At 63.6% G+C, this 55,688-nt stretch carries 54 protein-coding genes and 1 pseudogene (1 of these 55 running past the window's edge); 35 read left to right on the plus strand and 20 right to left on the minus strand.

All coding sequences use genetic code 11. The features are described 5' to 3' along the window. Positions 1–213 precede the first annotated feature (213 nt). The gene (gene purL, locus L6D64_RS23545; RefSeq protein WP_176509783.1) at positions 214–4,110 is read left to right on the plus strand and encodes a phosphoribosylformylglycinamidine synthase; all 3,897 of its coding nucleotides are present in this window, start codon (positions 214–216) and stop codon (positions 4,108–4,110) included. 3 nt (positions 4,111–4,113) lie between these two features. Beyond that, positions 4,114–4,425 carry a YqfO family protein gene (locus L6D64_RS23550; protein ID WP_176509782.1) on the plus strand — a complete coding sequence of 104 codons (312 nt, stop codon included), beginning with the start codon at positions 4,114–4,116 and terminating at the stop codon, positions 4,423–4,425. Positions 4,426–4,466: 41 nt separating this feature from the next. Here the strand turns inward: L6D64_RS23550 and L6D64_RS23555 are convergent, their stop codons facing one another. The 4 genes from L6D64_RS23555 to tatA all read right to left on the minus strand — a co-directional run bounded on the left by L6D64_RS23555 (position 4,467) and on the right by tatA (position 7,906). Then, positions 4,467–6,500 carry an HET-C-related protein gene (locus L6D64_RS23555; RefSeq protein WP_176509781.1) on the minus strand — a complete coding sequence of 678 codons (2,034 nt, stop codon included), beginning with the start codon at positions 6,498–6,500 and terminating at the stop codon, positions 4,467–4,469. A gap of 142 nt (positions 6,501–6,642) precedes the next feature. Further along, positions 6,643–7,386 (minus strand): twin-arginine translocase subunit TatC, encoded by a 744-nt coding sequence (tatC, locus tag L6D64_RS23560; protein ID WP_176509780.1) that lies wholly within the window; start codon positions 7,384–7,386, stop codon positions 6,643–6,645. Continuing rightward, positions 7,383–7,673, minus strand: a complete 291-nt coding sequence (gene tatB, locus L6D64_RS23565; protein ID WP_176509779.1) for a Sec-independent protein translocase protein TatB — start codon at positions 7,671–7,673, stop codon at positions 7,383–7,385. Before tatB ends, tatC begins: the two co-directional genes overlap by 4 nt. After that, positions 7,673–7,906 (minus strand): twin-arginine translocase TatA/TatE family subunit, encoded by a 234-nt coding sequence (gene tatA / locus L6D64_RS23570; RefSeq protein WP_176509778.1) that lies wholly within the window; start codon positions 7,904–7,906, stop codon positions 7,673–7,675. Before tatA ends, tatB begins: the two co-directional genes overlap by 1 nt. A 142-nt stretch (positions 7,907–8,048) precedes the next feature. Between tatA and gspK the strand changes: the two genes are divergently transcribed. Next, positions 8,049–9,011 (plus strand): type II secretion system minor pseudopilin GspK, encoded by a 963-nt coding sequence (gspK, locus tag L6D64_RS23575; protein WP_176509785.1) that lies wholly within the window; start codon positions 8,049–8,051, stop codon positions 9,009–9,011. A 5-nt stretch (positions 9,012–9,016) separates the two neighbouring features. Here gspK and L6D64_RS23580 read toward each other — a convergent pair whose 3' ends face one another. Next, complete coding sequence (locus tag L6D64_RS23580) at positions 9,017–9,964, minus strand: RHS repeat-associated core domain-containing protein (RefSeq protein WP_176509777.1); 948 nt, start codon at positions 9,962–9,964, stop codon at positions 9,017–9,019. A 202-nt stretch (positions 9,965–10,166) separates the two neighbouring features. Then, a complete protein-coding gene (locus L6D64_RS23585) occupies positions 10,167–12,236 on the minus strand; it encodes a PhoX family protein (protein ID WP_176509776.1) in 2,070 nt (689 codons plus the stop codon). Between the two features lie 224 nt (positions 12,237–12,460). Between L6D64_RS23585 and L6D64_RS23590 the strand changes: the two genes are divergently transcribed. The 12 genes from L6D64_RS23590 to gspN are packed head-to-tail and all read left to right on the plus strand — an operon-like array spanning position 12,461 to position 23,090. Further along, the gene (locus tag L6D64_RS23590) at positions 12,461–14,101 is read left to right on the plus strand and encodes a bifunctional UDP-sugar hydrolase/5'-nucleotidase (protein ID WP_176509775.1); all 1,641 of its coding nucleotides are present in this window, start codon (positions 12,461–12,463) and stop codon (positions 14,099–14,101) included. 17 nt (positions 14,102–14,118) lie between these two features. Further along, positions 14,119–14,523: a pilus assembly protein PilZ gene (locus L6D64_RS23595; protein WP_371870331.1), complete on the plus strand. Its 405-nt coding sequence runs from the start codon at positions 14,119–14,121 to the stop codon at positions 14,521–14,523. Positions 14,524–14,526: 3 nt separating this feature from the next. Then, on the plus strand, positions 14,527–16,479 hold the full coding sequence (gene gspD, locus L6D64_RS23600; RefSeq protein ID WP_176509773.1) for a type II secretion system secretin GspD: 1,953 nt from the start codon (positions 14,527–14,529) through the stop codon (positions 16,477–16,479). After that, positions 16,479–17,927 (plus strand): GspE/PulE family protein, encoded by a 1,449-nt coding sequence (locus L6D64_RS23605; protein ID WP_176509784.1) that lies wholly within the window; start codon positions 16,479–16,481, stop codon positions 17,925–17,927. Before gspD ends, L6D64_RS23605 begins: the two co-directional genes overlap by 1 nt. Before the next feature lie 3 nt (positions 17,928–17,930). Continuing rightward, positions 17,931–19,133: a type II secretion system inner membrane protein GspF gene (gspF, locus tag L6D64_RS23610; protein WP_176509772.1), complete on the plus strand. Its 1,203-nt coding sequence runs from the start codon at positions 17,931–17,933 to the stop codon at positions 19,131–19,133. Positions 19,134–19,150: 17 nt separating this feature from the next. Further along, positions 19,151–19,585 (plus strand): type II secretion system major pseudopilin GspG, encoded by a 435-nt coding sequence (gspG, locus tag L6D64_RS23615; RefSeq protein WP_176509771.1) that lies wholly within the window; start codon positions 19,151–19,153, stop codon positions 19,583–19,585. Positions 19,586–19,588: 3 nt separating this feature from the next. Beyond that, positions 19,589–20,026 carry a type II secretion system minor pseudopilin GspH gene (gene gspH, locus L6D64_RS23620; protein ID WP_176509770.1) on the plus strand — a complete coding sequence of 146 codons (438 nt, stop codon included), beginning with the start codon at positions 19,589–19,591 and terminating at the stop codon, positions 20,024–20,026. Beyond that, on the plus strand, positions 20,023–20,391 hold the full coding sequence (locus L6D64_RS23625) for a type II secretion system protein GspI (protein ID WP_176509769.1): 369 nt from the start codon (positions 20,023–20,025) through the stop codon (positions 20,389–20,391). Before gspH ends, L6D64_RS23625 begins: the two co-directional genes overlap by 4 nt. After that, complete coding sequence (locus L6D64_RS23630) at positions 20,388–20,978, plus strand: PulJ/GspJ family protein (protein ID WP_176509768.1); 591 nt, start codon at positions 20,388–20,390, stop codon at positions 20,976–20,978. The genes L6D64_RS23625 and L6D64_RS23630 overlap by 4 nt, the downstream gene beginning before the upstream one ends. Then, entirely contained in the window at positions 20,975–22,051 is a 1,077-nt protein-coding gene (locus tag L6D64_RS23635) for a GspL/Epsl periplasmic domain-containing protein (RefSeq protein WP_176509767.1), read from the plus strand. The genes L6D64_RS23630 and L6D64_RS23635 overlap by 4 nt, the downstream gene beginning before the upstream one ends. Further along, on the plus strand, positions 22,048–22,434 hold the full coding sequence (gspM, locus tag L6D64_RS23640; protein ID WP_176509766.1) for a type II secretion system protein GspM: 387 nt from the start codon (positions 22,048–22,050) through the stop codon (positions 22,432–22,434). The genes L6D64_RS23635 and gspM overlap by 4 nt, the downstream gene beginning before the upstream one ends. Then, a complete protein-coding gene (gene gspN / locus L6D64_RS23645; RefSeq protein ID WP_176509765.1) occupies positions 22,431–23,090 on the plus strand; it encodes a type II secretion system protein N in 660 nt (219 codons plus the stop codon). The genes gspM and gspN overlap by 4 nt, the downstream gene beginning before the upstream one ends. A gap of 248 nt (positions 23,091–23,338) precedes the next feature. On the opposite strand, the gene L6D64_RS23650 is transcribed toward gspN, so the two are convergent. The 4 genes and pseudogenes from L6D64_RS23650 to L6D64_RS23665 all read right to left on the minus strand — a co-directional run bounded on the left by L6D64_RS23650 (position 23,339) and on the right by L6D64_RS23665 (position 30,861). Further along, positions 23,339–27,868 carry a hemagglutinin repeat-containing protein gene (locus L6D64_RS23650; RefSeq protein ID WP_176509764.1) on the minus strand — a complete coding sequence of 1,510 codons (4,530 nt, stop codon included), beginning with the start codon at positions 27,866–27,868 and terminating at the stop codon, positions 23,339–23,341. 27 nt (positions 27,869–27,895) lie between these two features. After that, positions 27,896–29,575 carry a ShlB/FhaC/HecB family hemolysin secretion/activation protein gene (locus L6D64_RS23655; RefSeq protein WP_176509763.1) on the minus strand — a complete coding sequence of 560 codons (1,680 nt, stop codon included), beginning with the start codon at positions 29,573–29,575 and terminating at the stop codon, positions 27,896–27,898. A 161-nt stretch (positions 29,576–29,736) separates the two neighbouring features. Then, positions 29,737–30,156, minus strand: a pseudogene (locus L6D64_RS23660) (L,D-transpeptidase family protein); the annotation flags it as partial. Positions 30,157–30,309: 153 nt separating this feature from the next. Beyond that, a complete protein-coding gene (locus L6D64_RS23665; RefSeq protein WP_176509762.1) occupies positions 30,310–30,861 on the minus strand; it encodes an NUDIX hydrolase in 552 nt (183 codons plus the stop codon). A 126-nt stretch (positions 30,862–30,987) separates the two neighbouring features. On the opposite strand from L6D64_RS23665, the gene L6D64_RS23670 reads away from it, so the two are divergent. From L6D64_RS23670 to purT, 5 genes are all read left to right on the plus strand, one after another. Further along, entirely contained in the window at positions 30,988–31,587 is a 600-nt protein-coding gene (locus L6D64_RS23670) for a CoA pyrophosphatase (RefSeq protein ID WP_027920115.1), read from the plus strand. A gap of 44 nt (positions 31,588–31,631) precedes the next feature. After that, complete coding sequence (locus tag L6D64_RS23675) at positions 31,632–32,156, plus strand: gamma carbonic anhydrase family protein (protein WP_110637284.1); 525 nt, start codon at positions 31,632–31,634, stop codon at positions 32,154–32,156. Beyond that, on the plus strand, positions 32,149–32,352 hold the full coding sequence (locus tag L6D64_RS23680; RefSeq protein ID WP_060512568.1) for a DUF1289 domain-containing protein: 204 nt from the start codon (positions 32,149–32,151) through the stop codon (positions 32,350–32,352). The genes L6D64_RS23675 and L6D64_RS23680 overlap by 8 nt, the downstream gene beginning before the upstream one ends. A 46-nt stretch (positions 32,353–32,398) precedes the next feature. Continuing rightward, a complete protein-coding gene (locus tag L6D64_RS23685) occupies positions 32,399–32,866 on the plus strand; it encodes a 7-cyano-7-deazaguanine/7-aminomethyl-7-deazaguanine transporter (protein ID WP_027920112.1) in 468 nt (155 codons plus the stop codon). A gap of 77 nt (positions 32,867–32,943) precedes the next feature. Then, positions 32,944–34,125 (plus strand): formate-dependent phosphoribosylglycinamide formyltransferase, encoded by a 1,182-nt coding sequence (purT, locus tag L6D64_RS23690; protein ID WP_176509761.1) that lies wholly within the window; start codon positions 32,944–32,946, stop codon positions 34,123–34,125. Positions 34,126–34,157: 32 nt separating this feature from the next. Here purT and L6D64_RS23695 read toward each other — a convergent pair whose 3' ends face one another. The 3 genes from L6D64_RS23695 to L6D64_RS23705 all read right to left on the minus strand — a co-directional run bounded on the left by L6D64_RS23695 (position 34,158) and on the right by L6D64_RS23705 (position 37,741). Beyond that, entirely contained in the window at positions 34,158–35,444 is a 1,287-nt protein-coding gene (locus tag L6D64_RS23695) for an MFS transporter (RefSeq protein ID WP_176509760.1), read from the minus strand. 272 nt (positions 35,445–35,716) lie between these two features. Then, positions 35,717–36,922, minus strand: coding sequence for a transporter associated domain-containing protein (locus L6D64_RS23700; RefSeq protein ID WP_176509759.1), 1,206 nt, complete (start codon positions 36,920–36,922; stop codon positions 35,717–35,719). Between the two features lie 9 nt (positions 36,923–36,931). After that, on the minus strand, positions 36,932–37,741 hold the full coding sequence (locus L6D64_RS23705; RefSeq protein WP_176509758.1) for a cytochrome C assembly family protein: 810 nt from the start codon (positions 37,739–37,741) through the stop codon (positions 36,932–36,934). 195 nt (positions 37,742–37,936) lie between these two features. Here L6D64_RS23705 and ffh point away from each other — a divergent pair, with 195 nt between their 5' ends. The 12 genes from ffh to L6D64_RS23765 all read left to right on the plus strand — a co-directional run bounded on the left by ffh (position 37,937) and on the right by L6D64_RS23765 (position 47,706). Next, entirely contained in the window at positions 37,937–39,313 is a 1,377-nt protein-coding gene (gene ffh, locus L6D64_RS23710) for a signal recognition particle protein (protein ID WP_003252139.1), read from the plus strand. A gap of 260 nt (positions 39,314–39,573) precedes the next feature. Continuing rightward, complete coding sequence (rpsP, locus tag L6D64_RS23715; RefSeq protein ID WP_003259424.1) at positions 39,574–39,825, plus strand: 30S ribosomal protein S16; 252 nt, start codon at positions 39,574–39,576, stop codon at positions 39,823–39,825. A gap of 5 nt (positions 39,826–39,830) precedes the next feature. Further along, positions 39,831–40,367, plus strand: a complete 537-nt coding sequence (gene rimM / locus L6D64_RS23720; protein ID WP_054887025.1) for a ribosome maturation factor RimM — start codon at positions 39,831–39,833, stop codon at positions 40,365–40,367. A gap of 3 nt (positions 40,368–40,370) precedes the next feature. Beyond that, entirely contained in the window at positions 40,371–41,123 is a 753-nt protein-coding gene (trmD, locus tag L6D64_RS23725) for a tRNA (guanosine(37)-N1)-methyltransferase TrmD (protein ID WP_003252146.1), read from the plus strand. Positions 41,124–41,165: 42 nt separating this feature from the next. Further along, positions 41,166–41,516 (plus strand): 50S ribosomal protein L19, encoded by a 351-nt coding sequence (gene rplS, locus L6D64_RS23730; RefSeq protein WP_054887024.1) that lies wholly within the window; start codon positions 41,166–41,168, stop codon positions 41,514–41,516. A gap of 94 nt (positions 41,517–41,610) precedes the next feature. Next, positions 41,611–42,018, plus strand: coding sequence for an acyl-CoA thioesterase (locus L6D64_RS23735; RefSeq protein WP_054887023.1), 408 nt, complete (start codon positions 41,611–41,613; stop codon positions 42,016–42,018). A gap of 153 nt (positions 42,019–42,171) precedes the next feature. Continuing rightward, the gene (gene xerD / locus L6D64_RS23740) at positions 42,172–43,068 is read left to right on the plus strand and encodes a site-specific tyrosine recombinase XerD (RefSeq protein ID WP_176509757.1); all 897 of its coding nucleotides are present in this window, start codon (positions 42,172–42,174) and stop codon (positions 43,066–43,068) included. A gap of 154 nt (positions 43,069–43,222) precedes the next feature. Beyond that, positions 43,223–43,981: a disulfide isomerase DsbC N-terminal domain-containing protein gene (locus L6D64_RS23745; protein WP_176509756.1), complete on the plus strand. Its 759-nt coding sequence runs from the start codon at positions 43,223–43,225 to the stop codon at positions 43,979–43,981. Positions 43,982–44,063: 82 nt separating this feature from the next. Further along, entirely contained in the window at positions 44,064–45,368 is a 1,305-nt protein-coding gene (locus tag L6D64_RS23750) for a homoserine dehydrogenase (protein WP_099815331.1), read from the plus strand. 49 nt (positions 45,369–45,417) lie between these two features. Next, the gene (gene thrC / locus L6D64_RS23755; RefSeq protein ID WP_027920098.1) at positions 45,418–46,827 is read left to right on the plus strand and encodes a threonine synthase; all 1,410 of its coding nucleotides are present in this window, start codon (positions 45,418–45,420) and stop codon (positions 46,825–46,827) included. Between the two features lie 129 nt (positions 46,828–46,956). Then, positions 46,957–47,346, plus strand: a complete 390-nt coding sequence (locus L6D64_RS23760) for a histidine kinase (RefSeq protein WP_176509755.1) — start codon at positions 46,957–46,959, stop codon at positions 47,344–47,346. Between the two features lie 78 nt (positions 47,347–47,424). Then, positions 47,425–47,706, plus strand: a complete 282-nt coding sequence (locus tag L6D64_RS23765) for a DUF3509 domain-containing protein (protein WP_176509754.1) — start codon at positions 47,425–47,427, stop codon at positions 47,704–47,706. Positions 47,707–47,844: 138 nt separating this feature from the next. Here L6D64_RS23765 and L6D64_RS23770 read toward each other — a convergent pair whose 3' ends face one another. Together L6D64_RS23770 and L6D64_RS23775 are read right to left on the minus strand one after the other, a co-directional pair. After that, positions 47,845–48,702, minus strand: coding sequence for a TIGR02285 family protein (locus L6D64_RS23770; RefSeq protein ID WP_176509753.1), 858 nt, complete (start codon positions 48,700–48,702; stop codon positions 47,845–47,847). An 11-nt stretch (positions 48,703–48,713) separates the two neighbouring features. Next, positions 48,714–49,913, minus strand: coding sequence for a CaiB/BaiF CoA transferase family protein (locus tag L6D64_RS23775; RefSeq protein WP_176509752.1), 1,200 nt, complete (start codon positions 49,911–49,913; stop codon positions 48,714–48,716). Between the two features lie 133 nt (positions 49,914–50,046). Here L6D64_RS23775 and L6D64_RS23780 point away from each other — a divergent pair, with 133 nt between their 5' ends. Then, on the plus strand, positions 50,047–50,589 hold the full coding sequence (locus tag L6D64_RS23780; protein WP_054887014.1) for a YaeQ family protein: 543 nt from the start codon (positions 50,047–50,049) through the stop codon (positions 50,587–50,589). Positions 50,590–50,619: 30 nt separating this feature from the next. Continuing rightward, positions 50,620–52,329 (plus strand): single-stranded-DNA-specific exonuclease RecJ, encoded by a 1,710-nt coding sequence (gene recJ / locus L6D64_RS23785; RefSeq protein WP_176509751.1) that lies wholly within the window; start codon positions 50,620–50,622, stop codon positions 52,327–52,329. A 120-nt stretch (positions 52,330–52,449) separates the two neighbouring features. Here the strand turns inward: recJ and L6D64_RS23790 are convergent, their stop codons facing one another. Both L6D64_RS23790 and L6D64_RS23795 read right to left on the minus strand, forming a co-directional pair. After that, positions 52,450–52,713, minus strand: a complete 264-nt coding sequence (locus L6D64_RS23790) for a DUF3077 domain-containing protein (RefSeq protein WP_176509750.1) — start codon at positions 52,711–52,713, stop codon at positions 52,450–52,452. Between the two features lie 143 nt (positions 52,714–52,856). After that, positions 52,857–53,138, minus strand: coding sequence for a hypothetical protein (locus L6D64_RS23795; protein WP_152958133.1), 282 nt, complete (start codon positions 53,136–53,138; stop codon positions 52,857–52,859). Positions 53,139–53,592: 454 nt separating this feature from the next. Between L6D64_RS23795 and L6D64_RS23800 the strand changes: the two genes are divergently transcribed. After that, positions 53,593–54,699 carry an NADH:flavin oxidoreductase/NADH oxidase gene (locus L6D64_RS23800; protein ID WP_176509749.1) on the plus strand — a complete coding sequence of 369 codons (1,107 nt, stop codon included), beginning with the start codon at positions 53,593–53,595 and terminating at the stop codon, positions 54,697–54,699. Between the two features lie 9 nt (positions 54,700–54,708). On the opposite strand, the gene L6D64_RS23805 is transcribed toward L6D64_RS23800, so the two are convergent. The 3 genes from L6D64_RS23805 to L6D64_RS23815 all read right to left on the minus strand — a co-directional run. Beyond that, a complete protein-coding gene (locus tag L6D64_RS23805; RefSeq protein WP_176509748.1) occupies positions 54,709–55,041 on the minus strand; it encodes a type II toxin-antitoxin system HicB family antitoxin in 333 nt (110 codons plus the stop codon). After that, on the minus strand, positions 55,038–55,292 hold the full coding sequence (locus L6D64_RS23810; protein ID WP_082432364.1) for a type II toxin-antitoxin system HicA family toxin: 255 nt from the start codon (positions 55,290–55,292) through the stop codon (positions 55,038–55,040). Before L6D64_RS23810 ends, L6D64_RS23805 begins: the two co-directional genes overlap by 4 nt. Positions 55,293–55,480: 188 nt before the next feature. Further along, positions 55,481–55,688, minus strand: partial view of a gamma-aminobutyraldehyde dehydrogenase gene (locus tag L6D64_RS23815; protein ID WP_176509747.1) — the final stretch only. Its footprint extends 1,217 nt past the window's final position; 208 of the gene's 1,425 nt are visible here — the last part of the coding sequence; its start codon lies beyond the right edge, outside the window; its stop codon occupies positions 55,481–55,483.

The following is a 55,688-nucleotide window of genomic DNA, read 5'->3' on the forward strand; positions in this document are numbered from 1 at the left end:
GGATTGCATCACGGCCACCAGGTGCCTGCCTCTGGATGTTTGGCGCTCGATCTCACAGGCGCAGAATTACTCTAGGCTAACCCCTAGGAAATTTGACCCCGAAGTCCGGTTCCGCCGCCCGGCAGCCATGGCGTAGAGCGGGTGCCGAAAGCCATCGAATTAGGCTAGAATGCACGGCCTCTAAGCACACCCCTTCCTGAGGCTGTCCCGACGATGTTGATCCTGCGCGGCGCTCCTGCCCTTTCTGCCTTTCGCCACGGTAAGTTACTCGAGCAACTGAGCCAGAAAGTCCCCGCTGTTACTGGTTTGTATGCCGAATTCGCCCACTTCGCCGACGTTGACGGCGAGCTGACCGCCGACCAGCAGCAGGTGCTGGGCCGTCTGCTCAAATACGGCCCGAGCGTGCCGGTACAGGAGCCGACCGGCCGCCTGTTCCTGGTCGTGCCGCGCCTGGGCACCATCTCGCCGTGGGCCAGCAAGGCCAGCGACATCGCCCATAATTGCGGCCTGCAGTCGATCCAGCGCCTGGAGCGCGGCATCGCCTACTACGTGGCTGGCGACCTGAGCGACGCCGATGCCGGGCTGATCGCCGCCGAACTGCACGACCGCATGACCCAGCGCGTGCTGGCCAAGCTGGAGCAGGCAGCCGACCTGTTCAGCCACGCCCAGCCCAAGCCGATGACCTCGGTCGACATCCTCGGCGGTGGCCGCGCCGCCCTGGCCCAGGCCAACATCGACCTGGGCCTGGCCCTGGCCGAAGACGAGATCGACTACCTGGTCAACGCCTTCCAGGGCCTCAAGCGCAACCCGAACGACATCGAACTGATGATGTTCGCCCAGGCCAACTCCGAGCACTGCCGCCACAAGATCTTCAACGCCAGTTGGGACATCGACGGCCAGGCTCAGGAAAAGAGCCTGTTCGGCATGATCAAGAACACCTATCAGATGCACAACGAAGGTGTATTGTCGGCTTACAAGGACAACGCCTCGGTGATCGTCGGCAGCGTTGCCGGCCGCTTCTTCCCGAACCCTGAAACCCGCCAGTATGGTGCGGTGCAGGAGCCGGTGCACATCCTGATGAAGGTCGAGACGCACAACCACCCGACGGCCATCGCCCCGTTCTCCGGCGCTTCCACCGGTTCCGGCGGCGAGATCCGCGACGAAGGCGCGACCGGCCGTGGTGCCAAGCCAAAGGCCGGCCTGACCGGCTTCACCGTGTCCAACCTGCGCATCCCGGGCTTCGAACAGCCATGGGAGCAGGCCTACGGCAAGCCTGAGCGCATCGTCGACGCCCTCGACATCATGATCGAAGGCCCGCTGGGCGGCGCCGCGTTCAACAACGAGTTCGGTCGCCCGGCCCTGACCGGCTACTTCCGTACCTTCGAGCAGGCCATCGACACCCCGCACGGCGAGGAAGTGCGCGGCTACCACAAGCCGATCATGCTTGCCGGCGGCATGGGCAACATCCGTGAAAGCCACGTACAGAAAGGCGAGATCACCGTCGGCGCCAAGCTGATCGTGCTCGGTGGCCCGGCCATGCTGATCGGCCTGGGTGGCGGCGCCGCCTCGTCGGTGGCCACCGGTGCCAGCTCGGCAGACCTGGACTTCGCCTCGGTGCAGCGCGAAAACCCTGAAATGGAGCGCCGTTGCCAGGAAGTCATCGACCGCTGCTGGCAACTGGGCGACAAGAACCCGATCGCCTTCATCCACGACGTGGGGGCCGGTGGCATTTCCAACGCCTTCCCTGAGCTGGTCAACGACGGTGGCCGTGGCGGCCGCTTCGAACTGCGCAACGTGCCCAACGACGAGCCGGGCATGGCCCCGCACGAAATCTGGAGCAACGAATCGCAAGAGCGTTATGTGCTGGCCGTCAGCGCCGTCGATTTCGAGCGCTTCCAGGCCATCTGTGAACGCGAGCGTTGCCCGTTTGCCGTGGTCGGTGAAGCGACCGAAGAGCAGCACCTGACCGTCACCGACAGCCACTTCGGCAACACGCCGGTGGACATGCCGCTCGACGTGCTGCTGGGCAAGCCGCCGCGCATGCACCGCTCGGTCACCCGCGAAGCCGAACTGGGCGATGATTTCGACCCGAGCCAGCTGGACCTGGACGCTGCCGTGCAGCGCGTGCTCAGCCACCCGGCCGTGGCCAGCAAGAGCTTCCTGATTACCATCGGCGACCGCACCATCACCGGCCTGGTTGCCCGCGACCAGATGGTCGGCCCCTGGCAGGTCCCGGTGGCCGACTGTGCTGTCACCGCCACCAGCTTCGACGTCTACACCGGCGAAGCCATGGCCATGGGCGAGCGCACGCCGCTGGCCCTGCTGGATGCCCCGGCTTCCGGCCGCATGGCAATCGGCGAGACCATCACCAACCTGGCTGCTGCGCGCATTGAAAAGCTGTCCGACATCAAACTGTCGGCCAACTGGATGTCCGCCGCTGGCCACCCAGGTGAAGACGCGCGCCTGTACGACACCGTCAAGGCTGTCGGCATGGAGCTGTGCCCGGAGCTGGGCATCACCATTCCGGTCGGCAAAGACTCGATGTCGATGAAGACCAAGTGGAGCGAAGAGGGCGTCGAGAAGAGCGTTACCTCGCCGATGTCGCTGATCATCACCGGCTTCGCCCCGGTCACCGACATTCGCCAGACCCTGACCCCGCAACTGCGCATGGACAAGGGCGAGACCGACCTGATCCTGATCGACCTGGGTCGCGGCAAGAACCGCATGGGTGCCTCGATCCTGGCCCAGACCTACGGCAAGATCGCTGCCCAGGCACCAGACGTCGACGACGCCGAAGACCTCAAGGCGTTCTTCGCCGTGATCCAGGGCCTGAACGCCGACGGCCACCTGCTGGCCTACCACGACCGCTCCGACGGCGGCCTGCTGACCACCGTGCTGGAAATGGCCTTCGCCGGCCATTGCGGCCTTGACCTGCAACTCGACCCGCTGACCGACAGCAAGGCCGATGTGGCTGCGATCCTCTTCAACGAAGAGCTGGGTGCGGTCATCCAGGTTCGCCAGGACGCGACCCCGGACGTGCTGGCGCAGTTCAGCGTCGCAGGCCTGGACGACTGCGTCGCCGTGATCGGCAAGCCGATCAACAACGGCGAAGTGTCCATCAGCCTCAACGGCGAAGTGCTGTTCGACGACGACCGTCGCATGCTGCAGCGCCAGTGGGCCGAAACCAGCTACCAGATCCAGCGCCTGCGCGACAACGCCGACTGCGCCGACCAGGAATTCGACCTGCTGCTGGAAGAAGACAACCCTGGCCTGTCGGTCAAGCTGGGCTACGACGTCAACGACGACGTTGCCGCGCCCTACATCAAGAAGGGCGTGCGCCCGCAAGTGGCGATCCTGCGCGAGCAGGGCGTCAACGGCCAGGTCGAGATGGCTGCCGCCTTCGACCGCGCAGGCTTTGCTGCCATCGACGTGCACATGAGCGACATCCTTGCTGGCCGGGTCGACTTCGAAGCCTTCAAGGGCCTGGTCGCCTGCGGTGGTTTCTCCTACGGTGACGTGCTCGGTGCTGGTGAGGGCTGGGCCAAGTCGGCGCTGTTCAACAGCCGCGCCCGCGATGCCTTCCAGGCCTTCTTCGAGCGTAGCGACAGCTTCGCCCTGGGCGTGTGCAACGGTTGCCAGATGATGTCCAACCTGCATGAGCTGATACCGGGCACCGAGCACTGGCCGCACTTCGTGCGCAACCGCTCGGAGCAGTTCGAGGCGCGCGTGGCCATGGTCGAGGTGCAGAAGTCCAACTCGGTCTTCCTGCAGGGCATGGCCGGTTCGCGCATGCCGATCGCCATCGCCCACGGTGAAGGCCATGCCGAGTTCGCCAGCGAAGAGGCACTGCTGGCAGCCGACGTTTCCGGTTGCGTGGCCCTGCGCTACGTCGACAACCACGGCAAGGTCACCGAGGCCTACCCGGCCAACCCGAACGGCTCGCCGCGTGGTATCACCGGCCTGACCAACCGCGACGGCCGCGTGACCATCATGATGCCGCACCCGGAGCGTATGTTCCGCGCCGTGCAGAACTCCTGGCGCCCGGATGAGTGGCAGGAAGACGCCGCACTGATGCGTATGTTCCGCAATGCGCGCGCGTGGGTGAACTAAGGCGTGTACAAGCTCGCCTTCTTCGTCCCGGCCAGCCATGTCGAAGTGGTCAAGGCCGCCGTGTTCACCGCCGGTGGCGGGCGTATCGGCGACTATGACCACTGCGCCTGGCAGACCCTGGGCCAGGGCCAGTTTCGCCCGTTGGACGGCAGCCAGCCGTTTCTCGGGCAAACCGGCCAGGTCGAGGTGGTCGAGGAGTGGAAGGTGGAGCTGGTGGTGGCTGACGACCTGATCACCCAGGTCGTCGCTGCCCTCAAGCAGAGCCACCCGTACCAGACGCCGGCCTATGAGGTCTGGCGCTTGCTGAGTTACTGAGCGCAGTGCGCAGCTGCTGTCGATAAGGCTGAGCCTGTGCTTCAGCCGAACGGTAACAGGTTTGTAAGCGTTTCCTGATCGTTGATCACAGATAAAGGGTTGGATTTTTCAAGCCTTCCGAGCCTTTCCATGGCGGCTTGCTGGTAGCTTCTGCGCTGTTCATCAAGGCTTGCGCTCGAACATCCTTCCCTGATTTTGTCCCCGTTCGTGTGTGCCCAGGCCTGGACAATATCGTCTTGCCAGTCAGCGATAGCGGGATGCGTGAAGTAGCTCTTCGCCAACGTCGCTGGGTCCTTCGCGGTGTCTCCTTGCCAATACTGAAACATCGAACGTCCAACATCCTCGACTGCATACTGTGCCAACAGTACCGACAAACCATGAAACGGGTGGGTGTCGTGGTCCTTTGCCAGTTGTGAATGGGTTGGATGGATGTCGTCAATGTTCGGATCTTTGCCTAACAGCAATTGCAGATCATCGACGCTGTCGCCAGCCCATTTCAGCAGTTTCTGGAAGACAAGGTCGATCATATGGCTGACCGCCTTGACCGGAAGCTTGGCGTAATGACTAGCCTTGTCCAAGGCGTTGAACCATGATTGTTCAGCGGCCTGATCGCGAAGCTCCAGGTAACCTTGCAACGCCGCTAGCCATTCAGGGTCCTCGTGCTCTTTGAGCAAGATCAACAGCATGCGCTCCTTGTCACTGCGTTTACCCGGTTGGGTGGGCTCGTGTGCAAGGCTATCGGCTGGGAACAGAAACTTGCCGATCGGTTCGAGTACGCTGCCGAGGACGTCGGTGCCAGAGAACAAACCGGTAACCAAAGGCCATTTGTGTTTGCATGCTTTCTCCAGCGTCCAGACCAGCACATCGGCGTGTCCTATCTTACGCAGGCTGAGTTCGGCAAAATTGGAATGGGCGAAAAGATCTTCCAGTACGTGTAGTCCTTCTCCGAAGTATCGCATTCCTTCTGGCGTCGGGCCCGCGACCGATGCGTCCACGAGCTTCTGATACATGTAGGCTTGGGCGCTTTCGAAATAACGATATGTGGAACTTTCGTTGTCCAGTTCCATCAGTGCGTGATCGCCCCCGACCGCAGGTTCGAAGTCTGGGTCGATCGATTGTGGGTCATTGCCTTCATCGAGTGTCAGCGGGTTGTCGATATGTTCGGAAGGCCGGTAGACCCCCAGCATGCTTGCGTCGACCGTGTAGGCTCTGCGGCCTTCATCGGTTTCCTGGAGTTCATGGAATTCCTTTAAAGCGAACAGATCCACAACTTCCGTCAGCGAGGCTCTGGATAACTTTCGCGGGAAATCCTTGGCTTCATGGGGCGCGCGAACAAGCTTGGGATCTAACAGTTGCGAGTAATCACGCAGCCAGTTTCCAAAGTAGATCGCCTTGCGCTGTTGCGGTGTGAAGCCTGCAGTTGCCAAGGCTCTTTCAATGGATTCATGGCCGAAAGACCCTTCAGCGCCGCTCCCTTCCCCCGCCCCAAAGCGCAGCGTCGGCACTGACTTTTCTTTTATCGGCTGCTCATCGATTTCGTCGGCCTGATCGGGATTTTGCAACTGCAGCAGAAGTGTTTCCGAAACACCTTCGCCGTTGATGATTGCGATGACTGTGCCGTTTTTTGTCATGCGGTCGAAGAGCGCCAGTGTGCTGGTATAGTTCTGGCTGACGCTTTCCAGCTCGTCCTCGGACAACTCGGCACCTACCAACTGGCCAACGTGATGAGCAAACGCTCCGAATATAGCCAGCAGGAGTGAAACGGTGGCCTGTGGTTGGCTCAAGGCTTGCTCGACTGCTGAGACGCCAATCTCCATTACCCGACTACTGCGGTCATATCTGGCCGCAACGGCAGGATCGCTAACGATTTTGTACACGGGGTGTTCCACCGCACCGTCACACAAATCAGTGTGCAGTTTGGCATAAGCTTCAGCGGGGCCTTTTTGGCCGAAAATCGACTTCAGGACCCTCGCGAATTTTTGCTGGTCAGCGCTCTTTGCCAGGCCCGTCAGTTGGTCGAGAGGATGAACACATTCAACTGACGCTTGAGTCAGAGCATCGATAGGGACAGACATGCTGTTGCACCGTAAGTAGTGTCGGGGTGCACAGCATGATCAGTACTCGGACCTACAGGCATCAGGGATACCTTCCAGTGATAGTCGGCCATAGTCGGAGTACGCGACTGGAATGTTCGCACTGGCAGAAATAGGGTGAACCCTACTCCAGACTGTTCTGCTTTCCGAGGAGGCTGCACGCCAGCAAACCAGCCTCGAACAGTATCCACATCGGCACTGCCAGCATGGTCTGCGAAAACACATCCGGCGGCGTCAGAATCATCCCCACCACAAAGCAGCCGACAATCACGTAGGGCCGGCTGCGCCGCAACGTGGCGACATCGGCCAACCCCACCCAGACCACGATGAAAGTCGCCACCGGGATTTCGAAGGCCAGGCCGAATGCCAGGAACAGCGCCAGGATGAAGTCCAGGTATTGGCTGATGTCAGTCATCATCGCCACACCGTCCGGTGTCACGCTGGCAAAGAAGCCGAACATCATCGGGAACACCAGGTAGAAGGCAAAGGCCATTCCGGCATAGAACAGCACGATGCTCGACACCAGCAACGGCAGGGCGATGCGCCGCTCGCGGCGGTACAGGCCAGGGGCGAGAAACCCCCAGGCCTGGTGCAGCAACAGCGGCATGGCAAAGAACAGCGCGCACATCGCCGTCAGCTTGAACGGCGTGAGAAACGGCGCGGTGACACTGGTGGCGATCATGCTGGCGCCTTCCGGAAGAAAGCGGCGCAGGGGTTGCGAAATCAGGGTGTATAGCGGCTGGGCGAAGGGGAACAGCCCGGCAAACACCACGGCCAGCAGCGACAGACAGCGTACCAGGCGCTTGCGCAGGTCGCGCAGGTGGTCGGTCAACGGCATGCGTGCGGCCGGGTCCAGGGCGATGCTCATGGGGTACTCTCCCGAGGGACGGTGGCGGGTGCAGTGTCATTGGCCGGCTCCGCCGTGAGCCTGATGCCCTGGCGGATTTCCTGCTCCAGGCGCTGCAAGGGGGCGTGGTCCAGGTTGGGCATGTCGAGCTCGCGTTCCATCTGCGCACGCAAGCCGTTCATTGCCCGGCGCGCCTGCCCCAGGCCACGGCCCAGGGTGCGCGCTGCAACCGGCAGGCGTTCCGGGCCCAGTACCAGCAGCGCGACGACGCCTACCAGCAACAGTTCGCTGAAACCTACCTCGAACATCAGGCTTGGCGATCCGCTTGTGGCTGCTGCGCGGCCTGAGCGGTTACCGGTGGCTGTTGTTGCACTTGAGCGGTACCTGGGGGGTTGGCGTCGTGATCGCCGCCCATGGATTTGCGAAAGCCCTGGATGGCTTCACCGACATCGCTGCCCAGGCCCTTGAGGCGCTTGGTGCCAAACAGCAGAAACACGATCAGCAGTACGATCATCAGTTGCCAGATTCCGATGCCACCCATTTCGACCACTCCTGTAAGGTCATGAAAATGAAGGCCAATGCTGCCGCGCGCAGATGACACCCGGATGACTGCAGGGCATTGCAACCTGACTGCAACAACCCCCGTGTTGACTGACTCCCTCATCGACGAAAAGGACACGCGGATGTACGGCAAGCGACAGCAGGGTGCGGCACTGCTGATGGTGATGGTGGTGCTTGCCATGCTCGCCGCGGGCATGGCCTGGCTGGTGGAGGATGGCCGCCGTCAGGTGGATGAGGTACAGCTGTTGCGCCAGCGGGTGCAGGTGCGGGCGATGGAGCAGGCCGGCCTGGCCTATGCCGGGCAGGCCCTGCGTGACCCGGCCTGGCGGCTCAGCCCGTTGTTCTGGCAGGCCCTGCGCGGGCAACCACTGACGTACGATTTCGGCGCCGGGCAGGCGCAATTGCGAGTGCAGGACCTGCACACCTGCTTCAACGTGAATACGCTGCTGGGGGCCGAGGGCGAGCGCGCAGAGCGCCAACTCAAGCGCCTGTTGGGTGATGACATGGCCGCCGAGCGTCTGGTCGATGCCTTGGCCGACTGGCTGGACAGTGACAGCGATGCCCGCCTGCAGGGGGCCGAAAGTGCCCAATACTTGCGTCAGCAGCCCCCGCGTCTGGCGGCCAACCAGCCGATGCTCGATACCAGCGAGCTGAACCTGCTGCTGGAGCCGGACGCTTCCCGTCAGCGCCGCTATCCGATGCTGTGCGCCTTGCCGCAGACCACAGGCTGGCGCTTGAATGCCAACGCACTGGGACTGGAGCACTTGCCATTGCTCGATGCGTTGTATGAGGGGCGTTACCCGCGTTCCTTGCTCAGCCGGATCATCAGTGGCCGGCCGGCGTCGGGGTATGAGGATGCCTCGGCGTTGCGCCAGGCGTTGGGGGCGGTGGACGACGAGACGTTTGAGCGGTTGAGTGAGGGGTTGTTGCTTAACAGCGGGCATTACTTGCTGCAACTGTCTTTCGAGGAGCAGGGCAGGGTGATGCGCAGCGAGTTTCAGGTGGAGGCTTTAGGCGTGGTGCAGTGGCATGCACGGGTGCCGGCGCAACAAGTACGGGTGCGCAGCCGGGAGCCTCTGTTTTAGACGGGTCATCTGGGCCTGGTGCGAACATATTTACCTAAAGCCTTCACTGCAAAAAAATTTAACACTGTGCCGCCAGTCAATAGGATTGCGCCGGCAATGGGGCCTAAGTAATTCTCATGCAGCGTTCTGTGATGTCGAATATTAGGATGTGTAGGGATCATGATGGAATGAGCTAGCTTATACGACGCTGCTGCAAGCATGAATTCAGCCCCTGCGGCCCCCGTTGCAACAATCGTTTTTTGACGGGGCGTGAGTGGCGGACTGTTGCTTTGAAGGCTGGGCGGCAAAGGCATGGCGTTCAAGCCAGAATCTTCGGCATGTGTCTCACCTTCTATGCTCGGGGAGTAATCGGTTGACGGCTCATACACTCGGCTTGTTCTGGGTGAGGTACTCGCGGGGCTGCGCTGTAGATCGGTTTCTGATGTTACGTTAGTCAACGGAATAGAATCTTCCAGAGCGGATGGAGTACTGAAGAGTTTTTCAGATAGCCAGTCCATCGGTTTCTTCAGCCAAGTGGGTAGCGATGGCCAGCGGCCATTCCAGTCTACTCTGTTGATGGGGTCTCCTGAACAATAGGTATATCCGTTGAGCCCGCCTCTACCCAATGGAGAAGCTGCATCAAATTGGGTGAATCTCATTAATATTGGATTGTAATTTCTAAGACCGTTGCCCAGAGGGTAACAACCCGAAAGCGCATCATATCTCTGCCCTGTAAATGCCAAAGCGCTTGTTGACGTGGGATTGACACAATAGCCGTATGCAGAATAATTTTGTTGGGACGCATTCGTGAGTTCGCCCAGTACGGTATTTATTCTGTCTGTTCTCAGTTGGCGGATTGACTTGCTATTCAGGTCGTGCTGAGCAATTGCAATACCACCCGCCCGCACGATACGCCGTTGATGGGCTCCGATGTCGCTTGATAAATGACCAGCCTGATAGAAAAATAGAGTCATCCAGGGAGTCCTGATTAGTTCGCTTACTTTCCCGATGATCGCTATTCCTGCAGACAACATCTACTGGCAAAATTGTCAGGTGGGTTGAATTCGGCCGACTCCCCATGTTCGATGTCAGGGCGCATGGTCAACACGCCCCACCGGCAAAGCCCCCGCGAAAGGGCCGGAGCAGCCAGCATAAGACTGACTGCCCGGCACAGAATCAGACAGTACCAATCTCCCCACCATCATCCCGCTGGATCACCACCGTCGTAGCCCGTGGCCTGACAGTGGTGCCTGCTGGGGTGGCATCGGTCGCCTTGTCGGTATACGGCCAGTTGTCCGGGTGCTGGATGTTGATGAACAGTGTCTTGTTGTCCGGGGTGAAGGTAATGCCCGTCACCTCGCAACCGTTCGGCCCGACGAAGAAGCGGCGCAGGGCCGTCTGGTTCTGGGCATTGACCGGCACCTGCTTGCCGCTGGCATCGACCAGGTCGGTGGGGATCACCGCCAGCAGCTGGTCGTTGGTGTAGTCGGTGAGGGTGGTCTCACCATTGTCCGTCTCGAACCACAGCACGCCACGGCTATCGAAGCTCATGCCGTCGGGGCTGGCGAACTGGTTCAGCTCGGTCAGGCCCGAGCGGTTGATGTCGGCCGTGCCGGCTGCGTTGGCACCGAACACGAAGATGTCCCAGGTGAAGCTCAGCTGGTCGTCGCTGTCGTGCCAGCGGATGATATGGCCATGGCGGTTCGGGCCGCGCGGGTTGGCGGCATCGACCTTGTCGGCGGTACGCGCGCTGTTGTTGGTCAGGGTCAGGTAGACATCGCCGTTGAGCGGGTTGACCGTGGTCCACTCCGGGCGGTCCATCGGCGTGGCGCCCACGGCATCGGCAGCACCACGGGTGTTGAGGATGATGCCAGCGAGGTCTCCGTACAGCGCGCCGAGGGTGCTGCCAGCGGAGGTGCCGGTGTTCACGTCCAGCAACAGCCATACGCCGGTGCCGTCGGCATTGAAGCGGGCCACGTACAGCTTGCCCTGGTCCAGGTACTTGGCCCCAGTGGCCAGGCGGTCGGCCGGGTTGGCGTCGGCGGCATCCCACACGGCGGTGGACACCCACTTGTACAGGTACTCGTTGTTCGAGTCGTCACCCATGTACCACACCAGCGGCTTGCCAGCGACCGGCAGGCCAGGGGCGCAGCCTTCGTGGCGGAAGCGGCCCAGTGCGGTGCGCTTGGTGGCCAGTGTGCTGCTGTTGTACGGGTCGATTTCGACGATGTAACCGTAGGTGCTGGCTTCGTTGCGGTAGTCGTCGGTGGCGCTGGCGCCCTTGACGGTGACGTCGAAACGGGCGAATTCATCGGCCACTTCGCTGCTGTCACCGGCAGCGCTTTCCCACTTGTACTGGCCGCTGGAGGTGCCCACGCCGATGCGGCGCTGGTCTTCGGGGCGGGTGCCCTTGTTGACGAAGATGCCCGGCCAGTTCTCTTCGCAGGTCAGGTAGGTGCCCCACGGGGTGTAGCCATTGCCGCAGTTGTTGTTGGTGCCGCGGCAATGGGTGCCATCGACCGAGTACTTGGTCTTGACGTGGTCGGTGCCACGCAGCGGGCCGGTCAGCTCCATGCGCGAAGCGGTGGTGAAGCGGCGGTTGAGCGGGTCGTTGTCGACCACCTGCCAACGGCCGTTGACCTTCTGCAGGCGCACCACACCAGCACCGTGGGCGTTGATTTCCTTGCGCACTTCTTCGGCCGGGCGCTTGCCACTGGCATCGGTAGTCGGGCCGTTGGGGTGCAGCGCCGCGGTGTCGATGTACTCGAAGTTGATCGCCAGCAGGCCGTCTTCGGAGCTGCCATTGATCGGGAAGAAGTGCATGCCGTCATGGTGCATGCCCATGGCATTGGCCTGGTCGGTCGACGTGTTGCTGCCGTCCGCTTTCCACGGATTGGCGTTGCTGTTCAGCGGCGTGCCCCAAGGCGCCAGCACGTAGGCGCTGTAACCGGCGGCGACGACGCAGGCGTCGCTGCGCGAGCCGGCGATGGACTGGAAGCCCAGCGCCAGTTTCGGGACTTCCGGTTCGGTCGGGTCGGTCACTGGCGGTTGCGGCGCCGGGGCGTCATCAGAGCCGCCGCCACTGTCGAAGCAGCCGGTCAGGCCGGTACCGGCAATCATGGCGATGGCGGCGCCCAGGCTGCCGCGCATCACGCTGCGACGGCTCAGGTAAGCGTCCATCACGCTGGCCATTGGCAGGTTGCCGCTCTGGTTGCGGTCCAGGTTATCGCCGGTATCTCGACTCATCAGGGTGTCCTTGTAGTGGCTGAGTTGGAGAAAACCGCGACTTTAGGGCGCTATTGTGATGATTCATTGGCAAAAATATTAACGGGTTTTTAAAACTGTAAGTTCTTATTACAAATCAAGTCAGATCAATCTGGAATGATCGTCGGATTTCTGACATTAAACTGTCATGCCAACGCCGCAACATCCGGAGCCCTACAGGAACTCGGATAAGGACGGCGGGCTCGATGGCAAGCAGTGTGAACAGGCGCGAAGTGATCAGCTGGATGGGTATCGGTGCGCTGGCACCGCTGCTCGGCGCCTGTTCTGCATTGCCAGGCCAACGTGGCGGCAGCGCCAGTGTGGATCTGTTGTACGTCGCTGACACCCTCGATGCGCGCCAGCCCGGTTTGCCGGTCGTGCCAGCCACGCGCCTGGGCCCGGTCAGCCAGCTGGGCCGGGCACCGTGGATGACCGGTGCCAGTGCCAGCCTGGCACATCCGCAACTGGCACCCTTGCTCGATGCGAACCAGGCGGCGGGCGCAACGCTTGGCGGCTATGCAGTGCTGGGTGCGCTACTGGAGCAATTGCGCAACGAAGCCGGGCCGGGCAACAGCCTGACCCTGGAGAACGGCCAGGGCTGGAACGGTAGCGGCCTGGCCTACCTCACACAGGGCGAAAGCGGCGTGCAGGGCAGTCAGTTGCTGGGCAGCGAGGCGCGGGTCAGCAGCGATGAACGCGTGCTCTGGCCCCAGCGCAGCGCGGCGCTCTACCGCCAGTCTGGCGCTGTCACCCTTGCTGCCGGGTTGGCACACGAGCAGCGCAAATCGTTGGGCCTGGAGCCTCTGCAGGTGTTCGAGCGCGGCGGTGCCCGGATCGCCGTGGTCGGTGTCACCGACCCTTATGCACAAGACCAGAAGGGCTCGCTCAAACAGTGGTACCAGTCACTGCTGCCCACCTTCGAGCAGGCGCGGCGCGAGGCCGACCTGGTGGTGGCGATGGCCGATGTCGGCACCGGGCCAGGCCTTTGGCTTGCCGAGCGACTGGTCGAAGCCGATGTACTGCTCTGTGCCCGTGGCCAGGACCTGTGGCCGGTACCGGTTCAAGCCACCCAGGCCAGTGGCCGTCGGGTGCCGGTGCTGTTTGCCGGCTGCCGTGGCAGTGGCGCATTCCGTCTGCGTTGCCAGCAGGTCGCTGGGCAATGGCAGTTCGACGGGCAGTTCTTCCCGGCCTTTGAGCGCTACCTGTCGCCTGCTGCGCAGATGCGCGCCAGCCAGTTGCAGGGTGAGCTGCGCCAGCAACGGGCCGGCCACGCGGCGTGGCTCGACCAGCCATTGGCGCGTGCGCCCCAGGCCTTGTGGCGGCGGGATACCCGTGGCGGTAGCTGGGACCGCCTGCTGCACCAAGCCTTGGCCGATGACAGCAGCCTGCCGGTGCTGCTGCCGGGCCTGCGCTACGACTACCCCCTGGCGGCAGGCGAGGCGATCACCCGCGAGCACCTGATCAGCCTGACCGGTGGCTACCCGGCTCCCGTCGTCGAGGCCCCGGCCCGGCAAGTTGAACAAGTGCTGGAGAACGCGGCCGAGCAACTGTTCGGCGACCCATTGCTGCTCGACAACAGCCAGGACCTGCCGCGTTGGCAGGGCCAGGCCTGGCGTGTCAGCTACAGCCCGCAAGGCAAGCGCGTGAGCGGTATCGACGCGGTGCAGGGCTTGTGCCGCACCTTTGGCCTGCAATTCGAAGCCCGGGCGGGCGAGCCGCTGTGGCAGCGGGTCGAGGCCTGGCTGGCGCGGCAAAAAAACGATTGGCAATTGGCGTCGTTGCCATTGCCCGAGGTGCGCTACGTGCAGGGTCATCCAGGCTGGCACCCGCGGCAGGCCGTTTCGTGAGCGGGGCTTCACGCCTGATGACTGGCGGCCTGCTGACCCTGGCCGGCTGGCTGGCCGCCCAGTGCGTGTTGCAACTGAGCCGCCAGCCGCAACCGGCCAGCCCGGCGCAGGCCGCCACCACACCGCTACCTGGCCTGCTGATCGGTCACTGGCAGCCAGCGGTCGATGACGGCGCGATTGCCATCACCCGCCTGCCGTTGCAATACCTCGGCGGCCTCAAGGCCCTGCCGTGGTCTGCCAGCGTGGTGGTGCTGCGCTATGGCCAGCAGGTTCGCACCCTCGGCCGCGGTCAACGCCTGGCGCCGGGCATCGTATTGCAGGACATCGATGCCGATGGCCTGATTTTCGACAACCAGGGGCGGCGCGAACGCCTGCCCTGGCCGCCACGCCCTGCCGTGACCGGCTTCAAGCGGCAAGGATGAATGATGTTTGCCAGATACTGCGTGGCCGCAGCCTTGAGCCTGGGCCTGTCTCTCGCCTGGGCGCAAGAGCCGGACACCTTCGATGAAAACGGCACACCGCTGTACGAGGTGAACTTCGTCGACACCGAACTGGGCGAGTTCATCGACAGCGTGTCGCGCATCACCGGCACCACCTTCATCGTCGATCCACGGGTCAAGGGCAAGGTCACCGTGCGCACCGTCGACCGCCACGACGCCGATGCCATCTACGACATCTTCCTCGCCCAGTTGCGTGCCCAGGGCTATGCGGCTGTCGACCTGCCCAACGGCAGCGTCAAGATCGTCCCCGACCAGGCCGCGCGCCTGGAGCCGGTGCCGGTCGAGCCCGCTGGCAAACCGAGTGCAGGCAGCGACGGCGTGGCCACCCGGGTGTTCAACGTGCGCAATGCCGCCATCGAGCAGATGCTCGGCATCCTCAAGCCGCTGATCGACGCCAGGGTCGGGGTGATCACGCCGTATCCGGCAGCCAACCTGTTGGTGGTCACCGACTGGCGCAGCAACCTCGAACGCATCGACAGCCTGCTGCGCCAGCTCGACCAGGTGAGCGACGAGCCGCTACAGGTGATGCCATTGCGCCACGCCAGTGCTGCCGACACCGCGCAGCTGCTCACCCGACTGCTGGCCCGCGAACAGGGCGCCGACAGCACCCAGGTGGTCGCCGACCCGCGCAGCAATGCCTTGCTGGTCCGTGGCAGCACCGACCGGGTGCGGGCATTGCTCGGCCAGCTCGACCGCCCCAGCGACAACCAGCACAGCAGCAACACCCAGGTCATCTACCTGCGCCACGCCAACGCCGCGGAAGTGGTCAAGGTGCTGCGTGGCCTCAGCCAGGAAGGCGCTGTACCCGGCGAAGCGGCGGGCGAAGGGGAGGGCAAGGCGCGGCCGGTGATGGCGGCTGCCAGCGACTCGGGCATCCGCCTGGAATACGAAGAGGGCACCAACGCTGTGGTCATGGTCGGCCCCGACAGTGAACTGGCGGCCTACCGCTCGATCGTCGAACAGCTGGACATCCGCCGTGCCCAGGTGGTGGTCGAGGCGATCATCGCCGAGGTGTCCGATATACAGGCCCAGGAACTGGGCGTGCAGTGGCTGTTCGCCGATGAGAAGTTCGGCGCCGGCATCGTCAACTTTGGCAGCAACGGCGTGAACATCGCCAACATCGCAGGTGCGGCGGCCAGTGGTGACAACGAGGCACTCGGCGAGCTGCTGTCCTCCACTACGGGCGCCACTGCCGGCTTCGGTCACATCGGCGGCGGTTTCAACTTCGCCATGCTGATCAACGCACTCAAGGGCAAGAGCGGCTTCAACCTGCTGTCGACGCCAACCCTGCTCACACTGGACAACGCCGAGGCATCGATCCTGGTGGGCCAGGAGGTGCCGTTCGTGACCGGCTCGGTGACCCAGAACAACACCAACCCCTACCAGACCATCGAGCGCAAGGAAGTGGGGGTGAAGCTGCGCATCAAGCCACAGATCAACGTCGACAACAGCGTGCGCCTGGACATCGTTCAGGAAGTTTCTTCAATCGCCGAATCCCGCGCTGCCAGCGACGTGATCACCAACAAGCGCGAGATCAAGACCAAGGTCATGGTCGAGGACAATGGCCTGGTCATCCTCGGCGGCCTGATCAGCGACGAGCTCAGCACCAGTGACCAGCGCGTGCCGTTGCTCGGTGACATTCCTTACCTGGGCCGGTTGTTCCGTTCCGACGCCAGCAAGAACACCAAGCAGAACCTGATGGTGTTCATCCGCCCACGCATCCTGCGCGACGGGCCGAGCCTGGCCGGCCTCAGTGAAGACAAGTACCGCACCCTGCAGCAGACCACGCCGTTGCAATTGCCCGACCTGGCCGAAGGGACCCCGTTGCTGCAGGTGTTCCCCGCCAGCCGCGCGCGCCTCGAAGGTGGCAACTGGTGATGCTGCCCTATCGCCTGGCCCGCCAGGCAGGGCTGGCCATGGCGCCGGCCGAGCAAGGCTGGCGCCTGTGGCTGCGTCGCGACGCCGACAGCGACCAGTTGCAGGAACTGCTGCGCGTGCATGGTCGGCCCCTGGCGCTGGAGTACCTGGAGCCTGCGGCGTTCGATGAGCGTCTTGGCCAGCTTTATGAGGCTGGCGCTGGCGCGACCGAAGCGCTGATCGAAGGCATTGGCGAACAGGTCGACCTGGACAGCCTGATGAGCGAAATGCCGCGCATCGAAGACCTGCTCGAAAGCGATGACGAAGCCCCGGTGATCCGCCTGATCAACGGCCTGTTCGGCCAGGCGTTGCGCTTGCGGGCGTCGGACATCCATATCGAAACCTTCGAGCAGAGTCTGGTTGTGCGCCTGCGCGTTGATGGCCACCTGCGCGAGGTACTGCGCCCGCCACGGGCGCTGTCCGCGATGCTGGTGTCGCGGATCAAGGTCATGGCCCGGCTGGACATTGCCGAAAAGCGCCAGCCCCAGGATGGCCGCATCACCTTGCGCGCGGCCGGCCGGGAGGTGGATGTGCGAGTGTCGACGTTGCCCGGCATTCATGGCGAGCGCGTGGTGATGCGGGTGCTAGACAAACAGGCCAGCCTGCTGGCGCTTGCCAACCTCGGTATGCCCGCCGCCGTGTTGCAAGGCCTGCGCAGTTGCCTGGCGCGGCCAAACGGTATCGTCCTGTCCACCGGCCCGACCGGTTCGGGCAAGACCACCACGCTGTACGCCAGCCTCAACAGCCTCAATGACGGCAGCCGTAACATCCTCACCGTCGAAGACCCGGTCGAGTACGCCATCGCCGGCATCGGCCAGACCGCCATCAACCCGCGTGCCGGGCTGACCTTCGCCAGCGGCCTGCGTGCCATCCTGCGCCAGGACCCGGACGTGATCATGCTCGGTGAAATTCGCGACCAGGAAACCGCGCAGATTGCCGTGCAAGCCAGCCTCACTGGCCACCTGGTGCTGTCGACGCTGCACACCAATAGCGCGGTCGGCGCCGTCACGCGTCTGCGCGACATGGGCATCGAACCGTTCCTGATTGCCTCGTGCTTGCGCGGCGTGCTGGCCCAGCGCCTGGTCCGGCGCCTGTGCCAGTGCGCCGTCGCGCAGCCATTGCAGGCGGCCGAACGCGCCCTGTGGCCAGAGCTGGCGGCGTTGCACAGCAGCTATCACGCGGTCGGCTGCGAGCAGTGCCAGGGCAGCGGCTATGTCGGGCGATTGGGTCTTTACGAATTCATCGAACTGGATGCCGGGCTGGTCGGCCTGCTGTACGACGGCGCCAGCGAGTTGGCGATGCAGGGCTACCTGGCCGAGCGCCGGCAAAGCCTGGTGGCAATGGCCAGCGACTGCCTGGCCCGCGGCGAAACCAGCCTCGCCGAAGTGCTGCGCGTGGTACAGGGCTGACCCATGCCGACCTTCCGCTACCAGGCCGTCGACCTCGCCGGCAAGACCCACAAGGCCAGCCTGCAGGCCGACAGCGAACGCCATGCGCGCCAGTTGCTGCGCGAGCAAGGCTTGTTCCCGCGCCAGCTCCAACGCCATGAGGCCGGCAGCCGGCAACTGCGCCGTCAGCGCCTGAGCCGTGCGCAACTGTGCGAGCTGACTCGCCAGCTGGCGACCCTGACCGGGGCGGGCATCCCCCTGGTCGACGCTTTGGCCACGCTGGAACGGCAGCTGCGCGAACCGGCCCTGCATGCCGTGCTGGTGGCCCTGCGCGGCTCGCTCGCCGAAGGCCTCGGTCTGGCCCGCAGCCTCGCCCGGCAAGGCGCGCCGTTCACCGGTTTGTATTGCGCGCTGGTCGAGGCCGGCGAGCGCTCTGGCCGCCTGGCCCAGGTGCTGACCCGCCTGGCCGATCACCTCGAACAGGTGCAACGCCAACAACACAAGGCGCGCACCGCGCTGATCTACCCCTGCGTTTTGATGGGCGTGTCGCTGGCGGTGGTGGTTGGCCTGATGACCTTCGTCGTGCCCAAACTCACCGAGCAGTTCGCCCACGCGGGTCAAAGCCTGCCGTTGATCACTTCGTTGCTGATTGGCCTGAGCCAGGGTCTGGTGCATGCCGGCCCGTGGTTACTGGGGTTGGTGCTGCTTTCCGGCGTGCTGGGTAGCTGGCTGCTGCGCAAGCCGCACTGGTGCCTGCGCCGTGATGAACTGTTGCTGCGCCTGCCGCGTATCGGCGTGCTGCTGCAGGTGCTGGAAAGCGCCCGCCTGGCACGCAGCCTGGCGATCCTCTGCAGCAGTGGCGTGGCCCTGCTCGAAGCCCTGCAGGTGGCCACCGAGACCGTCGGCAACCGGCGCATTCGCCTGGCCATGGAGCAGGTGCGCCAGCAAGTGCAGGGCGGCACCAGCCTGCACCGCGCCCTGGATGCCAGCCAGCAGTTTCCGCCGCTGCTGGTGAACATGGTCGGCAGCGGCGAGGCCAGCGGCACCCTGGCCGACATGCTCGAGCGCGTGGCCGACGACCAGGAGCGCGGCTTCGCCCGCCAGGTGGACACCGCGATGGCGCTTTTCGAACCCCTGATGATCCTGGTGATGGGGGCCGTGGTGCTGTTCATCGTGCTGGCGGTGCTGTTACCGATCATGCAACTCAACCAGGGCCTGCAACTGTGAACCCAAGGAGCATTTCCATGCAGCATCGACGCAAACGCCAGCGCGGCTTCACCCTGATGGAGATCATGGTGGTGATCTTCATCATCGGCCTGTTGATCGCCGTGGTCGCGCCCAGCGTGCTGGGCAACCAGGACAAGGCCATGAAACAGAAGGTCATGGCCGACCTGGCGACCCTGGAGCAGGCGCTGGACATGTATCGCCTGGACAACCTGCGCTTCCCCAGCAACGAACAGGGCCTGGCCGCCCTGGTAAAGAAGCCGACCCAGGAACCGCTGCCACGCAGCTGGCGTAGCGACGGCTACGTGCGTCGCCTGCCGGAAGACCCTTGGGGCACCCCGTACCAGTACCGCATGCCCGGTGAACATGGGCGGGTCGATGTGTATTCGCTGGGTGCCGATGGCGTGCCCGGTGGCGAAGGCCAGGATGCCGACCTGGGCAACTGGGCGCTCTGACGCATGCCAGGCCAGCGCGGCTTCAGCTTGCTCGAATTGCTCGTGGTACTGGCCATCGCAGGGCTCATGACCAGCATGGCGGTGGCCTGGCTCGACAGCGGCAAGTCCAGCGTCGATCAGGCGTTGCAGCGCCTGGCCACGGAAACCCGCACCCAGGCCGCGCTGGCCCGGCACGCCGGGCAGCTACGCGGATTGCGCTGGACTGGCCAGCGGCCTGAGTTCGTGCGCCGTGACGGCGATGGCTGGGTGGTCGAGGCAGGCGCCCCGGCTGACTGGCCAAAGGGCCTGCGCCCGGACTGGCCGGCCAGCGCCCAGCCGCGTGTGCTGTTCACCCCGCAGGGCTGGGCGCAACCGGGCTCGGTGAGCTGGCGCTGGGCCGACGGCAGCCAGCGCTGGGACTGGGGCCGCGACGGCCAGTTGCACGTGGCGATGGCGCCATGACGCGCAGGCAGCGCGGGTTCACCTTGCTGGAAGTGACCGTGGCCCTGGCGATAGCCGCCGTGCTGGCGGTCATCACCAGCCAGGTGCTGCGCCAGCGCCTCGCGGTGCAGGACAACGTGCAGCAGCATCGTTTGGGCGTGCTGTGTGCGCGCGAGCTGCAGGCGCGCTTCACCGTCGAGCAATACTGGCCGGCCAGCAACCAGGTCGAGGGTGTGCTCAGCCAGGGTGGCCAGGCCTGCCATTGGCAGATGCAGCTGCGCCGTACCGGTGTGCGTGACCTGCGCCGTGGCGACTTGCAGTTGTATGCCGACCGCGACCAGCGCCTGCCACTCGGGCAATACACCGTTTTTCTGGAGCAGCCATGAAGCGGCGCCAGTCAGGTTTGACCCTGATCGAACTGATGGTGGCCATGGCCCTGACCGCGCTGCTCGGGGTCATGCTCTCGGCGCTGGTCAATGGCTGGCTCAAGGTGCGCGAGCGGTTGCAGGTGAACACCCAGGAAACCAGCGTGCTGGAGTTCTGCCTGGCCCTGGAGCGACGCTTCGACAGCCCGGTGCTGCGCCGCGTGTACGAACAGCGCCTGCCCCTGGCCAGCCGCTGGTTGGACTGGCAGGCCGACCGCCAGCAGTTGCTGTGGGTGGCTGCCGCCGCCTTGCCCGAAGCCGAGGGCGGTTCGCGTCTGCAACGCCAGCGCCTGCGTTTCGATGCGCGTGACCAACGCCTGCTGCTGGAAAGCTCGGCCGAGCTCTACGCCGCCAGCGAGCCGCACTGGGAATTGCGCGAGCAACTGCCGCAGGTCAGCGCGATCAATGTGCTTTACCACCAGGGTGGCCGCTGGCTGCCCTGGCCCTCCGACCAACCCGCACACCCCGGCCGCGGCGTGCGCCTGGAACTGCAGCGTGATGGAGCACCGTATGTCTGCACCTTTGTTTTGCCCTGGGGGCGTTCATGAAGTTTGAATGGCGCAGGCAAGCGCCGGCCCGACCGTGGTTGTTGCTGCGCCCGGGCGAGGTCTGGGACTGGCTGCTCGTCGAAGCGGCTGGCGCCCATCGCCAAGGGCAGGGCAAGCCCCCGCTGGACCTGCAGGCACGGGTGGCGCTGATCGTCCCCGGCGAATGCTGCAGCCTGTTTCAGCTGGCGGCGCCACCGGGTCTGAAGCGCGACGAGTGGCCGCTGTTGCTGGAAGACCGCTTGCTGCAGAGCCCGGATGAGATCCTGTGTGCCTGCCTGTCGCGTCAGGCGGGGCAATTGCGCTTGGTGGCGGTGGAGCGGCAATTGCTGGAGCCGTGGCGCGAGCAATGTGCCGAATGGGGGCTGCAAGTGGAAAGCTGCTGGGCCGAGTTCCAGTTGCTGCCGACACCCGAGCCGGGCAGCGCATGGCAGTGGCAGTGCACGCCGGAATTAGTGCTGTGCAAAGGGCTGGTGGAGGACGGGCCGGAGCAGTGGTTGGCCTGGCCCATTGCCTTGGGCGAGCTGCCTCAGCAACCTTGGTCGGGTCTGTCCCAGAGGGTTATGTCCGGTATCTGGCCAACTGCCTTGGCACCGCTCGACAACCTGCCCAGCCTGCTCGATCAACCCCGTCAGCCGCGCTCGCTGCCGGGCGTGGCGCGGCCGCAGCTGCGCCTGCTTGCGGCGTGCCTGGTGTTGGCCAGCATTTGGGCCGGCCTGTGGCTGACTCAGCAATGGCGCCAGTTGCAGACCTGGCGTGCGCAGGTAATGGCGGTCACCGGTGAACAGGCCAGCCCCCGGCACGCGGCGCAGGCTCTCAAGCGCCTGCGGGAAAGCCAGCTGCAACAGCACGTGCGCGAGCGGCAACTCGAAGACCTGCAGGCACGTTTGCAAGCCTGGCTGCGCCAGCACCCCGCCTGGCGGCTGCAGGCCGTGCGTTTCGATGGGCAACGCTGGCACCTGCGCCTGGACGGCGATGGCGCCGCGCCGCCATGGGCCGAGATGGCCAGTGCTGTAGGCGCTGCCGTGCAGGTACAGAACGGGCAGGTGGTATTCGACCTGGGAGCGGCCTCATGAATCGGGACTGGATGCAGCGGCATCGGCTGTGGTTTGCATGGGGGATGATCGGCTTGCTGCTGGCCTTTCTGGCCGTGCGCGAAGGCCTGGCGCAATGGCGTGAGCTCAGTCAGTGGCGTGAGCTGGCAGTGCAGGCCGCAGGCTTGCAGGGTGGCCCGGGCGTGAGCCTGGAACGCCTGCGCCAGTCAGCCCAGTCGCGGCAAATCGAACTGGCCGATGTCGATGTGCAAGGCAAAAGCTGGCAGCTGCGGGGGCAGGTAGCGGATGAGCGCGTGCTGCAGGGCTGGTTGCAAAGCCTGCGTGCTGAAGGGGCGCAGCCGTTGCAGTGGGGGCTGGAGCAGGACGCCAAGGGGCTGCGCTTTGAGTTGGTGATGCAACCATGAGCCGTCGCGGGCTGCTGTGGTGCGGGTTGGTATTCACGCTGACCCTGTTGGTCGAGTTCCCGGCTGCCTGGGTGATGCGCAGCGCTGGCCTGCCGGCAGGTGATGTCAGCGGCAGCGTGTGGCAGGGCCAGGCCCAGCAAGTGGGGCCGGTTGGGCCACTGTACTGGACGATACAGCCATGGCGCATGCAGGCCAACGCACAGATCGGCTTCCAGGGCCAAGCCTGGCAGGTGCGCGCCGAAGGCTGGCCCTGGCGTTGGCAATTGGAAGCCGCGGCTTTGACGCCTCAAGCGACGGCACTGTCGGATTACCGCCTGGCCGGGCAGTGGCAAGGGGCGCTGCGCATGCAGGGTTCGGGGCGCCAGTGTCGAAGCAGCGAGGGGCGGGTGAGCGTGACGGATCTGGCTTTGAGTGAGCCGTGGTCGCTGGGGTTGGGGCAGGGCTGGGTAGAGATGGATTGCCGTGCTGGGTGGCGCTTGCGCGGGAAATTGGTGCAGCAGGGGCAGCATGAACTGAAGCTGGAGGCGGACCTGGAGAAGCGCAGGGCGCACGTGACGTTCAATGTCCACAATGAGTCGGCGCTGACGCCTTTGCTGCGTGGCGCACAGTGGCTTGGGCCGCAGGTGCTGGCGGGGCAGCGGGAGGTGCGATGGTAGGGCGGGGGATCGGTCAAGGCTACCCCGTGTTCGCCATGACAAATCAGCGCCTGTGAGATCGAGCGCCCCCCCCCCCGCGCGGCGCATCGCGGATAAATCCGCTCCTACGGTTAGTTGCAACGTATCGAACCTGGTACGCCATGGCCATGTTGCAACAACTGTAGGAGCGGATTTATCCGCGATGCGCCGCGCGGGCGGCGCTCGATCTCACAGGCGCTGAACATTTCAAGGCAGGTACATCCGCGTTCTTATTCCGCCTTACCACCCTGCACACTGGAAACCCACTGCTCACTGCGGTTATGCCCACTGGTCCGCAACAGCCCCAGGTCCAGCGCATTTTCGCCATCCGCCGCGCCTTTGCCTTTGGCGATCTCGGCAATCGCCGTACCCAGGTCCACCGGCGAATTGGACGCATCGACCGACACATCCCGACGGTAATCATTGCCACTCAGGGTTTCCCGGCTCACCGAGCTAGCATCGAGCGCGACCGCACCCTTGGCCGACTGCAACCGCGCGCCAACCAGCTGGGCATCACCGCCCACCTTCAGCTCGACACCTTCACTGCCCTTGAGCACCGCTTGCTGCCCCACGCTGTCGCGCTGCGCGTGCGACACCTCAAGGCTGAAGGTCGGCGATAAGCCTGGCTCTGCCTTGCTCAAGGCCGAGCCGGCCTTTTCCTTGACCTTGCCACCCAGTGGCCCGGCCAGCGAGGTGGCGGCGTTGACGTAGCCCTGCGGGTTCTTCTCTTGGCTCAGGCGCGCATCGCCCTTCACGGTCAGGGTGTCGACGCTGTCCTTGCGGCTGGCGATGCGCAGGTCGCCATCGATCGCCCCGGTGATGCGCCCGGCTTCCAGGCTGGCGCCTTCGATGCGGGTATCACCACGGCTTTGCAGGTCGATGGTTTCGGCGCGCAGGTTGCTGGCGTTCCAGGTCTGGTTGTCGCGTTTGTCCAGTTCGACCTTGGCCCGGCCATGCAGGCCACGGGTGTCGGTGGTGCCTGCGGTCATGTTGAAACCGGCACCGGCGGTGATCTCGAGATTGTTGCGCTGCTCCTGATTGGAGGAGGCTTCGATCAGCATGCCGCCGCTGGACGCGTTGAGCGCGATCTGTTCGGCGGCTGCCCGCAGGCCCTCCAGGTGCAGGGCGATGTCCTCGCGAGCAGCACTGCTGAGGGTCAGCTTGCCGGCACTGGCGAACTGGGCATCTACGGCCTGACGGGCGTTTTCGTCCTGCGTGCCATGGGTGAAATGGCCACCGATGCCGCCGCCTTTGGTCTCGCCCATCTTGGCTGCCAGCTCCAGGCCACCGCCGAGTTTGCCGCCGTTGGCCTGCTGGGTGTCGCTGCCTGCCTTGACCTGCAGCAGGCCATCGCTGTGCAAGCGAATATCGCCCACCTTGGCCTCGCGACTGCCGATGCGGGTGCCTTCCAGCGACAGATCACCTGCGCTGCTCAGGCGGACTTCACCCTTGGCGTCGATCTGTGCGACGTGTGCCTTGGTCTGCACGGTTTGCAGCTGCGCGTGGTCAAGGTAGCCACGGCCATCGAAGCCGGTGCTGCCCGGCCGGTTGCCGACCTTGGCCCACGCATTGCCGTCGAGCTGGCGGGTCAGCTCCTCGGTGCGGTCGTTGGCCTGGGGCAGCGACAGGTTGCCTTCACTGTGGATGGCCACTTCACCTTCGCCACCATTGATGCGTGTACCCTCATATTGACCATCGCTACCCAGCTGGACCTGAATGCCCTGTTGCCCATAAAGGCTGCCGGGTACTGCAGTGCTGGCCGTTGCCTGCTTGTCCAGCGAGCCACCCTTGCCCGCGCCGCGGGCGTTCAGGTCGCTGCCGGAGCTGGTGTCGATGCGCAGGTCACCACCATAGGCCAGGCGCTGCACGCCGTCCTCCTGGGTGTTTTCGGCGGCACGCATCGTGTGCGTCTGGGCCTCGATCTGCAGTTGGCCGGCATTGGCACGCCAGGCGGTACCCTGGTCGTCGAGGGTGTCAGCCTTGACCTCGACCTTCGCACCCGACAGCTCACTCACCTGGGCAATGCCACGGCGCTGGTTTTCCAGGCGTTTGAGGTGCTCGACGGTCATGTCGGCACCGACGCTGGGGGCCACCATGGCGTCCTCGGGGGATGCCTGCTGGAAGCGCGCGGCTTCTTCGCCCAGCACCAGCCGTTCGATCGGCCGGGTCAGGTCGCGGTACTCGACGCTGGCGCCGAGGCTGCCGGACCATTCGTTGCGGAGTTCTTCCCGATCATGGGTATCCAGAACTGCGCGGTTGTCGATGCGCTTGGCGCTGACCGTGAGGGTATCCCCGGCAGTGACGCGTGCGGCTTCGGTCACCAGTTCGTCAGCATTGACCTTCACGTTGCCGCTGGCCTGCAGTTCGCTGCGTTGGGCCTGGCTGTCGCGCTCGGTCAGCACGGTCTTGTTGTGATGGCCTTCGAACAGGCTGCCCAGGCGGTCGATGCCACCCGTGACAGTCAAACCGCCGCCGCTCTGGGTGTCGGTGATGGTCGCGTCGCGGGTGTTGCGCGTGGCGCTGAGCGTGACCTGGCTGGCGTCCACGTCGAGATCACCGTCGCTGGCCTGCACCTTGGAGCCATTGACCTGCAGATGTGTCCCGCTGTTCAGGGCGACCGATGCCCCCTTGAGTTCGCTTGCAACCTGGGTCGTTTCGCTTTGCTTGCGGGTGCTGTCATCCACGTCATAGGCCAGGCCGGCACTGTACTGACGTGACTCGGGCTTGCCATCTTCGGCGCCTTGGGTCTGCTTGGCGCTGGCAGTCAAGCCACGCTGCCGGGTGTGGGTTTCGCTCTCGGCAAGCGCCTGGCTGCTTTCTATCATGACGTCCCCTTTGGCCTCGACTTGCAAATGCTGGCCTGCTTCCACCTTGGCGCCCTGGATACGCATTTCATCGGCACTGGCCAGGCGCAGGTTGCTGCTGGAGGAGACATCGCTGATCAATACCTGATCGTTGCGGGATGTGCGCGTGTTGTCTTTGCCGAACAGGCCGAACACTTGGCTGCTGCTGTCATGATCGGTCGAGGTGCTGCTGGCGTGGTCAGCCGCGATCGTCAGCTGGCCTTTAGTGCTGTAGAGCACCGCGTCCTCGGTACCGTTGACCGTGCTGCCCTTGATGGTCACCTGGTCGGCAATCACCTCCAGCTTTCCACCTGCAATCACCTGGCTGCCAGCGACGGTCTGGCCTTGAGTGTCATTACCTTTGCGGTCACCGAAGAATGTCCCGGACACCAGGTCGCCGCGGTAGCCGCTTTCGCTATTGGTGTCTTGCAGCGCCAGGGTGCCGACTTCTACCTGCTGGCCGTTGATGGCCATGTCGCTGCGGCTTTTCAATGTGCTACCACGTACCTTGACGGTATCGCTTGCCTTCAGTGTCATGCGATTGGCGTTCAACTCGCTGGGTCTGGCCGTTTCCTTGAACTGCTCGGTATCGCGGTCGCCCCGCCACAGATGCTTGCGGTGGCGAATGGTTTCTTCGATGCGCTCGCTGTCCAGTCCGCCGGCGATGTCCAGGTCGCCGCCGCTGGCGAGGGTCAGTTCTTCCAGTACATTGATATCGGCGGCCACCAGTTGCATGTCGCCGCCGGACTCCAGTAGCACACTGTCCCGGCCCAGCAGGCGGGTGCCTTGCTGACTGGTCTGAGTGGTGGTGCGCTCACTGTCATAGGTTTCGTGGGTGATGAAAACAAATTTCTTGCTCCACTTGTCCTTGTCTTTGCTGAGTGCCTGACGGGCTTCGCCATCCAGCGTCAGTTTGTTCCCGGCCTTGATCTCGATCCGCTCCGCCTGGCCATCGGCATTGTGCAGCGTAAGGTCGTCAGCAGCGTCGAGGCGCAGTAAGCCGTGTTTGGTGTTCAGCGTCGCGTACCGCTCGCCTGCACCGGTGATCGTCAGGGCGCCGGCCGATTGCACGTCGATGCCGTGATCGGCCCGGAAGTCCATAGGCCCCATGCGCACGCCTGCACCTTCGGCAGTGCTCACCACGCGAATGCGCCCGGCGCGCATGGCACCGAACAGACTGGCGTCGATGCTCGACGGGGTGCCAGGCAGGTGTTCGAGGACCTGCCCATCGGCATGAGCGATGCGATTACGGCCGACGGTCACGTTGAGGTCCCCCTTGGCCATGAGCAAGCCTTGCTGGTCCACCTTGGGGGCAATCAGATCAAGTGCACCCTCGGCATTGCTCTGGCCATCGCTTAGCACCTGCAAGGTGCCTGCGGTGTTCAGCGTGTTGAAATTGCGCAGCTGTTCATCCTGCAACTCGGGCGTGCCGACCACGAACCCGGCGCGGGTGGTATTGATGAAACTGCCGCCATTGAGGGTGATGCCATTGGGGTTGGCAAGAATGTAGTCGGCAGGGCGGCCGAAAATTTCCTGCGGGCCTTCGATCAGCGAGGCGTTGCGGCTGACCACCTCGTTGAGAATGGTCGACGCCGCCTGGCCCTGGAACTGCGGGTTGGCGGCCAATGCGCCGGCCAGTTGCGACTGGCCGTCTTGCAAGGCGTTGTTCAGCACTACACCTGCGCGGGCGACGTTGTAGTCGAGGAACTGGTTATGCGACAGGCCACTGGCGTTGGGTGGGACGATGTCGATCACCGGCACGCCATGATCGTTGTTGATGATGGGCGTGCCTGCCGGGCCGCTGGCGGCCTCCAGCCCGCCCTGCGCCAGCGCGCTGGTGGGCCCGAGCAGGGCGAGGAAGATTGCCCAGCGCAAGGTGTCCGGGCGGTCAGACGGTAACGGCGAGAGTATCTGCATGTTCTCGTTCTCTTTGTTGTGGGTGAATCAGATGCTCAGGGTGCACTCCAGTACCCAGAAGCCAGGCTCCAGGCGCGAGCGGGGCAGGTCGCTGGTGTAGAGGGCGCGTTGGTGGTCGAGCCGCAGCCGGGCGTTTGTCAGGCTCAGTTCGATGCCGGCGGCTGTGCCAGCCAGGCGTTGCGAAGGCTTGCCCGTGGCGTGTCGGGTCCAGCCCACATCCAGGCCGAGGTAAGGGCGTATCTGCACGGGGTGGGCCCAGATCGCTGGCAGTGGTTGGCTGAAGGTATTGCGCCAGGCCGCACCGTTGGCTCCGGAGTAGGTGCGCAGGCGAAAGCCGCGTACCGTCGAGTCGTCGCTGACCAGTAATTGCTCGACGGCGGGCAACGCGTGTTCGCTGTACTGCAAGGCCAGCTCGCTTTGCCAGCGCCAAGGTGTTTCAGGCGGCCCCTGGCGCAGGTGCAGCAGGCTGGCGCGGTACTTGCGAAAATCCGGGCGCAGGCGTTCGGCACCCAAAGGCTCCTCGTCGGCAGCGAACCAGTCCAGTCCTTGGGCAACACCCACATACCCGTTCCATAACCCGCCTTCGAGCCACAGCAGGTTGATGCCAGCCTCGATACTGCTGAGTGTCGGGCTCTGCTGGGTGATGACGGCGCCAGCGCTGCGATTGATCAACTGCTTGCGGTCCAGCCGCACGCTGGCGCTGAGCATGCCTTGCTGGTTGCGCCACAGCATCCGCTCGATGCTCAGGCCCTGGTAGCTGCTGCTGCCGTCGCTGGTCTGCCGACTGTGCGGCAGCGGTGCGTCGTAGGTCAGTTGGCTGGCGTTGAGGGCAAAGGTCCAGGGGCCGTAGGGAACGCTGTAGTACAACGTGACGCCCTGCACCTGGCCGGGGGCTTGGAAGACGCTGGAGAGCAACGACACGCGCAGGTCGTCATTGAGCCCCAGCGGGCTGTCCAGGCCAAGGCCGAGGTTAAGCCGGTGGCGACCGGTCAGCTCGCTGCCGCGGTTGTCCAGGCGACTGTCCAGGTGCCAGCGTGAGCCAATCTTGTGCGGTTGCAGCACAACCCGGGTGCCGCCCTGCAGCTCGCCGGGCAGCAAATCCATGCCCACGTCATAGGCGCGCAGGCGATTGAGTTGGTCCAGCCCCTGCTCGAGGGCGGGCAGGTAAAGGGGCTTGCCTAGTACGCCAGGGAAGGCGCCTGGCAAAGACAAAGGCAGCTCGGGGTCGTCGAGTTCGATGGATTCGACGAAGCCTTCGACGATGACGATGTCCAGGGGGGCAGCATCCCGAGGCTGTTGGCGCAGGTAGGGGCGGCTGGTTGGAAATCCGGCACTGACATACAGCTGGGTGATGCCCCTGAGCAGGCTATTGATGTCGTTGATGCCCATGCAAGGCAGCAGCCACTCGCGCAGCGCGGGCTCGAGCGCCTGATCCGCAAGTTGGCGGTTGCCGATGATGCGCAGGCCGGACACGGCCCAGCACTGGCTGTCTTCCGGCAGGGCGGCGCTCTGCCCATTGCGCTCCGGTGCAGACGGCTGTTGCCAGCGCTTGAGCCGCTGTTGCTGTTCGAAATGCCGCAGGGATTGCTGCTGGTCGCGCAGTTGCAGGCTGGCAGGGTCGTCAGCCAGGACCGTGTGGGAGATCAGCATGCCAGCCAGGCAACCGGCGAGCGCCCTGCTGGCGGCGTGAAGGAGTCGGCACTGCATTAAGCACCCTCGCAAATGGCGTACGGGTTACGTACTCGTTTGCGTGGATGCTAAGAATTCAAGCCGTCGGTTGGATGCAGTCCCTGGCCTAAGCAAGATGTAGGGCAGGTGTGTATTTGAAGTATGAAACGTCCTACAAGCTCAATCTGAATGCAGGACTATCAAGGGCGAATCTCGATCAGGGTGCCGTCGCGGACCAGGTCCCAGACTTCCTGCATGTCGCGGTTGCGCATGGCGATGCAGCCGTCAGTCCAGTCGAGGGTGTGGAAGTACCACTCGGGGTAGTTCTCGTCGATCGGCGTGCCGTGGATCATGATCATGCTGCCAGCGCTCCAGCCTTCGCGGTTGGCGCGGGCGGCGTCGCTGATGTTCGGGTAGGTGATGTGCATGGCCAGGTTGAAGCGGTCGCTTTCCTTGCGCCAGTCCAGCCAGTACAGGCCTTCAGGGGTCTTCTTGTCGCCCTCGCGTTCCTTGGCGCCCTTGGGCTGCTTGCCCAGGGAAATGCGGTAGGTCTTCAGCGGCTCGCCGCGGCTGATCAGCTGCAGGCGGCGCTCGGACTTGATCACCAGCACCTTGTCGATCAGCGGCTGCATGGCCGCTTGGGATTGCGACTGGGCCGGCACCGGCGGTTGCGGCTTGCGAATGATGACTTCGGTGAAGGCCGCCTGGGACACCGTGGTAACGCAAAGGCAGAAAAGGGCGAACAACCAACGCATGAAGCAGTACCTGCGAGCTTAAGTGGTGGGCGAAACATTCATCGGCGGCAGGTATTCATGGCCAATCGGGTAGTGCTGCCTGATGCGGTCGCGATAATAGCATTCTAGTGTGCGAGTGACGGTGCGGAAAGCCAGCTCGCCCCACGGGATTTCGTGTTCCTCGAACAATCGCACCTCCAGGCTTTCGACGCCGACGGCAAAATCCAGGTCGGCCAGCTCGGCACGGAAGAACACATGCACCTGGTTGATGTGCGGCAGGTCGAACAGCTGGTACAGGGCCATGTCGCCGACCCGGGCGCAGGCTTCCTCGTCGGTTTCGCGACGGGCGGCCTGGTCGAGGGTCTCGCCGTTTTCCATGAAGCCCGCCGGTAGCGTCCAGAAGCCGCGGCGCGGCTCGATGGCGCGACGGCACAGCAGCACCTGGCTGCCCCAGGTGGGCAACACCCCGGCGACGATGTTGGGGTTCTGGTAGTGAATAGTCTGGCAAGACTCGCAGACGAACCGCAGGCGGCTGTCGCCCTCGGGAATCTGCTGAATGACTGGCTGGCCGCACGCGCTGCAAAATTTCATGCTTTTCTTCCCTCTTGACGGGGTTATCTTGGCGCGCCAGGCGGGGCTGCCGCAAGCGCACGGGGCTTGGGTGCTTCGCGGCTTTGGTGCATCATGCAAGGCAGGCCTTGGAAACGAGAGTGCGCAATGCTGGACGAGCTACTTCGCCGTATGAGCAACCACCAACCCGCTTCACTGGAAACCGACCGACGGTTCCCCGAGGCGGCGGTACTTTTGCCCATCACCCGCAGCGAAGCGCCCGAGCTGGTCTTGACCCTGCGTGCCAAGGGCTTGTCGACCCACGGCGGTGAAGTCGCCTTTCCTGGCGGCCGCCGCGACCCGGAAGACCCGGACCTGGTGTTTACCGCGCTGCGCGAAGCCGAAGAAGAAATCGGCCTGCCGCCCGGCCTGGTGGAAGTGATCGGCCCACTCAGCCCGCTGATCTCCCTGCACGGCCTGAAAGTGACCCCGTTCGTCGGCTTGATCCCGGATTTCGTCGAATACCGCGCCAATGACGCTGAAATCGCGGCAGTCTTCAGCGTACCGCTGGAATTCTTCCGCCAGGACCCGCGTGACCACACCCACCGTATCGATTACCAGGGGCGCAGTTGGTACGTGCCCAGCTACCGCTACGGCGAGTACAAGATCTGGGGGTTGTCGGCGATCATGATCGTCGAGCTGGTCAACCTGTTGTATGACGCCGGTATCAGCCTGCATCAACCCCCTGAGCGCTACATCGAAATCTGAGCGGCGCACACCCCGCCGTCTGCGTGAACCCCTGAGGAGCAAACATGAAATACCGCCTGGGCGACCATCGGGTCGAATGCCACCCCACCAGCTGGGCCGCACCCAATGCCACCCTGATCGGCAAGGTGCGCCTGCAGGCCCGTGCCAGCGTGTGGTTCGGTGCGGTGCTGCGGGGTGACAACGAGCTGATCGACATCGGCGAGGACAGCAACGTCCAGGACGGTACGGTGATGCACACCGACATGGGCTCGCCGCTGACCCTGGGCAAGGGCGTGACCATCGGCCACAACGCCATGCTGCATGGCTGCTCGGTCGGCGATTACAGCCTGATCGGCATCAACGCCGTCATCCTCAACGGCGCGCGGATCGGCAAGCACTGCATCATCGGCGCCAACGCGCTGATCCCGGAAGGCAAGGAAATTCCTGATGGCTCGCTGGTGATGGGCTCGCCAGGCAAGGTGGTGCGCGAGCTGACCGAACAGCAGATGCGCATGCTCGAAGCCAGCGCTGCGCACTATGTACACAATGCCGAGCGTTATGCGCGGGAGCTGGTGGTTGACGATGAGTGACGTAGCCGTAGAGCGGCCGGTGGCTTCGCCGTGCGTAAGCATCTGCGCCCTGGACGAACAGGACATCTGTACCGGCTGCCAGCGTACCGTGGCCGAGATCGGCCGCTGGGGAAGGATGGACAATACCGAGCGTCGGGCGGTGCTCAAGCTGTGCCATGAGCGCGCGGTGGCTGCCGGCCTGATCATTGGGCACTGACCGCGAAATCAAGTAACCTGTGTGGCTTGCCCACAGATCACTCGCCATGTTCTATCTCATTGCCTATATCAGTAGCGTAGTGCTGATCAACTACGCCTTCTCCAGCGCCCCGCACCTGGACATCATCTGGTCCTGCTGGGGCGGCCTGGTGTTCATTCTGCGCGACATGGTGCAGACCCGCTTTGGCCACGGCGCGCTGATTGCCATGCTGCTGGCCCTGGTGCTGTCGTACGCCACCTCGGAGCCGGCCATTGCCTTGGCCAGCGCCACCGCGTTCTTCGTCTCCGAGCTGATCGACTGGCTGGTGTTCAGCATCACGCGCCGGCCGCTGCGTGACCGCCTGTGGCTGAGCTCGGCACTGAGCATTCCGGTGGATACCTTCATCTTCTTCGGCATGATCGGTGCGCTCACACCGGCGGTGATCGGCACCGCCATGGCGTCTAAATTCGCCGGTGTCACGGCCGTCTGGCTGGCCATGGCATTTCGTGCGCGGCGGGCCGCTGTCGCGGGCTGATGGTGTAGAATACCGGTCCTTTTTCAGCGGGCCGTGCCAAAGCCTGGTGCAGCCCCGGACGCCTTCGAGGACCTGAAATGACCCGTATCGGAACCCCATTGTCGCCAACCGCGACCCGTGTGCTGCTCTGCGGCTGTGGCGAGCTGGGCAAGGAAGTGGTGATCGAGCTGCAGCGCCTGGGCGTCGAGGTGATCGCCGTCGACCGCTACGCCAATGCCCCGGCGATGCAGGTGGCGCACCGCAGCCACGTGGTCAACATGCTCGATGGCGTTGCCCTGCGGGCAATCATCGAAGCGGAAAAACCGCACTACATCGTTCCGGAAATCGAGGCCATCGCCACCGCCACGCTGGTCGAGCTGGAGAACGAAGGCTTCAACGTGGTGCCGACCGCACGCGCCACCCAGCTGACCATGAACCGTGAGGGCATTCGCCGCCTGGCGGCCGAAGAGCTGGACCTGCCAACCTCGCCGTACCACTTTGCCGACACCTTCGAGGACTACGCCAAGGCCGTGGCCGACGTCGGCTACCCCTGTGTGGTCAAGCCGGTGATGAGCTCTTCGGGCAAGGGCCAGAGCCTGCTGCGCAGCGATGCCGACCTGCAGAAGTCCTGGGACTACGCCCAGGAAGGCGGCCGTGCCGGCAAGGGTCGGGTGATCATCGAGGGCTTCATCGACTTTGAATATGAAATCACCCTGCTGACCGTGCGCCATGTCGGCGGTACCACTTTCCTCGAACCGGTGGGGCACCGTCAGGAGAAGGGCGACTATCAGGAATCCTGGCAGCCGCAAGCCATGAGCGCGAAAGCCCTGGCCGAGTCGCAGCGTGTGGCCAAGGCGGTTACCGATGCACTGGGTGGCCGTGGTCTGTTCGGCGTGGAGCTGTTCGTCAAGGGCGACCAGGTGTGGTTCAGCGAAGTTTCGCCGCGCCCGCATGACACTGGCCTGGTGACCCTGATTTCCCAGGACCTGTCGCAGTTCGCCCTGCATGCCCGCGCCATTCTCGGCCTGCCGATCCCGGTAGTGCGCCAGTTCGGGCCGTCGGCTTCGGCGGTGATCTTGCCGGAAGGCCAGTCACAGCAGACCAGCTTTGCCAACCTGGGGGCTGCCCTGAGCGAGCCTGACACGGCGATTCGCCTGTTCGGCAAGCCGGAAATCAACGGCACGCGCCGTATGGGTGTGTGCCTGGCGCGTGATGAATCGGTCGAAGCGGCGCGGACCAAGGCCACCCGTGCATCGCAGGCGGTCAAGGTCGAGTTCTGATCCGAAGGGGGCCGCAAAGCGGCCCCACTTGCTTACAGCTCGGTATCGCGGGTTTCCTTCAGGCACAGCACGGCAATCAGGCTGATCACGGCCGCCGCCGACACGTAGCCACCCACCCAGCTCAAGCCCCCCATGCTCACCAGCTTCTGGGCAAAGAACGGTGCTGCCGAGGCGCCGACGATGCCGCCCAGGTTGTACGCCGCCGAAGCGCCGGTATAACGCACGTGGGTCGGGAACAGCTCTGGCAGTAGCGCCCCCATCGGTGCGAAGGTCACGCCCATCAGGAACAGCTCGATGGCCAGGAACAACGCCACGCCCGTGGTCGAGCCCGAGGTCTGCAGGGGCTCCATGGCAAAGCCCGAAGCCACCGCCAGCAGGCCGCCGACGACCAGCACCGGCTTGCGTCCGTAACGGTCGCTCAGCCAAGCCGACAGCGGCGTGGCCAGGGCCATGAACACCACGGCGAAGCACAGCAGGCCAAGGAAGGTTTCGCGGCTGTAGCCCAACGTGGTCACGCCGTAGCTCAGCGAGAACACCGTCGAGATATAGAACAGCGCATAGCACACCACCATGGCGGCTGCGCCCAGCAGCGTTGGCATCCAGTATTTGCCGAACAGGTCGAACACCGGCATCTTCACCCGTTCGTGACGGGCGACTGCCTTGGCGAACACCGGGCTCTCTTCAAGCTTCAGGCGCACATACAGCCCCACCAGCACCAGCGCGGCACTGAGCAGGAACGGAATGCGCCAGCCCCAGTCCCGGAACTGCTCGTCGCTGAGCAGCATGGCCAGGGACAGGAACAGGCCGTTGGCCGCCAGGAAGCCGATCGATGGGCCAAGTTGCGGGAACATGCCGAACCAGGCGCGTTTGCCCTCCGGCGCGTTCTCGGTGGCCAGCAGCGCGGCGCCGCCCCATTCGCCACCCAGGCCAAGGCCCTGGCCGAAACGCAGCAGGCAGAGCAGGATCGGTGCCCACACGCCGATGCTGTCGTAGCCCGGCAGCACACCGATCAGTGTGGTCGATACACCCATCAGCAGCAGCGAAGCAACCAGGGTCGACTTGCGCCCGATGCGGTCGCCGAAGTGACCGAACAGCGCCGAGCCCAGCGGGCGGGCAAGGAAGGCGATGCCGAAGGTAATGAAGGCGGCGAGCATCTGTGCGGTGCCCGACCCGGAAGGGAAGAACACCGGGCCGATGACCAGCGCGGCGGCAGTGGCGTAGACGTAGAAGTCGATGGCGGTGCCGATGAAGCTGGCGGTGGCGACCCGCGCAGGCGAGTTGACCGGCGCGGCAGGCGCCTCGGCATAGGTGGTTGTCATTAAGTAGGTCCCTGACAGTCTGTTCCGCTCCACGGCATTGTCCGTGGCCGGTGCCGGCGTTGAGGGTGGGCACGGCTTGGCGGACGCCGGAGCGTATTGTTGTTGTGTTCGCGCACCTGACACCGGCCCGCAAGGGTAGGGGTGGGAGCGGGCACTGTTCGGGGTGTTGAAGCAGGACCGCGGGGCGTGTCAGTGCAGCGGACTGGCCGTGTGGCGCCGGGTGCGGGTAGCGGGCGGAACGGCGGGGCTGGGTAAGCGTGACCCGAGTATAGCTACCGGGTCACGGTCCATACCAGTACCTTGCTGGCACAATTGTCCTCTGTTTCGAGGATTTCCAGGCGATAGCGGCCGATCTTCAGGCAAACGGCGCTTTCCGGAATGCTTTCGAGGGCTTCGGTGACCAGCCCGTTGAGGGTTTTCGGGCCACCGTCACACGGCAGGTGCCAGCCCAGGGTACGGTTGATTTCACGCAGCGAGGCGTTGCCTTCGATGACGAAGGTGCCATCGGGCTGCGGGTGTACATGCGGGTTGTCCAGGCTCTGCTCGTCCTCGAATTCGCCGACGATCTCTTCAAGGATGTCTTCCAGGGTGACGATACCCAGCACTTCGCCATACTCGTCCACCACCACGCCCAGGCGCCGCTGCTGCTTGTGGAAGTTCAGCAGTTGCATCTGCAGTGGCGTGCTTTCCGGCACGAAGTAGGGCTCGTAGCAGGCGCCCAGCAGCTGCTCCAAAGTCAGCTCGGCCTTGGGCAGCAAGTGGCTGATGAGCTTGGTGTTGAGGATCGCTTCGACCTGGTTGATGTCGCTGTGATACACCGGCAGGCGAGTGTGCCGGCTGACGATCAGCTGCTCGATGATCTGTGTGATGGGGTCGTCGAGGTTGATGCCGTCGACTTCGTTGCGAGGCACCAGGATGTCGTTGACGGTGATCTTGTCCAGCGACTGCAAGCCGTCCAGCAGGCCATGGCGCGGCGCCTCGTGCTCATCGTCTTCGTCGAAGACGTCGTCTTCCTGCGGATGCAAGGCCACTGCCGTGGGCTGCGCGCGGAACGGCCGCAGCATCAGCTTGGCGATGCCATCGAACAGGCAGGCCAAAGGTTGCAGCAGGGCGAGCGGAAACGGGCGCAGGCTCAGGCCAAGGCTGATGAACGCCTGCGGGTTGCGCCGGGCCAGGCGCCGCGGCAGGAATTCGGCGAACACCAGCAGCGCTGCCACCGCGCCCAGGCCCGCGAGCCAGAAGCCGTGTTCGCCGCTCTGGCGTTGGCCGATCAGGCACGCCAGGCCCAGCACCAGCAGCTTGCCCAGGCTGGCGCACAGCACCAGGGCCTGGGCTGGCAGCGGCGGCGGGGCGTCATCGCCGTTGCGCAGTGAACCATTGAGCTGCAGGCGGGCAGCGTCGACGGCGGTGAACAGTGCCGACCACAGTAGCGCCAGTGCCAGAATGCCGAGTAGCGGTGCGTACGGCAGGGTGTCCATGGGCGGCCGTCAGATATGCAGGATGAATTCGCGGACCAGCTTGCTGCCGAAGTAGGCCAGCATCAGCAGGCAGAAACCCGCCAGGGTCCAGCGGATCGCCTTGTGCCCGCGCCAGCCCAGGCGGGTGCGGCCCCACAGCAGCACGCTGAACACCACCCAGGCCACACAGGCCAGCAGCGTCTTGTGCACCAGATGCTGGGCAAACAGGTTCTCGAGGAACAGCCAGCCGGAAATCAGCGACAGCGAGAGCAGGCACCAGCCCGCCCAGAGGAAGCCGAACAGCAGGCTTTCCATGGTTTGCAGCGGCGGGAAGTTGCGGATCAGGCCGGACGGGTGCTTGTTCTTCAGCTGGCGGTCCTGCAGCAGCAACAGCAGCGACTGGAACACCGCGATGGTGAACAGGCCATAGGCCAGGATCGACAGCAGGATATGCGCGAGGATGCCCGGCTCTTCGTCGATCAGCGGCACGGTGCCGGGCGGGGCGAACTGGGCCAGCAGGGCGGTGACGGCGCCGAGCGGGAACAGCAGCACCAGCAGGTTTTCCACCGGGATACGCAGGCAGGCCAGCAGCGTCAGGGCGATGACCGCCACGGCGATCAGGCTGGCAGCGCTGAAGAAGTCCAGGCTCAGCCCCAGCGGGGTGATCAGCTGGAAGAACAGTGCGCCACCCTGGGCGACCACGGCGAGGGCGCCGAGCAGGCCGAGCAGGCGTTTGTCGGCCTTGCGGCCCTGGGCCAGGTAGGTGCCCTGATAGATGGCCGCAGCTATATATAAGCCGGCGGCGATCAGGTTGGGGATGAGGCTGGGTGAGGAAACCATAAGTCCTGGTTGCAGAGCCCTGAAAGAGACGGAGTTTGGCATAGAACGCCACCGGCCATCCAGACCGATCGGCAGCGAGGTGTGCGCCGCCGCTGCACTTCGTTATAATCGCCGCCTTGCTGTGCCTGACGGGTGTGCATTTCCCCCTCGGGCGCCTGACAAACCTCGGCTTTTACTGGGCCTGAAAGGATCACCATGTTCGAAAACCTGACCGACCGCCTGTCACAGACGCTGCGCCATGTCACCGGCAAGGCCAAGCTGACCGAAGACAACATCAAGGACACGTTGCGCGAAGTGCGCATGGCCCTGCTCGAGGCCGACGTTGCCCTGCCGGTGGTCAAGGATTTCGTCAACAGCGTCAAGGACCGTGCCGTCGGCACCGAGGTGTCGCGCAGCCTGACCCCGGGCCAGGCGTTCGTGAAGATCGTCCAGGCCGAGCTGGAAAGCCTGATGGGCGCGGCCAACGAAGACCTCGCGTTGAACGCCGCGCCGCCGGCGGTGGTACTGATGGCCGGCCTGCAGGGTGCCGGTAAGACCACCACCGCCGGCAAGCTGGCGCGCTTCCTCAAGGAGCGCAAGAAGAAGAGCGTCATGGTGGTTTCCGCCGACGTCTATCGCCCGGCGGCGATCAAGCAGCTGGAAACCCTGGCCAACGACATCGGCGTGACCTTCTTCCCGTCCGATATCAGCCAGAAGCCGGTGGCCATCGCCGAAGCTGCGATCCGCGAAGCCAAGCTCAAGTTCATCGACGTGGTCATCGTCGACACCGCCGGTCGCCTGCACATCGACGCCGACATGATGGACGAGATCAAGGCACTACACGCCGCAGTCAAGCCGATCGAGACTCTGTTCGTGGTCGACGCCATGACCGGCCAGGACGCTGCCAACACCGCCAAGGCGTTCGGCGAGGCCCTGCCGCTGACCGGTGTGGTGCTGACCAAGGTCGACGGTGATGCGCGTGGCGGTGCCGCGCTGTCGGTGCGCGCGATCACTGGCAAGCCGATCAAGTTCATCGGTATGGGCGAGAAGACGGAAGCCCTCGAACCCTTCCACCCGGACCGTGTCGCTTCGCGCATCCTCGGCATGGGTGACGTGCTCAGCCTGATCGAGCAGGCCGAGCAGACCATCGACAAGGCCAAGGCCGACAAGCTGGCCAAGAAGCTGAAAAAGGGCAAGGGTTTCGACCTCGAAGACTTCCGCGACCAGCTGCAGCAAATGAAGAACATGGGCGGCCTGGGCGGCCTGATGGACAAGCTGCCGAGCATCGGCGGGGTCAACCTGTCGCAGATGGGCAACGCCCAGGGCGCGGCCGAGAAGCAGTTCAAGCAGATGGAAGCGATCATCAACTCGATGACCCCGGCCGAGCGTCGCGACCCTGACCTGATCAGCGGTTCGCGCAAGCGCCGCATCGCCCTCGGCTCTGGCACCCAGGTGCAGGACATCGGCCGGCTGATCAAACAGCACAAGCAGATGCAGAAAATGATGAAGAAGTTTTCTGCCAAGGGCGGCATGGCCAAGATGATGCGCGGTCTGGGCGGGATGCTGCCGGGCGGCGGCATGCCGAAGCTGTAACCCCTATTTTGGGGGCCTGCTCTTGGATGAGTGGGCGCCCGGAACCCCCCGCTGTGGCGGGGCAACGGCCACGGATTGCGTGGCTTAACCGGCAAATCTGGGCGGTGGGGCAGAACCCTGCCGAAAAAGGCATTTGCAAATGTCCGTGTATTCCCCGAGAATATGCGGCCTTTTGGGCACCCGTGTGCCTATTTGGCATTCAGATTTGCAGTACCAGCTGCTGTATGAACTGCAGCACCGACTATAGGAACGATGTTCACATGGTAACCATTCGTCTGGCCCGTGGCGGCTCGAAAAAGCGCCCATTCTACCACCTGACCGTGACCAACTCGCGTAACGCCCGTGACGGCCGTTTCGTTGAGCGCGTAGGTTTCTTCAACCCGATCGCTGCTGGCGCCGAAGTCAAGCTGTCGGTCAACCAAGAGCGCGTCAACTACTGGCTGAGCCAGGGTGCACAGCCGTCTGAGCGCGTTGCTCAGCTGCTGAAGGACGCTGCCAAGGCTGCTGCCTGAGCAGTATGAACGCGACGCCAGAAAAGGCTGACGACCTGATCGTCGTTGGCAAGATTTTTTCGGTTCACGGCGTTCGCGGCGAGGTGAAGGTGTATTCCTTTACCGATCCGATTGAAAACCTGTTGGATTATCCACGCTGGACGCTTCGGCACGAAGGCAAGGTAAAGCAGGTCGAGCTGGTCAGCGGTCGTGGCTCCCAAAAGGGCCTGGTCGTGAAGTTGAAAGGCCTCGATGATCGTGATGAAGCCCGTCTTCTGAGTGGTCACGAAATCTGCATTGCGCGGAGCCTTTTGCCCAACCTGGCTGCCGACGAGTACTACTGGTACCAGTTGGTGGGTCTGAAGGTCATCAACCAGGACGAACAGCTGTTCGGCAAGGTCGATCACCTGTTGGAGACCGGTGCGAACGATGTAATGGTGGTCAAACCCTGCGCAGGCAGCCTGGATGATCGCGAGCGTCTGTTGCCCTACACGGCGCAATGCGTGCTCGATATCGACCTGGAAGCGGGCGTGATGCGGGTTGAGTGGGACGCGGACTTCTAACCGATGGGTAACCTTCGCGTAGACGTCATCACGCTGTTCCCCGAGATGTTCTCGGCCATCACAGAGTACGGCATTACCAGCCGCGCGGTGAAACAGGGGTTGCTTCAGGTGACTTGCTGGAACCCGCGGGACTACACCACAGATCGCCACCATACCGTGGATGATCGGCCGTTTGGCGGTGGTCCGGGCATGGTGATGAAAATCAAGCCTCTGGAAGATGCCCTGGTTAGCGCCAGGCAAGCGACCGGAGCTGCGGCAAAGGTGATCTACCTTTCGCCACAAGGCCGCAAGCTGACTCAGCAGGCGGTCAAAGGCCTGGCCGAACAGGAATCGTTGATCCTGATCGCCGGTCGTTATGAAGGCATCGACGAGCGCTTTATCGAGGCTCATGTCGATGAGGAGTGGTCGATTGGTGACTATGTGCTTTCCGGTGGCGAGCTGCCGGCCATGGTACTGATCGATGCGGTTACACGGCTGCTGCCCGGAGCTTTAGGGCATGTGGACTCGGCGGAGGAAGACTCTTTCACCGACGGTCTGCTGGATTGCCCGCACTACACCCGACCTGAGGTGTATGCGGATCAGCGTGTTCCCGACGTGTTGCTAAGTGGCAACCATGCACATATCCGGCGATGGCGGATGAAGCAGTCCCTTGGTAGGACCTTCGAACGACGCGCCGATCTTCTGGAAAGTCGCTCGCTTTCTGGAGAAGAGAAGAAGCTGCTCGAGGAATATCTCCGCGAGCGGGACGATAGTTAAACGTATCGATGGTGGATCAAGTATCCATCTTAGGAGCACAGCATGACCAACAAGATCATCCAGCAGCTCGAAGCCGAGCAGATGAACAAGGAAATCCCGACCTTCGCACCAGGCGACACCATCGTCGTCCAGGTTAAAGTGAAGGAAGGTGATCGTTCCCGTCTGCAGGCGTTCGAAGGCGTTGTTATCGCCAAGCGTAACCGCGGTCTGAACAGCGCCTTCACCGTGCGCAAGATCTCCAGCGGCGTAGGCGTTGAGCGTACCTTCCAGACCTACAGCCCGCAGATCGACAGCCTGGCCGTGAAACGTCGTGGTGACGTGCGTAAAGCCAAGCTGTACTACCTGCGCGACCTGTCCGGCAAAGCCGCTCGCATCAAGGAAAAACTGTCCTGAGTACAGTTTGTCCGGTGGCCAAGGCCGCCTAGCGAGAAAAAAAGCAGCCTTCGGGCTGCTTTTTTGCTTTCTGAAACCTGTGAAAGTGATGGATATGAGCAGCCGAGACCAGGAAATCCAGCGCCGCACCGAGCTGTCGGTGACCCGCGTGACCAAAGCGGTGTTCCCCAACACCACCAACCACCACAACACTCTTTTCGGCGGCACGGCGCTGGCCTGGATGGACGAAGTGTCGTTCATCGCCGCAACGCGTTTCTGCCGGCTGCCGCTGGTGACCGTGTCCACCGACCGCATCGACTTCAAGCACCCGATCCCGGCAGGTTCGATCGTCGAACTGGTGGGCACGGTGGTCAAGGTGGGGAATACCAGCTTGCAGGTACAGGTGGATGTGTTCGTCGAAAACATGTACCTGGATGGCCGCGAGCGGGCAATCCACGGGGTGTTCAGCTTTGTCGCCATCGACGAGGACAAACGCCCGGTACCCGTTTTGCCCCAGGCCTGAGTTGTCCTGCTCTGGCCCTGTCGCGGCTAAAGCCGCTCCTGCAAGGAGCGCGCAGCACCTGTAAGAACGGCTTTAGCCGCGATAGGGCCAGTACAGACAACCCATAAGCTGCTGTGAAACACTAGGCCGACTTCCAACACCCAGCAGCCCCGCATGCCCGCCCTAGACCATCCCCTGATCGACCAGTTCCTCGACGCCCTGTGGCTCGAAAAAGGCCTGTCCGACAACACCCGCACCTCCTACCGCAGCGACCTGGCCCTGTTCAATGGCTGGCTCCATGAGCATTCGGTAGCGCTGCCCGACGCCGGCCGCGAACTGATCCTTGATCACTTGGCCTGGCGCCTGGACCAAGGTTACAAACCTCGCTCCACTGCGCGCTTTCTCTCCGGGCTGCGGGGCTTCTTTCGCTACCTGTTGCGGGAAAAGCTGGTCGCCGTCGACCCGACCCTGCAGGTCGACATGCCGCAACTCGGTCGGCCCTTGCCCAAATCCCTGTCGGAAGCCGACGTCGAAGCCCTGCTGCAGGCTCCGGACCTGGGCGAAGCCATCGGTCAACGCGACCGCGCCATGCTCGAAGTCCTTTACGCCTGCGGCCTGCGCGTCAGTGAACTGGTCAGCCTGACCCTCGACCAGGTCAACCTGCGCCAGGGTGTGCTGCGGGTGATGGGCAAGGGCAGCAAGGAACGCCTGGTGCCAATGGGCGAGGAGGCGGTGGCCTGGCTGGAGCGCTACCTGCGTGATGGCCGCGCCGAACTGCTGAACGGCCGCCCCAGCGACGTACTGTTCCCCAGTCAGCGCGGCGAGCAGATGACCCGCCAGACCTTCTGGCACCGCATCAAGCACCAGGCGCGGGTGGCCTGCATCGACAAGCCGCTGTCGCCGCATACCCTGCGCCATGCTTTCGCCACCCACCTGCTCAACCACGGTGCCGACCTGCGCGTGGTGCAGATGCTGCTGGGCCACAGCGACCTTTCCACCACGCAGATCTATACCCATGTAGCCAAGGCGCGGCTCCAGCAATTGCACGCCCAGCACCATCCGCGTGGATGAATGTTTTTCATGTTCCGCCGACCGGTCCTTGCAGGCCCCTTCATCCGCAGCGTGATGTGGTAGGCTTGGGCGGTTTGCATCAAGGGCCGCACGGTCGCCGCGTTTTTTTCGCAGGTGACGCCCTCCGGCCCCTGTCCGCCTCCAGGAGTTCCCCATGCGCGTGACCCATATTTTCGCCGCCGCCGTGATGGCGCTGGCCAGTACCTTTGCCGTTGCCGCGGCTGACAGCAATGCCAGCGCCGAGCAGGCCATCCGCAAGTCGTTGCAGAACCTCGAACTCGAAGTGCCGGTGGAAAGCGTCGGCAGCAGCCCGCTCAATGGCCTTTATGAAGTCAAGCTGCAGGGCGGCCGTGTGCTGTATGCCAGTGCCGATGGCCAATACGTCATGCAGGGCTACCTGTACCAGTTGCAGGACGGCAAGCCGGTCAACCTGACCGAGAAGGCCGAGCGTCAGGGTGTTGCCAAGCTCATCAACGGCATTCCTGCCGCCGAGACCGTTGTCTATCCTGCCAAGGGCGAGACCAAGTCGCACATCACTGTCTTCACCGACACCACCTGCCCGTATTGCCACAAGCTGCACGCCGAAGTGCCCGAGCTCAACCGCCGCGGTATCGAAGTGCGCTATGTCGCCTTCCCGCGTCAGGGCCTCGGTTCGCCTGGTGACGAGCAGCTGCAGGCAGTCTGGTGCTCCAGCGATCGCCGCGCGGCGATGGACAAGATGGTCGAAGGCAAGGAAATCAAGGCTGCCAAGTGCGCCAACCCGGTCAGCAAGCAATTCCAGCTGGGCCAGCAGATCGGCGTCAACGGCACGCCGGCCATCGTGCTCGAGAACGGGCATGTGATTCCGGGTTACCAGCCGGCACCACAAGTGGCCAAACTGGCCCTGGCTGGCCAGCAGCAGGCCGCCAAGTAATTCATTCAATACGCCGTCGTCATGGGGTGACGGCATGTTTCACGGTCGGTGAAGGCGCCGGCCGTTCAATGGGGAGTTCACAGTGAAACCGGTCAAAGTAGGCATCTGTGGGTTGGGGACCGTCGGTGGCGGAACCTTCAATGTACTTCAGCGCAACGCCGAGGAGATTGCCCGCCGTGCCGGGCGCGGTATTGAAGTGGCTCAGATTGCCATGCGCTCGCAGAACCCGAACTGCCAGATTACCGGTACCCCCATTACCGCTGATGTGTTCGACGTTGCGAGCAACCCGGAAATCGACATTGTCATCGAGCTGATCGGTGGCTACACCGTGGCGCGTGACCTGGTGCTCAAGGCCATCGAGAATGGCAAGCACGTGGTGACTGCCAACAAGGCGCTGATCGCCGTGCACGGTAACGAGATTTTTGCCAAGGCGCGCGAGAAGGGGGTCATCGTTGCCTTCGAAGCCGCAGTGGCCGGTGGTATCCCGGTGATCAAGGCGATCCGCGAAGGTCTGTCGGCCAACCGCATCAACTGGCTGGCCGGCATCATCAATGGCACCGGCAACTTCATCCTCACCGAAATGCGTGAGAAAGGCCGCGCCTTCCCCGATGTGCTGGCCGAAGCCCAGGCGTTGGGCTATGCCGAAGCCGACCCGACCTTCGACGTCGAAGGCATCGACGCCGCGCACAAGCTGACCATCCTGGCGTCCATCGCCTTTGGTATCCCGCTGCAGTTCGACAAGGCCTACACCGAAGGCATTACCCAGCTGACCACCGCTGACGTGAACTACGCCGAAGCGCTGGGCTACCGCATCAAGCACCTGGGCGTGGCCCGCCGCACCGCCGAAGGCATCGAGTTGCGTGTGCACCCGACGCTGATCCCGGCCGACCGCCTGATCGCCAACGTCAACGGCGTGATGAACGCGGTCATGGTCAACGGCGACGCCGCCGGTTCGACCCTGTACTACGGCGCTGGCGCCGGCATGGAGCCAACTGCGTCGTCGGTGGTGGGTGACCTGGTCGACGTGGTCCGTGCCATGACCTCCGACCCGGAAAACCGCGTGCCGCACCTGGCCTTCCAGCCAGACTCGTTGTCGGCCCATCCGATCCTGCCGATCGAAGCCTGCGAAAGTGCCTACTACCTGCGTATCCAGGCCAAGGACCATCCGGGCGTGCTGGCCCAGGTGGCGAGCATCCTCTCGGAGCGCGGCATCAACATCGAGTCGATCATGCAGAAGGAAGCCGAGGAGCAGGACGGCCTGGTGCCGATGATCCTGCTGACCCACGGTGTGGTCGAGCAGCGCATCAACGACGCCATCGTCGCGCTGGAAGCCCTGCAGGACGTGGTCGGCAAGGTCGTACGCATCCGCGTCGAACAGCTGAATTAATCTGCCAATCGGGCCGCTCTGGCGGCCCTAGCATCGAAGGTTTGCACCCATGCGCTATATCAGTACCCGCGGCCAGGCTCCGGCCCTGAATTTCGAAGACGTGCTGCTGGCTGGCCTGGCCAGCGACGGCGGCCTGTACGTCCCTGAGAACCTGCCTCGCTTCACCCAGGAAGAAATCGCCTCCTGGGCCGGCCTGCCGTATCACGAGCTGGCCTTCCGGGTGATGCGCCCGTTCGTCGAAGGCAGCATCGCCGACGCCGACTTCAAGAAGATCCTCGAAGAAACCTACGGCGAGTTCGCCCACGCTGCGGTCGCCCCGCTGCGCCAGCTGAACAGCAACGAATGGGTGCTCGAGCTGTTCCACGGCCCGACCCTGGCCTTCAAGGACTTCGCCCTGCAACTGCTCGGTCGCCTGCTCGACCACGTGCTGGCCAAGCGCAACGAGCGTGTGGTGATCATCGGCGCCACCAGCGGTGACACCGGTTCGGCCGCCATCGAAGGCTGCCGCAGCTGCGAAAACGTCGACATCTTCATCCTGCACCCGCACCAGCGTGTGTCGGAAGTGCAGCGTCGGCAGATGACCACCCTGTTCGGCGACAACGTCCACAACATCGCCATCGAAGGCAACTTCGACGACTGCCAGGAAATGGTCAAGGCCAGCTTCGCCGACCAGTCGTTCCTCAAGGGCACCCGCCTGGTCGCGGTCAACTCGATCAACTGGGCGCGGATCATGGCCCAGATCGTCTATTACTTCCATGCGGCCCTGCAGCTGGGCGGCCCGGCCCGTTCGGTGGCATTCTCGGTACCGACCGGCAACTTCGGCGATATCTTCGCCGGTTACCTGGCGCGCAACATGGGCCTGCCGGTCAGCCAGCTGATCGTCGCCACCAACCGCAACGACATCCTGCACCGCTTCATGAGCGGCAACCAGTACGTCAAGGAAACCCTGCACGCGACCTTGTCGCCGTCCATGGACATCATGGTTTCGTCCAACTTCGAGCGCCTGCTGTTCGACCTGCACGGCCGCAACGGCGCCGCGCTGGCCGAGCTGATGGCCACGTTCAAGCAGGGTGGCGGCTTCAGCGTCGAGCAAGACCGCTGGACCGAAGCGCGCAAGCTGTTCGATTCGCTGGCGGTCAGCGATGAGCAGACCTGCGAGACCATCGCCGAGGTGTTTGCCGCCACGGGTGAGGTGCTCGACCCGCACACCGCGATCGGCGTCAAGGCCGCCCGCGAGTGCCGCCGCAGCCTGGACACGCCAATGGTGGTGCTGGGCACCGCCCACCCGGTCAAGTTCCCTGAGGCGGTGGAGAAGGCCGGTGTCGGCAAGGCGCTGGAGCTGCCTGCGCACCTGAGCGACCTGTTCAGCCGTGAAGAGCGTTGCACCGTCTTGGCCAATGACCTGAAGGCTGTTCAAGCCTTTGTCAGCCAGCACGGTAATCGCGGCAAGCCTTTGTAATCGCATGGCTTTCGGGGCTGCGATGCAGCCCCGGATTGCAAAAAGTTCCTACCTCTTTTGCGGAATTGTCCTATGTAAGGCTGTGAAAGCCTTGTCTAGAGTGGCCGGTCCTTTACCAAGGAGCGGCACATGCGACAGCCCTTCGTGTTGATTCACCCGGCACGCCCATCCCACCAGATCCTCCTGCACCAGGCCTGCAACGCCATGGGCCTGTTCAATGTGCGCGTCACCCACGACCTGGCCGACCTCGACAGCTGCCTGGCCCGTCCACCGCGCGCTGACCTGCTGATTCTCGAGCATGCCGTGAACGATGGCCTGGCCTTGCTCGAACGGGCCTGTAGCACCCGTGCCGTGCTGTTTGTCGGGCATGCCAACGCGGGTTCCCCGAACCTCGCCCATGAAGCCCGGCGCCAGGGCCTGTGGGTGCTCGCCGACCTCCCTTGGCCGCTGCCAGTCCGGCGCTGGCAACGCGCCCTGCAACGTATTCAAACTGTCACGTCGCCCACGCATCCTTACTGAAACAGCCGGGGCGTAACGAACTTTTCGCCACGCGTGCTGGTCAGTTCCTTCATGTCCCATTACATGCGAGTGATCCGGATGGAAAGAATCTGCAGACTGCTCAACGACGCACTAACGCCCTACCAGGCCATGCTGGGCGCCACGGATGCCAACGGCAACCGTCAATTGACCGTGTACGATAGCCTCGGCGGCACGGCCTTGCGGCGCACGGTCAGCCAACGCCAGCTGCAGGAGCAAAGCCTGCTGATTGACCTGGTGGACGGCTTGCACCGTGACTTGCAGATTGTCGAGGGGCGCTTGCAGCCCTGCGTGATCGCGGCCTTGCAACAGCGCCAGCAGCCACAGGGAACCTTTGCCTGAAAGGCTTATCCTAAACATCAAGGGCAGCCGACCAGTGCACAGCTCCGGCACTGGCGGGTTGTCGTGGAAAGTCCATCAGGGCTTTCGATTGGCCCCGGGCGTCCACCCCAGCGTCCGGGGTTTCTTTTTGCCTGTTTGTCAGTGGCTTTCGAAAAAGTGCTGGCTCTCTTCCAGGTAGGCTGCGCGCAGCTCCGGGTCGAGCCAGTGTGCGTACAGGGCGGGCAGGGTATTCATGCGCAGGGCCGGTAGCAACTGGTCGATGTGGCTTATGGCGGTGCGCCCCAGTGGCGTGTCCGAGCAGCCTACATGCAGAAACTGATAGCGGGTCACACCCTGGATCGGATGGAACTGATAGTCCGCCGGCGAGCCACCTTGTTGTTGAATCAGGTAGCGCAACTCAGGCCAGTAGCCCAGCACCAGTTGCAGGCGCCCGAGCTGTTGCATCTGCAACAGGTTGGCGGTGGCATCGTTGCCGTAGTGGCGGCTGAACGCCGAGTCGGGCAGCTGTCGCAGGATTTCGTCGACCTGGCTGCTGTAGCTGCGCTCGGCGACGATGCCCAGCTTCAGCGGGGTATTGCCGAGCAAGCCCTTGAGGTCGACCTGCTGGCCATCCAGGTAGGGTGCCAGCAGCGCCTGCCCGCTCTTGCGCACCACCACGCCGCTGCTCAGCACGCCCAGCATCGGTTGCGAGAAGTGCACGAACTTCGCCCGCTCTGCAGTCCACAGCAGTGTCGGGTCGCAGGTGAAGCTGGACGGGTCCTGGAGCATCTGGAGCCCGCGCGCACGGTTTACCCGGATGATGCTGTGCTCGTATTCGGGCATCTGCTCGATCAGCAGCGGCAGCATCTGGTCGATGACCCCCTGGCCTTTCTCCGTGCCTTCGAACACGGTGAAGGGCGGCAGGTCGCGCACCAGCCACAGCAGGCGTTCCTTGGCCTGTGCCGGCGTTACCAGCAGGGCAAGCAGCAGGGCGCAGTACAGGGCTGGCGAACGCATCGGCAGCCGCTTCAGACCGTGCCCGCCTGGCGCAGGCTGGTGATCGCCGCCTGGTCGTAGCCCAGGCCAGCCAGCACGCTATCGGTGTGTTCACCCAACGTCGGACCCACCCATTCGGCAGAGCCCGGGGTATCCGAAAGCTTGGGCACGATACCCGGCATCTTGAACGGCTTGCCGTCTGGCAGGCGCGCCTGCAGGAACATTTCGCGGGCCAGGTACTGCGGGTCGCTGAACATGTCCTCGGCCGAGTAGATCCGGCTGGCCGGCACTTGCGCGTCGTTGAGCACCTGCATCAGCTGGTCCAGCCGCAGGCTGTTGGCCCAGCGGTCGATCACCCCGTACAGCTCGTCGCGCCTGGCATCGCGGCCATCATTGCTGGCCAGGCTCGGGTCGTCGGCCAGGTCGGCGCGGCCTATGGCCTGCATGAAGCGCTTGAAGATGGCGTCACCGTTGGCGCCGATCTGCACATGCTTGCCGTCGGCGCTGGTGTGGATGGAAGAGGGCGTGATGCCGGGCATGATGTTGCCGGTACGCTCGCGGATGAAGCCGAACACGTCGAACTCCGGCACCATGCTTTCCATCATGGCGAAGATCGCCTCGTACAGCGCCACGTCCACCACTTGGCCCTGGCCACCATTGACCTCGCGATGACGCAGTGCCATCAGCGCGCCAATCACGCCCCACAACGCAGCGATCGAATCACCGATGGAGATCCCGGTGCGTACGGGCGGGCGGTCGTCGAAGCCGGTGATGTAGCGCAACCCGCCCATCGACTCACCGACCGCACCGAAGCCCGGCTGATCCTTCATCGGCCCGGTCTGGCCGAAGCCGGACAGGCGCACCATGACCAGGCGCGGGTTGAGCGCGTGCAGCACGTCCCATCCCAGGCCAAGTTTCTCCAGCACGCCAGGGCGGAAATTCTCGATCAGGATGTCGGCCTCAGCGAGCAGGCGCTTGAGCACCTCGCGGCCTTCGGGGTGCTTGAGGTTGAGTGTCAGCGACTGCTTGTTGCGCGCCTGCACGAACCACCAAAGTGACGTGCCCTCGTACAGCTTGCGCCACTTGCGCAGCGGGTCGCCGCCGTCCGGCGACTCCACTTTGATCACTTCAGCGCCGAATTCGGCGCAGATGCGTGAGGCGAACGGCCCGGCGATCAGGGTGCCGAGTTCGATGACTTTCAAGCCGGCGAGGGGTTTGCTGGGCGTAGACATTAGGCATCCGTGGCAACTGGTCAGAGCCGTGGTTTTAGCATAGGTCCGAAGCGGCCGATACTGCTCCGGCGCAAGCGCAGGCAGGATCGGTTAGACTAGCGGCCTTTTCTTTACGCACGAAGCCCATTCGACCATGGCCCAGCCGTCCACCACGTACAAATTCGAACTGAACCTGACCGACCTCGATCGCGGCGTATATGAAAACGTCCGCCAGACCATTGCCCGTCACCCTTCGGAAACCGAAGAGCGCATGGCCGTGCGCCTGCTGGCCTATGCCCTGTGGTACAACGAGAACCTGTCGTTCGGCCGTGGCCTGTCCGATGTCGATGAAGCGGCGCTGTGGGAAAAGAGCCTGGACGACCGCATCCTGCACTGGATCGAAGTCGGCCAGCCGGATGCCGACCGCCTGACCTGGTGCTCGCGCCGCACCGAACGCACCAGCCTGCTGGCCTACGGCAGCCTGCGGGTGTGGGAAGGCAAGGTGGTGGGCGCGGTCAAGGGCCTGAAGAACCTGAGCATTGCCGCCGTGCCGCAGGAAGTGCTGGAAGTCCTGGCCACCGACATGCCGCGCACCATCAAATGGGATGTGATGATCAGCGAAGGCACGGTATTCGTCACCGACGACCGTGGCCAGCACGAAGTGCAACTGCAATGGCTGCTCGGTGAGCGTGGCTGAACCGACTGACACCTGACTGCCGAAGACACCATGCGTATCGAACCTCGCCCGCTGCCCCCGACCCTGCCATTCCTGGGTAACCTGCCACCCCTGCTGACTCGCCTGTACGCCGCCCGTGGCGTGCAGTCCGAGGCCGAACTGGACAAGAGCCTGGCGCGGCTGGTGCCGTATCAGCAGCTCAAGGGCATCGAGGCCGCGGTGGACCTGCTGGTCGAAGCTCTCGACCAGCGCCAGCGTATCCTGATTGTCGGTGACTTCGACGCCGACGGCGCCACTGCCAGCACCGTCGGCGTGCTTGGCCTGCGTCTGCTGGGCGCGGCCCACGTCGACTACCTGGTGCCCAACCGCTTCGAATACGGCTACGGCCTGACCCCGGAGATCGTCAAGGTCGCGCTCGAGCGCCAGCCAGACCTGCTGGTGACCGTCGACAACGGTATCTCCAGTGTTGAAGGTGTTGCCGCCGCCAAGGCGGCCGGGCTCAAGGTGCTGGTCACCGATCACCACCTGCCAGGCCAGCAGTTGCCGGATGCCAATGCCATCGTCAACCCGAACCAGCCTGGCTGCGACTTCCCGAGCAAATCGCTGGCCGGCGTCGGGGTGATCTTCTACGTGCTCATGGCCTTGCGCGCCCGGTTGCGCAGTATGGGGCGTTACGAAACGCAGCCGCAGCCGAACATCGGCGAACTGCTCGACCTGGTCGCCCTGGGCAGTGTGGCCGACGTGGTGCCGCTGGATGCCAACAACCGCATCCTCGTCCACCAGGGCCTGGAGCGCATTCGCGCCGGCCGCGCGCGGCCTGGCCTGAAGGCCATCCTGGAGGTGGCGCGACGCGACCATCGGCGCATCACTTCCACCGACCTTGGCTTTATCCTCGGCCCACGGCTCAATGCTGCCGGGCGCCTGGACGACATGAGCCTGGGCATCGAATGCCTGCTGTGCGAAGACGCAGCCCTGGCCCAGGACATGGCCCAGCAGCTGGATGACCTGAACCAGGACCGCAAGTCGATCGAGCAGGGCATGCAGCGCGAGGCCCTGGCCCAGCTCAAGGATTTGCCGGTCGAGTCCATGCCTTATGGCCTGTGCCTGTTCGATGCCGATTGGCACCAGGGCGTGATCGGGATTCTGGCCTCGCGCCTGAAAGAGCGTTACCACCGGCCAACCATCGCCTTCGCCGATGCTGGCGACGGCATGCTCAAGGGCTCGGCGCGTTCGGTGCCGGGCTTCCACATTCGCGACGCACTGGATGCCGTGGCAGCGCGTCATCCGCAGTTGATCAGCAAGTTCGGCGGGCATGCCATGGCCGCGGGCTTGTCCCTGCCCGAAAGCAATTTCCCGGCGTTTGCCGAAGCGTTCGATGAAGAGGTCCGGCGCCAGCTGCGTGAAGAGGACCTGACCGGTCGTCTGCTCTCGGACGGCAGCCTGGCGGTGGAGGAGTTCCACCTCGACCTGGCCAAGGCCCTGCGCAATGCCGGCCCTTGGGGGCAGCACTTCCCCGAGCCGCTGTTCCATGGGGTGTTTCAGTTGGTGGAGCAGCGCGTGGTCGGCGAGCGGCACTTGAAGGTGGTGCTCAAGAGCGAGTGCGGGTCGGTGCGGCTGGATGGTATTGCCTTTGGCATTGACCGTGATGTGTGGCCGAACCCGACGGTGCGCTGGGTGGAGCTGGCGTACAAGCTGGATGTGAACGAGTTTCGTGGGAATGAGAGTGTGCAGTTGATGATTGCGCATATGGAGCCGCGCTGAGTTTGCCGCAGGAGCCCGCCGTGGTTATTCCAGTGGGGCACAAATCGAGCGCCGCCCGCACGGCGCTCGATCTCATAGGCGCTGCAGTCCTTTCGGCGAACACCTGGCCGCCCAGACACGTTAGCGTGTCATGCCTAACTCGGCATCATCCATCAGTGCCTTGGCCATGGCACTGAGGTAATGGGATGCCCAGATCATCATCGGTTTTTCATCCATCAGGCCGTTGATGGTCAGTTCTCTTACATAGCCCATCAACTCCGAGGCCTGCTCGCGGGCATCCCGGCAGGGGATGCCGGGTTCGATGCGGAACAGGGGATGAGTTTGGTGTTCGCCTTGGAAGAAGGTGGTTTTGCCGACAGTGAATTGGGTGTCGTCTGTGCTCATCGATTCCTCTCCTGAAATTTCTCGACTGCCTGTTATGGCCTCTTCGCGGGTAAACCCGCTCCCACAGGGTCATCACAGTCTCGAAGACTTGCGCCTGACCTGTGGGAGCGGGTTTACCCGCGAAGAGGCCCGCAAATCCAACCTCAATGAAGGTTGGTACTCCGCTCCAAGGCCAGTGACAGTGCATCCGCCTGGCCCCAGGCAATCTGCATGGCACGCAACCCATTCACCAGCGACTCCCGGGTGCGATCATCTTCGATGGCATCGAGGGTTCGGTGGCAATGGTTGTAGGCAAGCATCAGGTAATGGGTGACGTTCATCACCACGTGGTCGATGGGCACGATGCCCTCGCTGACGGCGTTGGTGAGGGTCTTGTCGGACGGAAGGTCGAAATGGTGGGGTGGATCGGGGACTATTTTCTTCATATGGAACGACTCGTAAGGTTACTGATTGACCAACCTGTCCGATTCCACACGGATGGGTGGCAGTTGTACGCGGTGTGGAATCCAGGCTACGAGTAAACCCGGTAGGCTTTGCGGCCTCCCGCGCACAACTGCCATGACGACAGCAACTCAGTAATTGACCAGGATTCCACTCCCGGACGCTAAACATCAGCGACACGGAAAAGCCTAAAGGGCGGTGTTTCCAGGGACAATCAGACGCGAGTCGACAGGGCTTGTAGGATATTTTCCTTAGCTAGGCCCCGCCAGTTCATATGTGTAGGAAACGTCTGATACATGCGTCAGACCGGTCAGCAATCCCACTGAACCTTCCCCCCCATCAATCTGGTCTAGTCTGATTAATGACCGGCACCGGGCCAGGGATGTGCACTTGAGTGTCCGGGCCGGATCACCATTGGAGTCCTTGGGAGGTGCCCTCATGAGCCTGCTGCTCGAGCCTTACACCCTGCGTCAGCTGACGCTGCCCAACCGCATCGCGGTCTCGCCGATGTGCCAGTATTCTGCCGTCGATGGTCTGGCCAACGATTGGCACCTTGTTCACTTGGGCAGCCGCGCCGTGGGTGGCGCTGGCCTGGTCATCAGCGAAGCCGTCGCGGTGACTGCCGATGGTCGCATTACCGCCGAAGACCTCGGCCTGTGGAACGACGCCCAGATTGCCCCGTTGCAGCGCATCACGCGTTTCATCACCGCGCAAGGCTCCGTGCCCGGCATCCAGCTGGCCCACGCCGGGCGCAAGGCCAGTACCTATCGGCCCTGGCTGGGCAAGCAGGGCAGTGTGAAGCTCGAAGACGGCGGCTGGCAGCCGGTGGGCCCGTCGAAGATTGCCTTCGACCCGCAGCACACACCGCCACGCGAGTTGAGCAAGGACGAGATCCAGGACGTGATCAACGCCTTCGTCGCCTCGACCCAGCGGGCGCTCAAGGCCGGCTTCAAGGTGGTCGAGATCCACGCCGCCCATGGTTATCTGCTGCACCAGTTCCTTTCACCGCTCAGCAACCAGCGCCGCGACGAATATGGCAGCTGCTTCGAGAACCGTATCCGCCTCACCCTGCAAGTGGTCGAAGCGGTGCGCAGCGTCTGGCCGGCCGAACTGCCGCTGTTCGTGCGGGTATCGGCGACCGACTGGGTGGAGGATGGCTGGAACCCGGATGAAACCGTCGAACTGGCTCGTCGCCTGCGGGTGCTGGGTGTCGACCTGATCGATGTGTCCTCAGGTGGTACCTCGGTCAACGCCGAAATCCCAACAGGCCCCGGTTACCAGACGCGCTTCGCCGAGCGCGTGCGCAAGGAGGCGGAGATCGCCACTGGCACCGTCGGCATGATCACTGAGCCTGCCCAAGCCGAGCACATTCTGCGCACCGGGCAGGCCGACGTGATCTTCCTTGCGCGGGAACTGCTGCGCGATCCTTACTGGCCGCTGCATGCCGATGATGATCTGGGTGGTAACAAAGCTACCTGGCCGGCGCAGTATCAACGGGCGACCAGCCGCGCCAATCCAATTCACGAGTCGGATTTGCGGGATTGATCGCTTGTTTTAACTGAAAGCAGCTTGGCTGAGGATGTCACTTACCCATTGGTTGATGCTCTTTTCCGCCAGCTCGGCTTTGGCAGCCACGCTGGCGTGAAGAGCAGGTTCAAGACGCAGGCTCAACTTGCCGGAGTAAGCTTTCTGAGGCTCCCTCCCGAGCTTTTCGCAGGTCTCGATGTAGTCATCGACAGCCTCTTCGAATGCTCGCCTTAGCTCACTGATCGATTCTCCGTGAAAACCGATCACGTCGCGTATGCCGGCCACATGACCGATCAGTAATTGGTCTTCGTCACTGTATTCAATGCGTGCGGCATAGCCGCGGTAAGTCATTACATTCATGGTGTTACTCCTGCCTGTTCCAGGAACTGGCGCGCGCTCCGCACCTGATAGGATTTGGCATCCTTGTCGGGATGAGGTCGATGGAATGTGGCAATGGTTCCATTGAGCTCAAAGCGCACTCGCGATCCACGGCCCTCGATCGCCGTGGCGCCTATCGATATCAGAAATGACTCCAATCTCGCCCATTCCAGCGACTTTGGAACCGGTTTTTTGAAAATGGCCTCAAGGGTCGATCTTTGATGATTGTTCATGGTATCAGGATATGATACCAGTAAAGTGTCGGTATGTAGGATGAGCTGGGCCCTATCTGTGGGAATCGTCTTGCGGGCTGCTTTGTGCAAAGCATGAGTGGAGCGATGCGGCGGAGATCGAGCGCCGCCCGCGCGGAGCTCGATCTCACAGGCGGTGAACAACTACCGGCATACCCACCCGCCCCGCCTCAATGCTTGATCATCACATGCCGCACACAGGTGTAATCCTCCAGCCCATACATCGACATGTCCTTGCCATACCCCGAATGCTTCTGCCCGCCATGGGGCATTTCGCTGACCAGCATGAAGTGGGTATTGACCCACGTGCAGCCATACTGCAAGCGCGCCGCCAGGCGGTGGGCGCGGCCGGTGTCGCGGGTCCACACCGATGAAGCC

Source organism: Pseudomonas urethralis (assembly GCF_021602465.1).
Classification (GTDB): domain Bacteria; phylum Pseudomonadota; class Gammaproteobacteria; order Pseudomonadales; family Pseudomonadaceae; genus Aquipseudomonas; species Aquipseudomonas vlassakiae.

Bases quoted from the DNA above. Each gene is read 5' to 3' on its own strand.
- purL (WP_176509783.1), top strand. From the start codon at position 214: ATGTTGATCCTGCGCGGCGCTCCTGCCCTTTCTGCCTTTCGCCACGGT.
- L6D64_RS23555 (WP_176509781.1), bottom strand. From the start codon at position 6,500: ATGTCTGTCCCTATCGATGCTCTGACTCAAGCGTCAGTTGAATGTGTT.
- tatC (WP_176509780.1), bottom strand. From the start codon at position 7,386: ATGAGCATCGCCCTGGACCCGGCCGCACGCATGCCGTTGACCGACCAC.
- tatB (WP_176509779.1), bottom strand. From the start codon at position 7,673: ATGTTCGAGGTAGGTTTCAGCGAACTGTTGCTGGTAGGCGTCGTCGCG.
- tatA (WP_176509778.1), bottom strand. From the start codon at position 7,906: ATGGGTGGCATCGGAATCTGGCAACTGATGATCGTACTGCTGATCGTG.
- gspK (WP_176509785.1), top strand. From the start codon at position 8,049: ATGTACGGCAAGCGACAGCAGGGTGCGGCACTGCTGATGGTGATGGTG.
- L6D64_RS23580 (WP_176509777.1), bottom strand. From the start codon at position 9,964: ATGACTCTATTTTTCTATCAGGCTGGTCATTTATCAAGCGACATCGGA.
- L6D64_RS23585 (WP_176509776.1), bottom strand. From the start codon at position 12,236: ATGAGTCGAGATACCGGCGATAACCTGGACCGCAACCAGAGCGGCAAC.
- L6D64_RS23590 (WP_176509775.1), top strand. From the start codon at position 12,461: ATGGCAAGCAGTGTGAACAGGCGCGAAGTGATCAGCTGGATGGGTATC.
- L6D64_RS23595 (WP_371870331.1), top strand. From the start codon at position 14,119: ATGACTGGCGGCCTGCTGACCCTGGCCGGCTGGCTGGCCGCCCAGTGC.
- gspD (WP_176509773.1), top strand. From the start codon at position 14,527: ATGTTTGCCAGATACTGCGTGGCCGCAGCCTTGAGCCTGGGCCTGTCT.
- L6D64_RS23605 (WP_176509784.1), top strand. From the start codon at position 16,479: ATGCTGCCCTATCGCCTGGCCCGCCAGGCAGGGCTGGCCATGGCGCCG.
- gspF (WP_176509772.1), top strand. From the start codon at position 17,931: ATGCCGACCTTCCGCTACCAGGCCGTCGACCTCGCCGGCAAGACCCAC.
- gspG (WP_176509771.1), top strand. From the start codon at position 19,151: ATGCAGCATCGACGCAAACGCCAGCGCGGCTTCACCCTGATGGAGATC.
- gspH (WP_176509770.1), top strand. From the start codon at position 19,589: ATGCCAGGCCAGCGCGGCTTCAGCTTGCTCGAATTGCTCGTGGTACTG.
- L6D64_RS23625 (WP_176509769.1), top strand. From the start codon at position 20,023: ATGACGCGCAGGCAGCGCGGGTTCACCTTGCTGGAAGTGACCGTGGCC.
- L6D64_RS23630 (WP_176509768.1), top strand. From the start codon at position 20,388: ATGAAGCGGCGCCAGTCAGGTTTGACCCTGATCGAACTGATGGTGGCC.
- L6D64_RS23635 (WP_176509767.1), top strand. From the start codon at position 20,975: ATGAAGTTTGAATGGCGCAGGCAAGCGCCGGCCCGACCGTGGTTGTTG.
- gspM (WP_176509766.1), top strand. From the start codon at position 22,048: ATGAATCGGGACTGGATGCAGCGGCATCGGCTGTGGTTTGCATGGGGG.
- gspN (WP_176509765.1), top strand. From the start codon at position 22,431: ATGAGCCGTCGCGGGCTGCTGTGGTGCGGGTTGGTATTCACGCTGACC.
- L6D64_RS23650 (WP_176509764.1), bottom strand. From the start codon at position 27,868: ATGCAGATACTCTCGCCGTTACCGTCTGACCGCCCGGACACCTTGCGC.
- L6D64_RS23655 (WP_176509763.1), bottom strand. From the start codon at position 29,575: ATGCAGTGCCGACTCCTTCACGCCGCCAGCAGGGCGCTCGCCGGTTGC.
- L6D64_RS23665 (WP_176509762.1), bottom strand. From the start codon at position 30,861: ATGAAATTTTGCAGCGCGTGCGGCCAGCCAGTCATTCAGCAGATTCCC.
- L6D64_RS23670 (WP_027920115.1), top strand. From the start codon at position 30,988: ATGCTGGACGAGCTACTTCGCCGTATGAGCAACCACCAACCCGCTTCA.
- L6D64_RS23675 (WP_110637284.1), top strand. From the start codon at position 31,632: ATGAAATACCGCCTGGGCGACCATCGGGTCGAATGCCACCCCACCAGC.
- L6D64_RS23680 (WP_060512568.1), top strand. From the start codon at position 32,149: ATGAGTGACGTAGCCGTAGAGCGGCCGGTGGCTTCGCCGTGCGTAAGC.
- L6D64_RS23685 (WP_027920112.1), top strand. From the start codon at position 32,399: ATGTTCTATCTCATTGCCTATATCAGTAGCGTAGTGCTGATCAACTAC.
- purT (WP_176509761.1), top strand. From the start codon at position 32,944: ATGACCCGTATCGGAACCCCATTGTCGCCAACCGCGACCCGTGTGCTG.
- L6D64_RS23695 (WP_176509760.1), bottom strand. From the start codon at position 35,444: ATGACAACCACCTATGCCGAGGCGCCTGCCGCGCCGGTCAACTCGCCT.
- L6D64_RS23700 (WP_176509759.1), bottom strand. From the start codon at position 36,922: ATGGACACCCTGCCGTACGCACCGCTACTCGGCATTCTGGCACTGGCG.
- L6D64_RS23705 (WP_176509758.1), bottom strand. From the start codon at position 37,741: ATGGTTTCCTCACCCAGCCTCATCCCCAACCTGATCGCCGCCGGCTTA.
- ffh (WP_003252139.1), top strand. From the start codon at position 37,937: ATGTTCGAAAACCTGACCGACCGCCTGTCACAGACGCTGCGCCATGTC.
- rpsP (WP_003259424.1), top strand. From the start codon at position 39,574: ATGGTAACCATTCGTCTGGCCCGTGGCGGCTCGAAAAAGCGCCCATTC.
- rimM (WP_054887025.1), top strand. From the start codon at position 39,831: ATGAACGCGACGCCAGAAAAGGCTGACGACCTGATCGTCGTTGGCAAG.
- trmD (WP_003252146.1), top strand. From the start codon at position 40,371: ATGGGTAACCTTCGCGTAGACGTCATCACGCTGTTCCCCGAGATGTTC.
- rplS (WP_054887024.1), top strand. From the start codon at position 41,166: ATGACCAACAAGATCATCCAGCAGCTCGAAGCCGAGCAGATGAACAAG.
- L6D64_RS23735 (WP_054887023.1), top strand. From the start codon at position 41,611: ATGAGCAGCCGAGACCAGGAAATCCAGCGCCGCACCGAGCTGTCGGTG.
- xerD (WP_176509757.1), top strand. From the start codon at position 42,172: ATGCCCGCCCTAGACCATCCCCTGATCGACCAGTTCCTCGACGCCCTG.
- L6D64_RS23745 (WP_176509756.1), top strand. From the start codon at position 43,223: ATGCGCGTGACCCATATTTTCGCCGCCGCCGTGATGGCGCTGGCCAGT.
- thrC (WP_027920098.1), top strand. From the start codon at position 45,418: ATGCGCTATATCAGTACCCGCGGCCAGGCTCCGGCCCTGAATTTCGAA.
- L6D64_RS23760 (WP_176509755.1), top strand. From the start codon at position 46,957: ATGCGACAGCCCTTCGTGTTGATTCACCCGGCACGCCCATCCCACCAG.
- L6D64_RS23765 (WP_176509754.1), top strand. From the start codon at position 47,425: ATGGAAAGAATCTGCAGACTGCTCAACGACGCACTAACGCCCTACCAG.
- L6D64_RS23770 (WP_176509753.1), bottom strand. From the start codon at position 48,702: ATGCGTTCGCCAGCCCTGTACTGCGCCCTGCTGCTTGCCCTGCTGGTA.
- L6D64_RS23775 (WP_176509752.1), bottom strand. From the start codon at position 49,913: ATGTCTACGCCCAGCAAACCCCTCGCCGGCTTGAAAGTCATCGAACTC.
- L6D64_RS23780 (WP_054887014.1), top strand. From the start codon at position 50,047: ATGGCCCAGCCGTCCACCACGTACAAATTCGAACTGAACCTGACCGAC.
- recJ (WP_176509751.1), top strand. From the start codon at position 50,620: ATGCGTATCGAACCTCGCCCGCTGCCCCCGACCCTGCCATTCCTGGGT.
- L6D64_RS23790 (WP_176509750.1), bottom strand. From the start codon at position 52,713: ATGAGCACAGACGACACCCAATTCACTGTCGGCAAAACCACCTTCTTC.
- L6D64_RS23795 (WP_152958133.1), bottom strand. From the start codon at position 53,138: ATGAAGAAAATAGTCCCCGATCCACCCCACCATTTCGACCTTCCGTCC.
- L6D64_RS23800 (WP_176509749.1), top strand. From the start codon at position 53,593: ATGAGCCTGCTGCTCGAGCCTTACACCCTGCGTCAGCTGACGCTGCCC.
- L6D64_RS23805 (WP_176509748.1), bottom strand. From the start codon at position 55,041: ATGAATGTAATGACTTACCGCGGCTATGCCGCACGCATTGAATACAGT.
- L6D64_RS23810 (WP_082432364.1), bottom strand. From the start codon at position 55,292: ATGAACAATCATCAAAGATCGACCCTTGAGGCCATTTTCAAAAAACCG.